Origin of the sequence: Yoonia rosea, from assembly GCF_900156505.1 — a bacterium.
Classification (GTDB): Bacteria; Pseudomonadota; Alphaproteobacteria; order Rhodobacterales; family Rhodobacteraceae; genus Yoonia; species Yoonia rosea.
In genome coordinates, this window is the sequence record NZ_FTPR01000001.1 from 1 (window position 1) to 57,671 (window position 57,671).

The 57,671-nt window shown below is 56.6% G+C and carries 49 protein-coding genes, 1 tRNA gene and 2 pseudogenes; 20 read left to right on the plus strand and 32 right to left on the minus strand.

All coding sequences use genetic code 11. The features are described 5' to 3' along the window. Nucleotides 1-15 precede the first annotated feature (15 nt). Nucleotides 16-92: transfer RNA gene (locus B0B09_RS00005), tRNA-Met, on the plus strand. A 317-nt stretch (nucleotides 93-409) separates the two neighbouring features. On the opposite strand, the gene cysG is transcribed toward B0B09_RS00005, so the two are convergent. The 14 genes and pseudogenes from cysG to B0B09_RS00075 form a co-directional block, all read right to left on the minus strand. Beyond that, nucleotides 410-1,816: a siroheme synthase CysG gene (gene cysG, locus B0B09_RS00010; protein ID WP_076657840.1), complete on the minus strand. Its 1,407-nt coding sequence runs from the start codon at nucleotides 1,814-1,816 to the stop codon at nucleotides 410-412. A gap of 10 nt (nucleotides 1,817-1,826) precedes the next feature. Then, nucleotides 1,827-2,762, minus strand: coding sequence for a glycosyl transferase family protein (locus B0B09_RS00015; RefSeq protein WP_076657841.1), 936 nt, complete (start codon nucleotides 2,760-2,762; stop codon nucleotides 1,827-1,829). Then, complete coding sequence (locus B0B09_RS00020) at nucleotides 2,759-5,389, minus strand: nitrate reductase (RefSeq protein WP_076657842.1); 2,631 nt, start codon at nucleotides 5,387-5,389, stop codon at nucleotides 2,759-2,761. The genes B0B09_RS00015 and B0B09_RS00020 overlap by 4 nt, the downstream gene beginning before the upstream one ends. Then, on the minus strand, nucleotides 5,389-5,718 hold the full coding sequence (nirD, locus tag B0B09_RS00025) for a nitrite reductase small subunit NirD (protein ID WP_076657843.1): 330 nt from the start codon (nucleotides 5,716-5,718) through the stop codon (nucleotides 5,389-5,391). The genes B0B09_RS00020 and nirD overlap by 1 nt, the downstream gene beginning before the upstream one ends. Beyond that, nucleotides 5,715-8,147 (minus strand): nitrite reductase large subunit NirB, encoded by a 2,433-nt coding sequence (nirB, locus tag B0B09_RS00030; RefSeq protein WP_076657844.1) that lies wholly within the window; start codon nucleotides 8,145-8,147, stop codon nucleotides 5,715-5,717. Before nirB ends, nirD begins: the two co-directional genes overlap by 4 nt. A gap of 5 nt (nucleotides 8,148-8,152) precedes the next feature. After that, nucleotides 8,153-9,835, minus strand: a complete 1,683-nt coding sequence (locus B0B09_RS00035; protein WP_076657845.1) for an ABC transporter ATP-binding protein — start codon at nucleotides 9,833-9,835, stop codon at nucleotides 8,153-8,155. A gap of 5 nt (nucleotides 9,836-9,840) precedes the next feature. After that, on the minus strand, nucleotides 9,841-10,917 hold the full coding sequence (locus B0B09_RS00040) for an ABC transporter permease (RefSeq protein ID WP_055291764.1): 1,077 nt from the start codon (nucleotides 10,915-10,917) through the stop codon (nucleotides 9,841-9,843). 65 nt (nucleotides 10,918-10,982) lie between these two features. Continuing rightward, complete coding sequence (locus B0B09_RS00045; RefSeq protein WP_076657846.1) at nucleotides 10,983-12,350, minus strand: CmpA/NrtA family ABC transporter substrate-binding protein; 1,368 nt, start codon at nucleotides 12,348-12,350, stop codon at nucleotides 10,983-10,985. 265 nt (nucleotides 12,351-12,615) lie between these two features. Next, the gene (locus B0B09_RS00050) at nucleotides 12,616-13,785 is read right to left on the minus strand and encodes an ABC transporter substrate-binding protein (protein WP_055291768.1); all 1,170 of its coding nucleotides are present in this window, start codon (nucleotides 13,783-13,785) and stop codon (nucleotides 12,616-12,618) included. Beyond that, nucleotides 13,782-14,366: an ANTAR domain-containing response regulator gene (locus tag B0B09_RS00055; protein WP_076659702.1), complete on the minus strand. Its 585-nt coding sequence runs from the start codon at nucleotides 14,364-14,366 to the stop codon at nucleotides 13,782-13,784. The genes B0B09_RS00050 and B0B09_RS00055 overlap by 4 nt, the downstream gene beginning before the upstream one ends. Before the next feature lie 267 nt (nucleotides 14,367-14,633). Next, nucleotides 14,634-14,999: pseudogene (locus tag B0B09_RS00060) on the minus strand (tyrosine-type recombinase/integrase); the annotation flags it as partial. 399 nt (nucleotides 15,000-15,398) lie between these two features. Next, nucleotides 15,399-16,247, minus strand: a complete 849-nt coding sequence (locus tag B0B09_RS00065; RefSeq protein ID WP_076657847.1) for an alpha/beta fold hydrolase — start codon at nucleotides 16,245-16,247, stop codon at nucleotides 15,399-15,401. A gap of 10 nt (nucleotides 16,248-16,257) precedes the next feature. Further along, nucleotides 16,258-17,454, minus strand: a complete 1,197-nt coding sequence (locus B0B09_RS00070) for an acetyl-CoA C-acyltransferase (protein WP_076657848.1) — start codon at nucleotides 17,452-17,454, stop codon at nucleotides 16,258-16,260. After that, nucleotides 17,451-17,939, minus strand: coding sequence for a PaaI family thioesterase (locus B0B09_RS00075; protein ID WP_076657849.1), 489 nt, complete (start codon nucleotides 17,937-17,939; stop codon nucleotides 17,451-17,453). Before B0B09_RS00075 ends, B0B09_RS00070 begins: the two co-directional genes overlap by 4 nt. Before the next feature lie 231 nt (nucleotides 17,940-18,170). Between B0B09_RS00075 and B0B09_RS00080 the strand changes: the two genes are divergently transcribed. From B0B09_RS00080 to B0B09_RS00090, 3 genes and pseudogenes are all read left to right on the plus strand, one after another. Beyond that, nucleotides 18,171-18,716 (plus strand): TetR/AcrR family transcriptional regulator, encoded by a 546-nt coding sequence (locus B0B09_RS00080; RefSeq protein WP_207552122.1) that lies wholly within the window; start codon nucleotides 18,171-18,173, stop codon nucleotides 18,714-18,716. Nucleotides 18,717-18,732: 16 nt separating this feature from the next. After that, complete coding sequence (locus tag B0B09_RS00085; RefSeq protein ID WP_076657851.1) at nucleotides 18,733-19,413, plus strand: aspartate/glutamate racemase family protein; 681 nt, start codon at nucleotides 18,733-18,735, stop codon at nucleotides 19,411-19,413. A gap of 18 nt (nucleotides 19,414-19,431) precedes the next feature. Beyond that, nucleotides 19,432-19,632 (plus strand): annotated as a pseudogene (locus tag B0B09_RS00090) (hypothetical protein); the annotation flags it as partial. Between the two features lie 15 nt (nucleotides 19,633-19,647). Here the strand turns inward: B0B09_RS00090 and B0B09_RS00095 are convergent. After that, nucleotides 19,648-20,214, minus strand: coding sequence for a TetR/AcrR family transcriptional regulator (locus tag B0B09_RS00095; RefSeq protein WP_076657852.1), 567 nt, complete (start codon nucleotides 20,212-20,214; stop codon nucleotides 19,648-19,650). A 104-nt stretch (nucleotides 20,215-20,318) separates the two neighbouring features. On the opposite strand from B0B09_RS00095, the gene B0B09_RS00100 reads away from it, so the two are divergent. The 8 genes from B0B09_RS00100 (at nucleotide 20,319) to B0B09_RS00135 (ending at nucleotide 27,925) form a co-directional block, all read left to right on the plus strand. Further along, nucleotides 20,319-21,254 (plus strand): alpha/beta fold hydrolase, encoded by a 936-nt coding sequence (locus B0B09_RS00100; RefSeq protein ID WP_131824971.1) that lies wholly within the window; start codon nucleotides 20,319-20,321, stop codon nucleotides 21,252-21,254. Nucleotides 21,255-21,547: 293 nt separating this feature from the next. Then, on the plus strand, nucleotides 21,548-22,192 hold the full coding sequence (locus tag B0B09_RS00105; RefSeq protein WP_055291781.1) for a TetR/AcrR family transcriptional regulator: 645 nt from the start codon (nucleotides 21,548-21,550) through the stop codon (nucleotides 22,190-22,192). A gap of 175 nt (nucleotides 22,193-22,367) precedes the next feature. Then, entirely contained in the window at nucleotides 22,368-23,222 is an 855-nt protein-coding gene (locus B0B09_RS00110) for an ABC transporter ATP-binding protein (RefSeq protein ID WP_055291782.1), read from the plus strand. A 9-nt stretch (nucleotides 23,223-23,231) separates the two neighbouring features. Continuing rightward, the gene (locus B0B09_RS00115) at nucleotides 23,232-24,005 is read left to right on the plus strand and encodes an ABC transporter permease (protein WP_076657854.1); all 774 of its coding nucleotides are present in this window, start codon (nucleotides 23,232-23,234) and stop codon (nucleotides 24,003-24,005) included. A 42-nt stretch (nucleotides 24,006-24,047) separates the two neighbouring features. After that, nucleotides 24,048-25,073, plus strand: coding sequence for an ABC transporter substrate-binding protein (locus B0B09_RS00120; protein ID WP_076657855.1), 1,026 nt, complete (start codon nucleotides 24,048-24,050; stop codon nucleotides 25,071-25,073). Between the two features lie 69 nt (nucleotides 25,074-25,142). Beyond that, nucleotides 25,143-26,606 (plus strand): amidohydrolase family protein, encoded by a 1,464-nt coding sequence (locus tag B0B09_RS00125; RefSeq protein WP_076659704.1) that lies wholly within the window; start codon nucleotides 25,143-25,145, stop codon nucleotides 26,604-26,606. Between the two features lie 15 nt (nucleotides 26,607-26,621). Continuing rightward, the gene (locus B0B09_RS00130; protein WP_076657856.1) at nucleotides 26,622-27,047 is read left to right on the plus strand and encodes a nuclear transport factor 2-like protein; all 426 of its coding nucleotides are present in this window, start codon (nucleotides 26,622-26,624) and stop codon (nucleotides 27,045-27,047) included. Further along, a complete protein-coding gene (locus B0B09_RS00135; protein WP_076657857.1) occupies nucleotides 27,044-27,925 on the plus strand; it encodes a polysaccharide deacetylase family protein in 882 nt (293 codons plus the stop codon). Before B0B09_RS00130 ends, B0B09_RS00135 begins: the two co-directional genes overlap by 4 nt. A gap of 588 nt (nucleotides 27,926-28,513) precedes the next feature. Here B0B09_RS00135 and B0B09_RS00140 read toward each other — a convergent pair. Together B0B09_RS00140 and B0B09_RS00145 are read right to left on the minus strand one after the other, a co-directional pair. After that, nucleotides 28,514-29,653, minus strand: coding sequence for a glycosyltransferase (locus tag B0B09_RS00140; protein ID WP_076657858.1), 1,140 nt, complete (start codon nucleotides 29,651-29,653; stop codon nucleotides 28,514-28,516). After that, nucleotides 29,653-30,438, minus strand: coding sequence for a glycosyltransferase family 25 protein (locus B0B09_RS00145; protein WP_076657859.1), 786 nt, complete (start codon nucleotides 30,436-30,438; stop codon nucleotides 29,653-29,655). Before B0B09_RS00145 ends, B0B09_RS00140 begins: the two co-directional genes overlap by 1 nt. Between B0B09_RS00145 and B0B09_RS17750 the strand changes: the two genes are divergently transcribed. Further along, complete coding sequence (locus B0B09_RS17750; protein WP_131824972.1) at nucleotides 30,431-31,504, plus strand: hypothetical protein; 1,074 nt, start codon at nucleotides 30,431-30,433, stop codon at nucleotides 31,502-31,504. The two genes, B0B09_RS00145 and B0B09_RS17750, sit on opposite strands and share 8 nt — an antisense overlap. Then, a complete protein-coding gene (locus B0B09_RS00155) occupies nucleotides 31,501-32,883 on the plus strand; it encodes a sulfotransferase (RefSeq protein ID WP_076657861.1) in 1,383 nt (460 codons plus the stop codon). Before B0B09_RS17750 ends, B0B09_RS00155 begins: the two co-directional genes overlap by 4 nt. Before the next feature lie 91 nt (nucleotides 32,884-32,974). Here B0B09_RS00155 and B0B09_RS00160 read toward each other — a convergent pair whose 3' ends face one another. The 5 genes from B0B09_RS00160 to B0B09_RS00180 all read right to left on the minus strand — a co-directional run bounded on the left by B0B09_RS00160 (nucleotide 32,975) and on the right by B0B09_RS00180 (nucleotide 40,404). Next, entirely contained in the window at nucleotides 32,975-34,462 is a 1,488-nt protein-coding gene (locus tag B0B09_RS00160) for a class I adenylate-forming enzyme family protein (protein ID WP_076657862.1), read from the minus strand. 26 nt (nucleotides 34,463-34,488) lie between these two features. Beyond that, a complete protein-coding gene (locus tag B0B09_RS00165; protein ID WP_076657863.1) occupies nucleotides 34,489-35,610 on the minus strand; it encodes a thioesterase domain-containing protein in 1,122 nt (373 codons plus the stop codon). After that, entirely contained in the window at nucleotides 35,610-37,382 is a 1,773-nt protein-coding gene (locus tag B0B09_RS00170) for a TRAP transporter permease (protein ID WP_131824973.1), read from the minus strand. The genes B0B09_RS00165 and B0B09_RS00170 overlap by 1 nt, the downstream gene beginning before the upstream one ends. A 102-nt stretch (nucleotides 37,383-37,484) precedes the next feature. Further along, on the minus strand, nucleotides 37,485-38,429 hold the full coding sequence (locus tag B0B09_RS00175; protein WP_076657865.1) for a TAXI family TRAP transporter solute-binding subunit: 945 nt from the start codon (nucleotides 38,427-38,429) through the stop codon (nucleotides 37,485-37,487). A 238-nt stretch (nucleotides 38,430-38,667) separates the two neighbouring features. Continuing rightward, on the minus strand, nucleotides 38,668-40,404 hold the full coding sequence (locus B0B09_RS00180) for an ABC transporter ATP-binding protein (protein ID WP_242654308.1): 1,737 nt from the start codon (nucleotides 40,402-40,404) through the stop codon (nucleotides 38,668-38,670). 549 nt (nucleotides 40,405-40,953) lie between these two features. On the opposite strand from B0B09_RS00180, the gene B0B09_RS00185 reads away from it, so the two are divergent. Genes B0B09_RS00185 through B0B09_RS00210 form a run of 6 tightly spaced genes read left to right on the plus strand, consistent with a single transcriptional unit; the run spans nucleotide 40,954 to nucleotide 46,874 of the window. After that, a complete protein-coding gene (locus B0B09_RS00185) occupies nucleotides 40,954-43,824 on the plus strand; it encodes a monovalent cation/H+ antiporter subunit A (protein ID WP_076657867.1) in 2,871 nt (956 codons plus the stop codon). Nucleotide 43,825: 1 nt separating this feature from the next. Further along, nucleotides 43,826-44,182 carry a Na+/H+ antiporter subunit C gene (locus B0B09_RS00190; protein ID WP_055291815.1) on the plus strand — a complete coding sequence of 119 codons (357 nt, stop codon included), beginning with the start codon at nucleotides 43,826-43,828 and terminating at the stop codon, nucleotides 44,180-44,182. After that, the gene (locus B0B09_RS00195; protein WP_076657868.1) at nucleotides 44,179-45,720 is read left to right on the plus strand and encodes a monovalent cation/H+ antiporter subunit D; all 1,542 of its coding nucleotides are present in this window, start codon (nucleotides 44,179-44,181) and stop codon (nucleotides 45,718-45,720) included. The genes B0B09_RS00190 and B0B09_RS00195 overlap by 4 nt, the downstream gene beginning before the upstream one ends. Nucleotide 45,721: 1 nt before the next feature. Continuing rightward, the gene (locus B0B09_RS00200) at nucleotides 45,722-46,222 is read left to right on the plus strand and encodes a Na+/H+ antiporter subunit E (protein WP_055291820.1); all 501 of its coding nucleotides are present in this window, start codon (nucleotides 45,722-45,724) and stop codon (nucleotides 46,220-46,222) included. Further along, nucleotides 46,219-46,506: a K+/H+ antiporter subunit F gene (locus B0B09_RS00205; protein ID WP_055291822.1), complete on the plus strand. Its 288-nt coding sequence runs from the start codon at nucleotides 46,219-46,221 to the stop codon at nucleotides 46,504-46,506. Before B0B09_RS00200 ends, B0B09_RS00205 begins: the two co-directional genes overlap by 4 nt. Continuing rightward, nucleotides 46,503-46,874, plus strand: a complete 372-nt coding sequence (locus B0B09_RS00210; protein WP_055687755.1) for a Na+/H+ antiporter subunit G — start codon at nucleotides 46,503-46,505, stop codon at nucleotides 46,872-46,874. Before B0B09_RS00205 ends, B0B09_RS00210 begins: the two co-directional genes overlap by 4 nt. A gap of 9 nt (nucleotides 46,875-46,883) precedes the next feature. Here the strand turns inward: B0B09_RS00210 and iolB are convergent, their stop codons facing one another. The 10 genes from iolB to B0B09_RS00260 all read right to left on the minus strand — a co-directional run bounded on the left by iolB (nucleotide 46,884) and on the right by B0B09_RS00260 (nucleotide 57,543). Further along, a complete protein-coding gene (iolB, locus tag B0B09_RS00215) occupies nucleotides 46,884-47,690 on the minus strand; it encodes a 5-deoxy-glucuronate isomerase (RefSeq protein WP_076657869.1) in 807 nt (268 codons plus the stop codon). A gap of 10 nt (nucleotides 47,691-47,700) precedes the next feature. Then, nucleotides 47,701-47,850 (minus strand): hypothetical protein, encoded by a 150-nt coding sequence (locus tag B0B09_RS00220; protein WP_165689269.1) that lies wholly within the window; start codon nucleotides 47,848-47,850, stop codon nucleotides 47,701-47,703. Nucleotides 47,851-47,888: 38 nt separating this feature from the next. Then, nucleotides 47,889-48,794 (minus strand): myo-inosose-2 dehydratase, encoded by a 906-nt coding sequence (gene iolE, locus B0B09_RS00225; RefSeq protein ID WP_076657870.1) that lies wholly within the window; start codon nucleotides 48,792-48,794, stop codon nucleotides 47,889-47,891. After that, entirely contained in the window at nucleotides 48,795-50,627 is a 1,833-nt protein-coding gene (gene iolD, locus B0B09_RS00230; protein ID WP_076657871.1) for a 3D-(3,5/4)-trihydroxycyclohexane-1,2-dione acylhydrolase (decyclizing), read from the minus strand. Nucleotides 50,628-50,637: 10 nt separating this feature from the next. Next, on the minus strand, nucleotides 50,638-52,560 hold the full coding sequence (locus B0B09_RS00235; RefSeq protein ID WP_076657872.1) for a bifunctional 5-dehydro-2-deoxygluconokinase/5-dehydro-2-deoxyphosphogluconate aldolase: 1,923 nt from the start codon (nucleotides 52,558-52,560) through the stop codon (nucleotides 50,638-50,640). Continuing rightward, complete coding sequence (gene iolG, locus B0B09_RS00240) at nucleotides 52,553-53,548, minus strand: inositol 2-dehydrogenase (RefSeq protein WP_076657873.1); 996 nt, start codon at nucleotides 53,546-53,548, stop codon at nucleotides 52,553-52,555. Before iolG ends, B0B09_RS00235 begins: the two co-directional genes overlap by 8 nt. A 93-nt stretch (nucleotides 53,549-53,641) precedes the next feature. Further along, nucleotides 53,642-54,424, minus strand: coding sequence for an ATP-binding cassette domain-containing protein (locus tag B0B09_RS00245; RefSeq protein ID WP_055291835.1), 783 nt, complete (start codon nucleotides 54,422-54,424; stop codon nucleotides 53,642-53,644). Between the two features lies 1 nt (nucleotide 54,425). Next, entirely contained in the window at nucleotides 54,426-55,547 is a 1,122-nt protein-coding gene (locus B0B09_RS00250) for an ABC transporter permease (protein ID WP_055291837.1), read from the minus strand. A gap of 122 nt (nucleotides 55,548-55,669) precedes the next feature. After that, nucleotides 55,670-56,611, minus strand: coding sequence for a sugar ABC transporter substrate-binding protein (locus B0B09_RS00255; RefSeq protein WP_055291839.1), 942 nt, complete (start codon nucleotides 56,609-56,611; stop codon nucleotides 55,670-55,672). Between the two features lie 119 nt (nucleotides 56,612-56,730). Then, nucleotides 56,731-57,543, minus strand: coding sequence for a MurR/RpiR family transcriptional regulator (locus tag B0B09_RS00260; protein ID WP_076657874.1), 813 nt, complete (start codon nucleotides 57,541-57,543; stop codon nucleotides 56,731-56,733). Nucleotides 57,544-57,671 lie beyond the last annotated feature (128 nt).

The following is a 57,671-nucleotide window of genomic DNA, read 5'->3' on the forward strand; positions in this document are numbered from 1 at the left end:
ACTGCAACACGGTAGCGCGGGATGGAGCAGCCCGGTAGCTCGTCAGGCTCATAACCTGAAGGTCGTAGGTTCAAATCCTACTCCCGCAACCAACACACACAACACACAACAATACACGAACAGCCACCATCAGGCGGCCGCTGGCGTGGTGTAACGGTACTCAGAATTCCGGGTTGGAGGCAACTTGGCTGGCCATGGACGAAGTTAGCTCAAATACGTTGTGGTGTTCACGACTGGGCGGAAAGCAGACGTTAGCTGCCCCGCGGCATACCCAAAAAAATCAACGCCCGCCGGGGGCAGCCGTTCGCGTTTCGATTAATGCGTTCTGATGAGCTATTCATTGGCGCTGTTAAGACACTTGTCGTGAAAACGAGCCCTTCAGACTAACGTGCGATGCGAAATAGGACTGCTATGCTGTGGCCCAGATAGTGCTGGCCACGCTTTGGACAGGCCGCGCCGCTGCTGCATGCGCAGGCCAGTTCACAAGGATGATCGCACAGCTCTTTATAGCGTGTGCCTCAAGCGCATAGGGGAGTTCAGACACTGTCGTTGCAACGTGATGTTCACTGTCTTTTGACACATCCACACAAACGTCCACTTTGCTGTCGGGGGGGAGCCCCTGTTTCATCAGACCGTCCGAAAGGTGCGCTGCCTGCCCCGCCGACATGTAAAAGGCCGTTGTTGTTCCGGGTCCGGTCAGCCGTGTGCAATCGGGCTGCGGGTTGTCCGCACATCCCGTGCCGGTCGCGATGACGAATGTATCCGCAACGCCCCGTTCGGTCAGGCTGCGCCCGAGCGATGCGGCGGCAGCCGAGGCGGCAGTGACACCAGGCACCATTTCGACAGGGATGCCTGCAGCTTTGGCGGCGGTGAGTTCTTCCGTAGCGCGGCCAAAGATCGCCGGATCGCCGGATTTGAGACGCACAACATGACGGCCCTTCAATGCCTCGGCCACGATCATGCTGTTGATTTTGTCTTGCGGCCAAGCGTGCGCACCAACAACCTTTCCGACGAATACCCGCTCGGCGTCGCGGCGGGCCAGTTCCAGCACCTCCGGATCAACCAGCCGGTCGTAAAAGATCACGTCAGCCTCTTGCAGGCGCGCGACAGCGCGCAGGGTCAACAGATCGCGTGCCCCGGGGCCGGCCCCCACAAGCGCGATATGCCCGCCTTTGGCTTGGTCCGCTGCGCCACCTGCGGCGATAGCGACCTTGATCATGCGCGCGGCATCTCTTTCCGCACCGCGCGTCCATGTCGCGGCCGCGTCACCTTTGAAGACCCATGCCCAGAATGCGCGGCGGCGGTGGCGTGCTACCTTTTGCGCCACCCGCGGGCGCAGGTTCCCTGCAAGGGCCGCTAACCCGCCAAGGTTCTGCGGCAAAAGCGCCTCGAGTTTGGTTTTGATGTCACGTGTCAGGACGGGCGCGGTGCCTTCGCTTCCGATGGCCACCACGATCGGGTCGCGGTCGACGATCGCCGGTGTTGTCAGATCACACAGGTCGGGCTGGTCCACCACGTTGACGGGACATTTCGCAGCTTTGGCCAGACCGTGGGCGGCCGCATCAAACCCAGGGCAGCCTGTCCCAATGAAAGCAAATGCGGCGTCTTCAAAGATGTCTGATGAGAGTGTTTTGACCTGTGCGGCCCGCCCCGATGCGACAAGGCCCTGCAACTCGTCTTCCAGGGTGGCGGCCACCAGAACAATCTGCGCGTCCGTCTTGCAGATCAATCGCGCTTTCTGCGCGGCCTGTTCGCCGCCGCCCACAATGATCACACGTCGGTCCGATGTGCGGATGAACATGGGAAAGGCTTTCATGGGATCCTCCTTATGCCGCGTCACGCGGCTTGCGCGCGGGCCAAAGTCTGCGGGCAGTGTCTTCGGCATCTGCCATGCCGAGCGTTGCGAGCGCTGCGGCGGCCGTGCCACTGATGATCTGTTCATCAAATACGGATGGTTGCATCAGGTCATAAGCGGCCGTCGGTTCGGCGAGCCGGCGTGTGTCATCGATGAGAGCGTGGAAACTCCCCTCCCACAGGGCACCGGTCCGCACACCGAAAGCGGCGATATCCTTTGCAGGATGCCGTTCGAATTCACCGCCGCCACCCTTTATCACCGTCAGGTTCTGCCAGCCCAGAAGCTGTGCCGCATCGGCCTGCAGCAAGCGGTAGGACGGGTGGAACACACCTTGAACGCTGGCGCTTGCGCGGGCGGGGTTGAGCATGCGGCAAACGGTATTAATGCAAGACCGCAGGCCAAGCACCTCGCGCAGGCGCAAAAGCGCAAAGAGCGCGGGATGCATATGTTCCAGCGGCAGATAGGCGATGCCCTCGCGCGCGAGCAGGGTTTCGGCTGCGTCAAGCGAAGCGGCGATACCGATGCCCGCCTGAGAGAGCCCGTCGCGTATTTTGTGATCGGTCCCATTCCAGCCGTGCAAAAGAACCCGATGCCCTGCATCCGCCACCATCCGTGCAGAAAAAAGGAACCACGGCGCACCGCGCGTGCGGCCCGCCGCATAGCTGGGCCAGTCAAGGTCGGCCTTTGGGATATGCGGCATCGTGGCTTGTGCCGCTTGGGCGAAACCTGCGATCTCTTCTGCGGTTTCACCTTTCATGCGCAAAAGCATCAATAGCGCCCCAACTGCCTCGGGTGCCGCATCGGGGCCGAGCATGATCTTCATTGCTGCGGCGGCCTCGTCCCGTGTGAGGGACCGTGACCGTCCCGGCCCGCGGCCAAGGGTCTGAACGAAAGTCGCCAGGGTCATTCTGCCGCCTCCTTGACGCGGACCCGTGCCAGCAGGTCGGCGATTTCAGGTCGGCAAGAACCACAGTTGGTCCCTGCACCCAAGGCAGCACCAATCTGATCAACGCTCATCAACCCCTCGCTCTCAATCGCGGTGACGATGGTGTTGATTCCAACGCCAAAGCAAGAACACAAGGTTGGTCCGGGGTTCGGGATCGCGGCGGGAACGCGACCCGTCAGCGCATCAACTGCGTCCGTGCCAGGCAGTGTCGTCAGATAGTCGCGCATGACAGCAATCGGTGTGCGCGCCACATAAAGCGCGGCAATGATCTGGTTGCCGTCGCGCAGGACAATTCGTGCCGATCCGCGCGCGGTGTCGATGACACAGGCTGCGGTCGCGGTGGGTGCGGAAAAGATACGGCGCGCTTCCGCTTCCCAATCGTCGATGACGTTTGTGCCTGCCAATTCGGCCCGAAAACCACGCGGCATGCGCGCCTTGGCCCAATAGTCACAGTCCAGTGCCATATCGGACCGGGATACGGCAAAGCCATACCAAGCGGCGGCGAAGCGTGCGGCGGCAACGGTGCCAGCCTTGCTTTCAGGTTGGCCCGAGATCGGGTCAGTGGCAGGGGCCACAAGCGCGTCAATCCGTGCGCAGCGCGCGGTTTCGCCGGTCCAGTGGATTGGTGCGAAAAGTTGGCCTTTCTGCACATCCTTCGAAATGCGCGCCCGCAAGATCGCCTGCCCATGCACATTGGTCAGCCGGACAAGGTCGGCGGTTGCGATTTGCAGCGTCTGCGCATCATCGGGGTGAATGTCGACGAAAGGTTCCGGCAAATGCCCTGACAGCCGTGGCGACAGGGCTGTGCGGGTCATGGTGTGCCACTGGTCGCGCAAACGGCCCGTATTCAGGACGAAAGGGGCGTCCGCTGTCGCGACAGATGCCAGTGCCTTTGCGGTCACCGCAATCAAACGCGCCTTTCCGTCGGGATGGAAAAATGCGCCATCCGCAAAGAACCGACCGCCTTGCCGCTCTTGCGTGACAGGCCAACGCGCGGGTTGAAACTGGGCGTAGTCGGTATCGGAAATGCCAGAGAGAGCAGAGATGTCGAAATCACGCCCGAACCCAGCAGCGATACCGGAAAGGGTAGCGTGTTCGCGGAAGATTTCGGCGGGGTTGGCGTAGTCAAAGGCGCGGGCAAAGCCCATGCGCCGCCCGACCTCGGCCAGAATATCCCAATCGGGTCGCGCCCGCCCCGGTGCGGGCAAAACGCTGCGTTGGCGGGTGATGGTGCGGTCGGAGTTTGTGACCGTGCCGTCTTTTTCCGCCCAAGCGGTGGCGGGCAGCAGGACATCCGCCAGACGTGCGGTATCCGTTTGTGCGGTGATGTCGCTGACCACGGTGAAGGGACAGTTTGCAATGGCATCGCGCACGGCATCTGCATCCGGCATCGAAACCGCGGGATTGGTATGGATGATCCAAAGTGCCTTGATCCGCCCGTCGGCAACGGCGCGGAACATATCCACCGCCTTCAAGCCTTGCCTGGACGGCATCGCAGTTGCGCCCCAGAACGTGCGTACAGCCGCGCGATGATCGGCGTTTTCCAGATCAAGATGGCAGGCCAGCATATTGGCCAGCCCACCCACTTCGCGCCCACCCATGGCGTTGGGCTGGCCGGTGACGGAAAACGGCCCGCAGCCCGTCGTCCCAATCCGGCCGGTGGCGAGGTGACAGTTCAGGATCGCGTTGACCTTATCGGTGCCAGAGGTCGATTGGTTTACCCCTTGGCTGTAGATCGTCACAACGCGCTGCGTGCCGATCCAAAGATCGTAGAAGGCGCACAGATCCGCCGGATCAAGCCCTGTGATTGTAGCGTCATCTGCGCGGGCTGTGGCAATGGCATCATCAAGCCCGTTGAGGTGGCTTGCATAGTCTGCGTCAACAGCGCCGCGGTCCGCGATCTGGGCCAGAAGCCCGTTGAACAGCGCTACATCGCTGCCTGGTGCCAGTGGCAAATGCAGGTCGGCGTCGGCACAGCTGGCCGTGCGGCGCGGGTCGATGACGACGATCTTTGTGCCACGGGACTGCCTTGCCGCCAGCAGGCGCTGAAAGAGAACCGGATGGCACCATGCCAGATTTGAGCCGACCAGAACGACAAGGTCGGCTTCATCTATATCGTCATAAGTCCCGGGCACTGTATCGGTGCCAAACGCGCGTTTGTGGCCCGCGACAGAGGACGCCATGCACAACCGCGAATTCGTGTCGATATTGGCCGAGCCGATGAACCCCTTCATCAGTTTGTTGGCGACATAGTAGTCCTCGGTCAGCAACTGCCCCGAGACATAGAAGGCCACGCTGTCAGGTCCGTGTTCGGCAATCGTCGCTTTGAAGGTATTCGCCACCAGATCAAGCGCGGCGTCCCAATCGGCCTCTGCGCCGTCGATCCGTGGTGCAAGCAGGCGTTGTTCCAGCCCAACTGTCTGGCCCAGCGCCGACCCCTTTGAGCAAAGCCGCCCGAAGTTGGCCGGATGATCCGGATCGCCACGCACATCCAGCCCGCCATTGCCATCGGCGCGCAGCAAGACACCGCAACCGACGCCGCAATAGGGGCAGGTCGAGCGTGTTTCGGGCAGGCCCGCCCCGTCCATCAGGCAGCACTCTGCGCAGAAAGGCCTGCGCCATCGATCAAGATACGATCCGCTTCGATCCGGATGGGGTAGGTGGCAATCCGCGCGTCTTCTCCTCGCGCCTGTCCGGTGTTCAGATCAAACACCCAGTTATGCAGCGGGCAGGTGATCGACTGGCCGTGGACAATGCCCTCGGACAATGGTCCGCCTTTGTGCGGGCAACGGTCAAGGGCCGCAAAAACTTCGTTCAAATCGGTCCGAAAAACTGCAATACAGCCCAGCGCCGTCTTCAGCTTGCGGGCACCGCGCAGGGGGATGTCGTCGATGTGGCCAATATCAATCCAGCTCATTCTGCAGCCTCCAGTGTCAGATCGGCGAGCGCTTGATACCGTTCTGCCTTTTGCGCGTGTTCCGCCCATGGGTCCTTGCGGTAGATGCTTTGCGACAATTCAAACGCCGCGATCAGGCGGGCGCGTTCGTCCAGATCATCAACGACCCGCGCCTTGACCCAGTCGAGCCCCACTTTCGCGACCCATTTGTAAGGACGGTCGAGGTATTTGGCGTTTTCGCGGTAAAGCTGGATAAATGCGACGGTCAGGTCGATCGCCTCTTGTTCGGTCGCCACGTCGGCCAGACGTTCGGTTTCCTTCAGGTCCATGCCGGCGGCACCCGCGACACCCACCTGATAGCCGCTGTCGACACAGATCACGCCCACATCCTTGCAGGTTGCTTCGGCGCAATTGCGCGGGCAGCCCGACACAGCCAGCTTCACCTTATGCGGCGTCCATGACCCCCAAAGCATCTGTTCCAGCTTGATGCCAAGACCCGTGCTGTCCTGCGTTCCAAAGCGGCAGTGATCCGTGCCCACACAGGTTTTCACCGTCCGCAGGCCTTTGGAATACGCATGGCCAGAGACCAGCCCCGCCTTGTTCAGATCGGCCCAGATATGCGGCAGATCCTCGCCCTTGACGCCCAGCAGGTCGATCCGCTGGCCGCCTGTGACCTTCACGGTGGGGACGTTGTATTTGTCGGCCGCATCGGCAATCGCCCGCAATTCGGTCGGGTTGGTGATCCCGCCCCACATGCGTGGCACAACGCTGAAGGTGCCATCCTTCTGGATATTGGCGTGCTTGCGTTCGTTGACAAATCGGCTTTGCGGATCGTCTTTGTATTCAAGCGGCCAGTCGGCCAGCAGATAAAAGTTGATGGCGGGGCGGCAGACATGGCACCCGTTGCGGGTTTTCCAGCCCAATTCCTGCCAGACGGCTTCCTGGCTTTTCAGCTCCTGTGATTTGATCAACCGTCGCACGTCCTCATGGGTCAGATCACAGCAGCCACAGATCGGCTGAGCAGTTGGCATGACAAAATCATCGCCCAAGGTGACCTGCAGCAACTGTTCGACCAGCCCCGTGCAGGTGCCGCAGGATGCGCTGGCCTTGGTGGTGGCGCGGATTGCGCCCAGATCGGTGGCCCCGCCAGCGATGGCGTCGGTGATCGTGCTTTTGCAAATGCCGTTGCAGCCACAGATTTCCGCTTCAGGCGGCAATGCTGCAACGGCTGAGAGCGGGTCCGCGGTATCGCCCCCCTGATAGGCCGGGCCAAAGATCAGCGTCTCGCGCATGTCACTGATATCGGTGCCGTCCTTGATCAGCCCGAAGAACCAGTTGCCATCGGCGGTATCGCCATACATCACCGCCCCGATCAGCCGGTCACCTTCGATCACCAGCCGCTTGTAGACGCCGCGTGACGGATCGCGGAACACGATATCCTCGCGGCCTTCGCCATCGGCGAAGTCACCGGCGCTGAACAGATCGCAACCCGTGACCTTCAGCTTGGTGGACAGGGATTTCTGGACAAAGGCCGCCTCTTCCCCCAGCAGGGTTTTGGCCAGCACCTTGGCCTGATCATAAAGCGGGGCGACAAGGCCAAAGATCGCGCCCTGATGTTCAACGCATTCGCCGACAGCAAAGATATCCGCGTCAGAGGTGCACAACTGGTCATCCACATGGATACCCTTGCCCACAGCCAGGCCAGCGGCCTGCGCCAGCGCCACATTGGGGCGGATACCCACGGCCATGACTAGCAGATCGCAGGGCAGCTCTGTGCCGTCATCCAGCATCAACGCCTTGACCATGCCATCCTGTCCGACGATTTCCTTGGAATTGGCCTGCAGGCGGATCGTGATGCCCTTGGCCTCAAGCGATTTCTTCAGCAGGTAACCTGCGGCTTCATCAAGCTGCCGCTCCATCAGGTGGCCCATGATATGCACCACGGTCACATCGGCAGCGCGCGCGGCCATGCCTGCGGCGGCTTCCAGCCCCAACAGGCCACCACCGATCACGACGACCTTTTTGCCAGCCCCCATCTGCATCATGCGTTCGGTGTCTTCGAGATCGCGGTAGGCGATCACGCCCTCCAGATCATGGCCTGGCAGTGGGATCATGAAGGGGTTCGAACCTGTGCCAAAGATCAGCTTGTCATAGGCAACCGTGCCGTTTTCGCCGGTCACCGTCTTGGCGGCGCGGTCAATCGCTATCACCTTTTCGCCAAAGCAGCAGCTCACCCCATTGGCGGCATACCAGGCGTCGTCATGAGTCACGATCTCTGCGTAGGTCTTTTCGCCTGACAGCACAGGTGACAGCATGATCCGGTTGTAGTTCCCGCGCGGCTCGGCGTTGTACAGCGTGATGTCGAACGCATCCGGTGCCGCCTCGACCAGGTGCTCGATCACGCGGCCAGAGGCCATGCCGGCGCCGATGATTACAAGTTTCTGTTTCATTGCTTTCACTCCGCTGCGATGGCCTTGGGGGTCGATTTGGGTTTGGGTTTCGCGCCGTGTTCGTACTCCTCAAGAAAGTCGAGCACATCCTGCCGGTATTTGTAGTAATCAGGGTGTTCCAGCAGCGCTTTGCGGGTCCGTGGGCGGGGCAGGTCCACGTTAACGATCTTGCCGATTGTGGCTTGGGGCCCGTTGGTCATCATGACCACGCGGTCGGCCAGAAGGATCGCCTCATCCACGTCGTGCGTGACGCAGATCGCGGTCACCTTGGTACGCGACCAGACCTCCATCAGGACTTCCTGCAGTTCCCAGCGGGTCAGGCTATCCAGCATCCCGAAGGGTTCATCCAGAAGCAGCAGTTTGGGCGACAGGGCAAAGGCCCGCGCAATGCCAACCCGTTGTTGCATGCCGTTGGACAGATCGCTTGCAGGCTTGTCCATCGCATCGGCAAGACCGACACGTTCCAGATAATATTCCACCACATCCTGCCGTTCGGCCTGGCTGGCGCGGGGATAGACTTTGTCCACACCCACCGCGACATTCTCCTTGGCCGAAAGCCACGGAAACAAGTTGGGCGACTGGAAGACAACGGCACGTTCAGGGTCTGCGCCCTCGACATGGCGGCCATCCAGTTTGATGGCACCTTTCGAGATTTCGTTTAGGCCCGCAGCCATGGTCAGTACCGTGGACTTGCCACAGCCGGAATGTCCGATCAGCGAGATAAACTCGCCGCGGTCGATCTTGAGGTCGAAATCCTCGACCACGGTCAGCGGGCCTTTCGGCGTCGCGTAGACCTTGTGTAACTGCGAGAAGTCCAGAAAGCGGTTTTCGATCATGCCATCTTGTGCATCTTTGACCGCCGCAGGAATGCCATGGATCGGGGTTACATCGGGCAGTTCGCGCGTGCCCTCGACCTTGGCCTCGATTCCGACGTCCATCAGATATTTTGTGACATCGGCCCGCAGACGCTTGAAGGTATCATTGCTGTTCATTGCCATGCGGTCGCGGGGGCGCGGCAGAGTGACTTTGAATTCCTGCCCCAGCGTCCCGTCAGGGTTCAGAGCGATAATCCGGTCGGCCAGAATAATTGCCTCATCCACGTCATTTGTGATCAGCACGCAGGTTTTCTGGTCTGCCTGCCAGATCCGCTCGATCTCATCGGCAAGGTTCGCGCGGGTCAGTGCATCCAGCGCTGACAGCGGTTCGTCCAAGAGCAGCATTTCGGGGTTCATCGCCAGCGCACGGGCCACATTGACCCGCTGCCGCATACCCCCCGACAGTTCCGCAGGGCGGCGGCTGGCCGCATGGGACAGGCCCACCATTTTCACATAATGGGCGGTTTTGGCGGCCTTTTCGGCCTTGGACATAGCGGGATAGACTGTATCGACCGCCAGGCGCACATTCCCCGTGACCGTCAGCCAAGGCATCAGCGAATAGCTTTGAAAGATCACGCCGCGTTCAGGGCTGGGTTCCTTGATTGGCGCACCCTTGAAAGTAGCGCTGCCGCTGGTGGGGCTTTCCAGCCCCGCCATCATGTTGATCAGCGTCGTCTTGCCTGTGCCGGAAAAGCCGAGGATGACCAGAAACTCGCCCTCTTGAACATCGAGATTGATGGTCTTGAGAACATCTGTCCGGTGCGCACCGTCGCCGTAGGATTTGCTGACGTCTTTGAACTGCAGAATACCCATCGCGCTCACCGGTTGTTCGTGAAGGTGAAAAGGGACTGCAGCGCGTACATGACACGGTCCAGCAGGAAGCCGATGATCCCGATGGTGAACACAGCCACCATGATCTTCGCCAGCGAACTGGAAGAGCCGTTCTGGAATTCATCCCAGACGAATTTCCCAAGCCCGGGGTTCTGGGCCAGCATTTCGGCGGCAATCAGCACCATCCAGCCGACACCCAAAGACAGGCGTAGGCCGGTAAAGATCAACGGCAGCGCCGATGGCAGCACCAGCTTGGTAATCTTGGTCCATGTGTTCATTTTCAGGACTTTGGAGACGTTCACCAAATCCTTGTCGATGCTGGACACACCCAAGGCCGTGTTGATCAGCGTCGGCCAGAGCGAGCACAGCGTCACGGTGATGGCCGATGTCAAAAAGCTTTTTGCAAACCAGCCGTCCTGCGTGGTGTAGACCGCCGAAACAACCATCGTCACGATCGGCAGCCAGGCCAGCGGCGAGACCGGTTTGAAAATCTGGATGATCGGGTTCAACGCGGCATTGGCGATGGGGGATAGGCCCGCGGCAATGCCCAGCGGGATGGCGACGATCGCGGCGACCAAGAACCCGAAGAAAACCGTTTGGATCGAGGTCCAAATCTGCGCGTAGTAGCTGGGTGCACCGGTATAGGCACGCGCGATTGGCTCTTGCCCCTGTTCGGCGCGGCGTTCGTTCAATTGCGCGACCTGTGCCTCAAAACGGGCGCGGCTTTCGCCCTTGGCCACCGCATCCTCGTGCAAATTGACCGCTTCTTCCCAAACCTGCGCAGGGCCGGGGATGGCGCCAAGCGATGTCTGGACTGTCGGAGCCAAGGTTGCCCACATCAGCAGGAAAGCGACAATGGCAAGCAAAGGGACACCCAAAAGCCGCCATATCTCAGAGACTTGGGCCTTGGGGTTATCGCCAGCAGCGGCCTTCAGGATTGGGGTCAGCCATGACAGGCCAATGACCTGAAACCATTTGTCGGCGGCGTTAATACGGGTGAACAAACGCTCGCGCCGCGCTTCGCGGGCCGCATCTGCATCGAAATTCGGATCGACCGTAGTCATCGGGCTTTCTCCTGAAAAAGAAGGGAAGGGCGCGGGCAAGACAGGATGCCCGCGCCGGAATGGGCCTAGCCCTGGATTTCCGAGCCAACGACGGTCTGGTTGCCCTTCAGGCCAATCGGCAGAGAGTCCAGATAGGCGTTGGGGAAGCGGCCATCGTAAGGGATACCGTCAATGATGTCGGCGGCTGGTGTCGGCTCTTTGTAGCCGTCGCTGCCCCACGGAAAGTCCGCAGGATCTGCCAGACCATCATCAACAAGCGATTGTGCGGCTTCCAGATAGATATCGGGGCGATAGACGCTTTCAGCCACTTCCTTGTACCAATCATCCGTCTTTGCTTCAGGGATTTGGCCCCAGCGACGCATTTGGGTCAGGTACCAGATTGCGTCGGAATAGAAGGGATAGGTAGCGTTGTAGCGGAAGAAGACGTTGAAGTCGGGCACTTCGCGCACGTCACCGGGCTCATATTCGAAGGTGCCGGTCATGGAGTTCGCGATGACCTCATAGTCGGCACCTACGTATTCAGCGCGTGATAGAATCTCCACGGCGGCTTCGCGATTGGCGTTGTCATTTTCATCCAGCCACATGGCGGCGCGGATCAGGGCCCGTACCAGGGCTTTGGTTGTGTTGGGATTTTCCTCGACGAACTCGGCAGTCAGGCCAAAGACCTTTTCGGGGTTGTTCTTCCACAACTCATAATCAGTAATCACAGGCACACCGATGCCTTTGAAAACAGCCTGCTGGTTCCACGGCTCGCCCACGCAGTAGCCGTCGATTGTGCCGGCTTCCATCGTCGAGGGCATCTGCGGAGGAGGTGTGACGGAAAGAAACGCCTCGGCCCCGATCTGGCCAGAGATGTTTTCGGGGCTGTAATAGCCGGGTTCGATCCCGCCAGCAGCCAGCCAGTAACGCAGTTCGTAGTTGTGGGTCGAGACAGGGAAAACCATGCCCATGTTGAAAGGGCGGCCTTGCGCACTGAATTGCTCGATCACGGGGACCAGCGCTTCCGCAGAAATCGGATGCTGGGGGCGGCCGTCTTCCATCGAGGGCACATGCGGGCGCATCAGGTCCCAGACTTCATTTGAGACCGTGATCGCATTGCCGTTCAGGTCCATCGAAAAGGGGGTGACGATATGCGCCTCGGTCCCATAACCGATTGTTGCGGCCAATGGTTGACCCGCCAGCATGTGGGCGCCATCCAGCTGTCCGTCGATCACACCGTCCAGAAGAACTTTCCAGTTCGCCTGCGCTTCCAAAGTGACAAACAGCCCCTCATCAAGGAAATACCCTTGCTCGTAAGCCACGGCGAGCGGGGCCATATCGGTCAGCTTGATGAAACCGAAGGTCAATTCATCCTTCTCCAGATCAAGCAGATCGGCGAAGGCCGGAGAAGCGAGGGCCGTTGTGGCCGCCAGTGAAAGAAAAAGATTACGCATGTCTTGTCCCAGTGTTTGTCCGGTGATCGCGGGGCGCCCGGATGAGTAACGAAAAAAGGGCCGCACACTTGCCGTCGGGGGAGGACCGACGAGAAGTGAGCGACCTTGCTCATGGATATCCCAATCGTTGGGAAGGAATTCGGTAGAACCGCGCCATTGCGGACAAACACAAATTGCCGCAGTGCAGCACGGCTTGCTACAAATTTATGGGATAGGGTGGGGTTAAACCGTCCTCGGCTTCTTTGGCTGCGCGAAATTTAGGCGATTATTCCTGCGCTGGGTCAAAAATTTGTCCATCAAAAAAGCAATCCGCCTGCAAGGTGATCCGCCCTTCGGCCGAAGCCACGGCAGTTGGTGCCAGAATCGCACCCTCGACCTTTTCGGATGCACCCGGCAGGTCGTTGCTGGTGCTGGCGAGGTGGCGGCGATGCAGATCGCTGCGGAAGACGCGCGCAATCGCCGCATCCGACAAGACCGTCCCGCCATGGGCCGCATGCAGCCGTCGGGCGATCCATTTAGCCTGACTGCGCCAAGGGAAAGTGGCGGCGCCGGCGTGGAACTCTAGAAAATTGGGTACCTGCCGAATATCGCCTGCTGATGAAATTGTCAGGTGCCCTGACAGGGCGCGGTCGATCAACTCGGCCGAGACATCAAGATAGGCCTTGCGTGACAAAAGATCGCTTGCGGTGGCGCGGACATCGGGATTGGACAGCCAGCGGCCCGCGCGCCATACCGCACGCATCAGGCGACCCAGCAGATCTGGCTCGGTTTCTGCCCAATCAGTACGCACCGCCAGCACTTTTTCCGGCGCAAAGGCCCAGATCGCACTGGTGGGCAGGATCAGCGCGCCCGCCCCGTCGTCCACAGCGACCGATCCCCAAGGTTCACCAACGCAAAAAGCATCGACATCACCTGCCGCCAGTGCATTGGCCATGAGCGGCGGTGGCACGGTGCGGATCGTGATCCCGTTCGGCCCGAGTGCTGTGCCTTCGGCCCAATAGCGCAGCAACTCCACATGCATCGAAAACGGAAAAGGCACGCCAAAGGTCAGTGGGCCATCGCTGACTTGTGCAAGTGCCGCCGCCGCCGCAAAAGGATCGGCAAAATCGAAGGCAAAGCCTGCATCGCGCAATTTGGCCGCCAGCGCGCGGCTGACCCCGATCACGTTGCCGTTTACTGACAGGACGGACACCGCCGATAGCTGTGTGGCGACCCCGCCCAGTCCCATCGCTGTGGCCAGCGGCACCGGTGACAAAAGATGCGCGGCATCCACGCGCCCAAAGGCCAGCATATCGCGCACAGACGACCACGATGGCGCGGCAATCAGGTTCAGCGCGATGCCCTCGGACTGCGTAAACCCCATTTCCTGCGCGATCACCAAGGGCGCGGCATCTACCAGCGGCATATAAGCGACAGATATCTCGACCGGCTTCATCCCAAAAGCCCCGCTGCCGTGACCAGCGCCTCGGCCACATCGGCGACCCGGCGGCCCTGATCCATCGCGGTCTTGCGCAACAGCGCATAGGCGGCTTCTTCGTCGATCCCCTTGGCCTTCATCAACAGGCCCTTGGCGCGGTCAATGACTTTGCGTTCCTCGAGCGCGCGGCGCGTTTCGGCCAGTTCCTCGCGCATTTGGCGCACTATGCTGAAACGGGCGATGGCCGTATCAATCACCGATTTCACCCGCGCCGGTGCAAGACCGTCAACCACATAGGCCGATACGCCCGCTTCGATCGCCGCGCGCGCCATGCCGCCCGCTTCGGCCGAGACGAACATGGCCACAGGGCGCTCGAGCGGACCAGAGGCCAGCGTCATTTCCTCCATCATATCGCGGGTGGGATTGTCGATATCAATCAGCACGATATCCGGCTGAAACCCCGCCACCTGACGCGCGAGGCCATCGGCATTAACAATCACCAGGACATCGCACTGGCAGGCATCCTTAAGCGCGTCCACAATCGCAATCGCGCGATCATGGTCCTGTTCCACTACAACAATACGAAGAGCGTTCTGCATAAAAACGAAGTGGAGCGAACACAGGTGAAACGCAAGAGCCGAGATGTTGCCTGCGCGCACCCTGCATGGAAATTGCCCTAACTTATGACAACTGCACAGTTTCAGGGCGCCCATAAGATCGGGTAGCCAATTCCCGACTTGGCCATTCATCGTAACCGGACCCGATCAGACGAGCACTAACGAGCATCAGTGTGAGCAAAAACCAGAGGAAGCGAGCACCATAAGTCTATGCCAGCCATTCCTGCTGCAGTGCCACAAGCACAGCTCTTACGAACGGCCGCTTTGGGCCGTCCGCGAAGACGGCCTAGACCTCCATATTTCGATAGCTTCGGCGATCGCCAGCGCATCTTCAAGCGCAACGCCAAGGTATCTGATAGTGCTGTCCATCTTTGTATGACCCGATAGAAGCTGGACTGCCCTGAGGTTGCCCGTGTTCTTGTAGATCTGCGTCACTTTGGTCCGCTGCATTGAGTGTGTGCCGTAGGCGCTTGCCTTTACGCCAATGGATGTCACCCATTCACGGACAATTCGCGCGTACTGACGGGTCGATATATGAAGGCGGTCGTGAAAGTGCCGAGGCCAGAGGTATTCGGATCTGATCATCAGCGGCTCCCGCATCCACCTAGCAAGCGATGCCCACACTGATAAGATCAAGGCGTGTGCGTAACCCCAACAAGGCCACGACCCGCGTGTCGACAAACAGGCCGAATACACGTGAGCGACTTCCGAGAACATGCATGAAAATCACTTGCGAACAGCAGCCGGTACATACAAGCGATCCCATAGTATCGAATGCTGCGTTGAGCGCCAAAGTCGGCTCTTTCATCTTGGAGAGGAGAACGAGGTAGATCCCCTCGCTTATGAGCAGCGGCGGTTTCCGTCCGAAGGTGCTCTTGGATGAAACTGAGCCAAATCCTCACGCCGCTCCAGAGAAGTTTGTCCAACAACGGTTGAGGCGGAATATTTTTCCGCCCCGACCAACTTATTTTTTCGACCTGAGAGCATCCGGCTAAATGTATCAACCAATAGACGCTACCGCGCGGTTAGAAACTCTGTGACGTCTTTTGCAAACTGCTCAGCGTGCTGGAACAAGAAGGCATGGCCGGCATCAGGATAGATCGCAAGTTGCGCATTTGGGATCGTGCGAACAAGCGCAACCGAGTTCTCGACCGCGAAGGCCCTGTCCTGATCGCCATTGGCCACCAAAACGGGGACGCTGATCGTGCCCAGCTTTTTGGACGCGCCATCCTCGCCAAAGAAAAACGTCCGTGTCGCTGCACCTTGCGCCGCAATGGTTTGCATGGCCGTTTTTGATGCCGCTCCTGCGATCGCGTCACCCCCGCCAATCCGCTCAAGGGACGCCATGCCTGCAGCGCGGCTGGTGTCAGTGTCAGCATAGAACAGAAATTGCATATCCTCGGGGGTGTTCTGTTCTTTCGTCGCTGTGCCTAACCACTCATTCGGAACAGGAATCGTCCCTTCAATGGCAAAGCTTGGTGTCGTTCCGGCAAGAATAACCCCGCCAATTTCATCACAGTACTTGGCGGCAAGGATCTGGGCCGTCATGCCGCCCATAGACCAGCCAAGCACATTTGGTTTGTCTAGCTCAATGGCCTTTGCCAATGCCATCGCGATGTCTGCGGCCCCTTCGAGCGTTTCGGGCACATCGCCGCCGCTTTGAGCAACGCCTGCGCTGTCAAAAGTGATCACTTGGTGGTGGCGGGCCAGAGCGTCAATAAGCGCAGGGTCCCAATCATCCATAGATGCGCGAAACCGGTTGAGCATCAACAGCGGCCGTCCAGTGCCCGTGCTGCGCCAAGCAATCTGGTGCCCGTTTACGTCAGTGAAGTTGTCGTTCGCGTTGTCTGTATCGAGTGGCATTTCTAATTTCCTAATTTGGGTTGAGTTCAACGGCGATGGCGGTTGCTTCGCCTCCGCCAATGCAAAGGGCGGCAACACCACGTCTCAGGCCCCGCTTCGCCAGTGCGTGGCAAAGAGTGACGACAAGCCGCGCACCTGTTGCGCCGATGGGATGGCCAAGCGCGCAAGCGCCCCCGTTGACGTTGAGTTTGTCGCGGGGAATGCCCATGTCCTTGGCGGCGGCCATTGCGACGACAGCGAAGGCTTCATTGATTTCCCAAAGATCGACATCATCCGCTTGCCACCCTGCGCGCCTAAGCAACTTCTCAATCGCGGGAATTGGGGCCGTGGTGTACCATGCGGGGTCTTGGGCGTGGGACGCTTGCGCCGTGACCGTCGCCAAAACGGGCAACCCTTCAGTTTGTGCAAATGATTTCCGAGTAAGTACCAGCGCAGCCGCCCCATCTGCATTTGCAGATGCGCTTGCCGCCGTGATCGTCCCATCTGTTTGAAATGCGGGGCGCAGGTTCGGAATCTTTGAAGGATCCACCATGCCCGGCTTTTCATCCTGCGAAATGACAACTTCGCCTTTGCGCATCGGCACTTTCAATGCGACGATCTCGTCATCAAAGGCCCCTGATGCTTGCGCCGCTTGCGCCCGTTTTAAGGTCTCAATCGCAAAGGCGTCCTGTTCGGCGCGGGTGAAGCCGTATTTTTCCACCGCGGCCTCACCGAAGGAACCCATCGGACGCCCGGCTTCATAGGCGTCTTCAAGGCCATCGTGCATCATGTGATCCAGAACCGCGCCCGCGCCTGCTTTGCGCCCGCTGCGCATTTCTGGAAGTAGAAATGGGGCATTCGACATGGATTCCATTCCGCCAGCCACAACCACATCAGCCCTGTTCAGGGTCAGCAGATCACACCCCATCATGATCGCCTTCATTCCCGATCCGCAGACTTTGTTGATGGTCGTTGCCCCGACGTGATCTGGCAGCGCGGCACCTCTTGCCGCCTGTCTGGCAGGCGCTTGGCCCTGACCTGCGCCAAGCACGCAACCCATCAATACCTCGCTCACCTGTTCGGGTGCGAGGCCCGCGGTTTCAACAGCAGCGCAGATCGCGACGGCACCCAGCTCGGCCGCTTTGAGTGATCTGGCTCCGCCTAGAAACGCCCCTAATGGCGTGCGTTTTGCGGCGCAAATTACGATGGGATCAACAGCGGGGGTCATTCTTGGCGCTCCTGTTTGGCGGGCATCAAGAAACAAGTACTTGTTCCTGTCGCAAGGATGCGCCCTGATTGATCCTCAACGCGCGCCTCAGCAGAGGCTGTTTGACGTGTGCGGTCGATCACGGTGCCGATGGCGCGTACCTGTCCCATTTTCGCTGTGATGGGGCGCATGAATTTGACCTCGGTTCCAAGCGATACATACATCTCGCCCGCGTCCAGAATGGTCTGCACCGCACAGCCCATCGCGCTGTCCAACAGCGCCATCGTCCAGCCGCCATGTATAAGACCCATAGGATTCAGGTACGCGTTCGACGGATTACCGCGAAATTCTGCTCGGCCTTTGTCGGCTACTTCAATCCACTGCTGCAGGGTTTGCGCCATCGGTGGGGCTGGCAATGCCCCGGTCGGAATCGCGCGAATAACATCAAGCCCCGAAAGCCCGGTGACCTGCTCGGGGTGGGCGATTCCGAAGGGTACGTCGGGCATTCTACTCGGAGCAAATATTGGCTCGGAATTAGTGGCATCTTGCATCGTATGGTCCTTAGTTGGGAGACCCATTAAGATTGCGGTTATAATCTAACAGTGTCAATATTAGAGTTCGATTGTAATCTTAATGACAGTAAGTAAGATGTCGCTCGATATCTAAGTCACCACCCCTGTGGCCAAATCCGGCGTAAGGGAACGGTTGCGTTTGCGGAAAGGAATAAGCCAATGAGAGTGAGCCGAGAGACCGCGCAGAAAAACCGGCAAAACGTTGTACGAACCGCCAGTGAGCAGTTTCGCACCCATGGCTATGATGGCATCGGCATCGCCGGCTTGATGAAAGCAGCGGGGATGACCCAAGGCGGTTTCTACAAACAGTTCGAGAACAAGGAAGCGCTTGAATGTGAGGCGACCGAATTGGCGCTAAACGACAATTTCGAGCTTTGGGCCAAGGCGATAGAGGGGAAAAGCGACCCTTTAGCCGCCGTTGCGCAATGGTACTTGTCGCCTCAGCATGTACCGGCGGTGGGTCAAGGCTGCGCCTACGCCGCGCTTGCTTCAGAAGCGACCCGTCAACGTCCGGCGTTGCAAACTATATTTACAAGGGCCGTCGCGCAGCAAATTGAACATTTGGTCCAAGCCCTTGGTGAACAACCCGAAAGCCGGACCGAGGCCATTCAGGCAATGTCTCAAATGATTGGCGCCTTGATTTTGGCCCGCGCAGTCGATGACGAAGACCTGCAACATGAAATCCTGACGGCGGGCCAAAGCCGCCTTTAGACGTGGAGATTGAAACATGCACATCGGACTCATCGGCGGCCTTGGGCCGGCAGCGACGATATCGTACTACACGCGGTTGATTGCAGCGTTCAAAAAGGCCGATTTGCCGCTGTCACTCACGATTGAACATGCTGATATGAATGCCTTGCTGCAAAGGGCCGCCGAAGATCAGCGGACAGCGCAGGCAGAGGTCTTCGCGACGCACCTTGATCGCCTCCCTGGTGCAGGCAGTGATATCGCATTGATCACCGCCATTACCGGACACTTCTGCTTTGAAGAAACGCAGGCCATATCACCCATGACGCTGATGGATGGCACGGGCATTATCGAAACGTATTGCCATGATAACGGGATCAAAACCCTCGGCATTCTGGGAAGTCGTACCACCCTTGAAACCAATCTCTTTGGCCTGTTGAAAACTGTTGAGGTTGTCGTGCCCCAAGATCGGTTTGAGAGTGTTTGGAGCGCCTACATGAAAATGGCGGAAACCGGCATTTGCAGTGAGGAACAACGCATGTTGTTTTTTGAAGCAGGGCAGGCAATGATCGACGACCAACAGGCGGACGCTGTGTTGCTAGCGGGAACCGACCTGGGATTGGCATTCGACAATCAAACGCCTGAATTTAGGGTCATTGACGTGATTGAGCTCCACATCAACGCGCTGGTTTCAATGGTTGCAGTAGGTGGATTGACGTAAGTTTTCCGTTTGAGGGGTGTCGAGATGCTCTTCGCACACCTCAAACGTATCCTCGGTCTGGGTAAGCTCCGATTACGAGGCCCATGCGGCGTCCAAGACAAGTTCACCATTGCAGCAACCGCCCAAAACCTCCGGAAAATCGCAAAACTCAAGCCGATAACCCACATCGGAAGGCTGAAACCAACGAGTTTTTCAACACAATCAGCCCGAACCTACTGAACTGCTGCAACTCGGCTAATGATTGCTATGGTGTTTCAGTATTTTTGCTGCAACTTTCTTTGTCCGAGCAAAGCTGTCTGGGTCGTCAAGCGACATGCGAGATACCGTTGCTCCTTCGATCATCATGAATAATATGCGCGATGTGTCTTCCGGATCGACAACGCTTCCCTCGATGCAAAGCAAATTCAGAAAATCCAAGAATCGCTGCTTGTAGGCGCGTGCGAGTTCACCAATTTCTCCGCCGGACGCTCCATATTCGGTAAGTGCGTTCACAAAGTAGCATCCATTGAATTCTGGCCGTTCTGACCAATCCTGCATTGCGTCGAATACACTCAGAATCCGGTCTACGGGGCTAGCGTTCGCATCCCCAGTATATTGCTCCAGATGTGCTTCTAACCGATCACCTCGCCGACGCAGTGTTTCTTGAATCAAGGCGTCTTTGCTGTCGAAGCCTTTGTACAAGGTCATTTTTGCGACCCCAGCTTCCCGAAGGACTCGATCAACGGAAATTCCCTTGAATCCTTCTTTGGCAAAAATTGCTTCCGCTGTCTCTAATAGTTTTTCGCGTTTGGGGGCTGGCATCTTAATTTTCTCACTACGGAACTTGCACAGGGTATACCGAATAGTATACCCAGCGCAAACAGGTAGACCAAATAGTCTACTCTCCAAACACGGGAGAGATACAAGTGAGACATTTGAAACGTGGTTCGGCGGTGGTTGTTGCGTTGATCGCTGGAGCCCTCATCATCTCTGAGTTCTGGGTAGAAAGGACAGCGCGGCTGATGCTGGCTGGACTTAATTGGTCTGCGGGTTTGGAGCAGAAATCAGTAACGACATCTGTTGGCGATATTGCTTACCTAGAGGGTGGAGAAGGTGAGGCTATCGTTTTCTTGCACGGAATCTTTGCCTTGAAAGAGCATTGGATCGACATGTCGCGCCAAGTTTCAGGAGATTACCGTGTCATTTTGCTTGATCTACCCGGCTTTGGAGAAAACCGTCGCCTTGATCCAGTGGAATACAGCTATACCCGACAAACTGAAAATGTACTCGAAACGCTCGATCAGATCGGTGTTGAGAGATTTCACATAGCGGCGAACTCAATGGGCGCTCAAATAGCTGGGCAACTCGCAACGTCTTTTCCGGATAGAGTGCTGTCCGTCGCATTCGTAGGAAGCCCCGTTGGGGTCACGTCCCCTGAAAGCAGCGATATGGAACTTGCAATTGCTGCCGGGCAACTGCCGTTGCTTGTGGGAACCCGAGAAGAATATGACATCCGTATGGACTGGCTATTTCCTGACGAGCCTTTCATTCCACGTCCCGTTGCGCGTTACTGGAGGGATAACGAAGTCTCCAACGCAGCGCACAATCATCAAATATGGAACTCGGTTGCCGCCTATGATGGATTGCAGGTCGAAGATTTGGCACGAAATATCCGCCAGCCATCGCTCGTCATTTGGTGTGAGGAAGATCGGATATTTCACGTCACCGGATCAACGGTGCTCACTGAAGCGCTTCAAAATCCGACATTGCAGGTACTGAACGAATGCGGGCATTTGCCAATGCTCGATCGTCCCCAAGAAAGTGGCAGGATATTGCTGGATTTTTTAAGCCAGACAAATTGAAAGCAAAAGCAGACCTTTATCAAGGACAACCTCAATGACCGCTTTGTCCGCGTTGCAGTCATCCAGCATTTTCTTGGGTTGGTCCGACCGTTTCCAGTCGGCGCGGTGCTTGTTGTGGTCTTTCTCAAATGGGTTTTGAAGACTTGGCATCGGTCGAAATGTTTTTCTGCATCTGTCTACTCCCTAGCGGGTGAAACACAGGCGATATCGAAGCGGAGGAAGTATTGAGGTGCGCGTCATCCGGAATAGGCCTCTAGGGTTGACAAGATGTCGCCTGCTGGTAGCGCTGAGGTATGAAAAATACCCTTCCCAGATCCAAGCCTATTCGCACGCGTGATCCAGAACGCACCAAAGGCGAAATCCTTGAGGCGGCATTGAATGAGTTTGTATCGCACGGGTATGACGGCGCTAAGGTCCATCAGATTGCGAAAAGCGCCGGATGTAACGCGCGGCTTATCTATCACTATTACGAGAACAAAGAGCGTCTTTACGAGGCAGCACTCCGCAGCATCTATTCCGAGATCCGTGAGCGCGAAGCCGCGTTGCATCTTGATACACTGCCACCCGAACAGGCGATCATGCGGTTGACCGAGACGACGTTTGATTTCTTCGAAAACAATACGGCTTTCCTGTCGATTACCCGCAGCGAGAACCTTCTTGGGGGGCGTTTTATTGCCCAGATGCCGGAAATCCAGAAGATGTCCGCACCGTTCTTGGACAAGATTTCTGATGTGCTGAAGCGGGGCCATGCCGAGGGCGTGTTCCGGGCAGGAATTGATGCTTTGCAGCTGTATGTCAGCATCGTTGCGTTAAGCGCGCATCATATCAATGCCAGCCACACATTGTCGGCCACCTTCGGGCTCGACGTCTCTGGAAGTGACTGGCGACGTGACCGCCGTCAGCATGTCTTGGACATGATCGAAAGCGCCGTCAGATAAGCGAATCGCTGCTTTTTCCCGCGTTTGGGTCATGCGGCGGTATACCTTCGCATATGTATAATCCTTGTTCGGAGTACCCAAAAACAGCCCAATAAACAGGCAGGGCCAGAATAATTCAATTTTCATTTACTTAACTCCTTCACACTGCCATCCATGCCGCTGCTAGCTCTGCGGCATGAACATGACAGCAAACATACCCGCATCCGCCGCGCAGCAGGCAACGCCTGCCAGCGTTCATGCCCGACCGGCGTTGGAACTGGATAACGCCTCTGTCGTTTTTGGCAGTGGAGATAAAGCTGTCACAGCCCTGTCGCCCACAAACCTCAAGATGGAGAGGGGAGACTTCCTCGCTCTTGTCGGCCCCTCGGGCTGCGGCAAGTCTACAATCCTCAAGCTTGTCAGCAACTTGATCCAGCCCAGTGCGGGTCTGGTTCTGGTAGGCGGCAAAGAGGCGAAGGCCAAAGAACTGCGTATCGGGATGGCGTTTCAAAACCCGACCATGCTGCCGTGGCTGACGATCGAGCAGAACATCATGATGCCGCTCAAGATCGTGGAGCCGTTCAAGCAAACCTACCGCAAGGATAAAACCGGCGCGTTCCGTGACCGTGTGCATGATCTGCTCGGCCAAGTGGGGCTGAAGGATTTCGCCAACCACTATCCGTGGCAGCTGTCAGGCGGGATGCTGCAAAGATCAAACCTATGCCGCTCCTTGATCCATGAGCCTGATCTTTTGCTGCTTGATGAACCCTTCGGCGCGCTTGACCAGTTCACCCGCGAAGAGCTTTGGCAGATCATGCAGACCCTGTATCTCGACCGGAAACCAACCGTCCTTCTGGTCACCCATGACCTGCGCGAGGCCGGATACCTTGCCAACCGCATCTGCGTGATGAGTGCACGCCCGGGGCGCATCATTTCGGATGAGCCTGTGAACATCCCGATGCCCCGCGATATTGGCATGATCTACAGCCCCGAATTTGTCGAAATGACCCAAGGACTGCGCGAGTTGATTGCGCAAGTCCGCAGCACATAAGGCCGCGCCATGACCGAGAAACACCGCATTCGTTTACTCTCGACGTCGCTTATCGTCGGATTTTTCCTGACATGGGAAGTCTTGTGCGTTCTACTGAACGTGTCGGACCTCGTTCTGCCGCGCCCCTCTGAAATCATGGTCACAATGTGGATCCGCTTTCCGGTTTTGTGGCCGCATATCCTGCAAACGCTGTATTCAACGCTCGTCGGCTTTACGCTTGGCGTGATCATCGGCGTCACTTTGGGCGTTATCGTCGGAACCTCCAAAGTAGCCTACGCAGTAGCCTATCCTTTGCTGGTCGGTTTCTCTTCGATCCCCAAAGTGGCGGTTGTTCCGATCTTTGTCCTTTGGTTCGGGTCGGGCACAACACCTGCGATCCTGACCGCGATGGTGATCTGTGTTTTCCCGATTGTCGTGAACATCGCCACGGGGCTCGCCACCACCGAGCCCGAGCTTGAGGACGTTCTCAAAACGCTGGGTGCGTCGAAGTCCGAGATCCTTTGGAACGTCGGCCTGCCGCGGGCAATGCCGTACTTCTTTGCATCGCTTAAGGTGGCGATCACGCTGTCCTTTGTGGGCGCTGTGCTGTCGGAAACGGTCGCGTCCAACATGGGCATTGGCAATGTGATGATGACGGCCTCGTCGAACTTCCAGGTTTCGCTTGTCTTTGCCGGGCTGATCATCCTCGCGCTGATGGGTGTCGCACTTTACGCTCTCTTCTCTTGGCTCGAAAGCCGTGTGACCGGCTGGGCCACACGCGGCAACGACATCGCTGTAACTTAAGCATCCCCTTCATCTTTCCACCCAACCCAAAAGGACGTTCCTATGAAACACTCTCTGTTCGGTGCAGCCCTCACTCTCTTGGCCGGAGCCGTTCCCGCCTTTGCGGATATGACCGATATCCGCTTTACGCTGGGCTGGAAAACCCAAGGGTCCGACGCGCCGTTTCTTCTGGCGCTGAATAATGGCTACTTTGAAGACGAAGGTCTGAACGTTACTATCGACCAAGGCGAAGGTTCGGCTGCCACGGTGACGCGTATCATGGGCGGCGCGTATGACGCGGGCTTTGGCGACATCAACGCGATCATCCAGAACGCAGCCGCCCGCCCCGGTGAGGCACCCGTCATGGTGTATCAGCTATGGAACCGCCCTCCGTTCGCAATTGTCACGCCTAAGTCAGCAGGGATCGAAACGCCGGCTGATTTTGAAGGCAAAAGACTGGGTGGCGCACAGGGTACGCCGACAACCCGTCTATTCCCCGTCTTTGCCGAACTGAACGGCATCGACCTCGAGAAGGTTGCTCAGGAAAGCATGGCGCCGAACCTGCAAGAGCCGATGATGATCCGTGGTGATATCGACGGAGCCTTCGTCTTTACTTCGACAAGCTGGTTCAACCTGATTGCGAACCGCCAAGACCCTGCGAACGACTACAACTGGTTCAACTTCGAAGACTACGGCATGGACCTGTATTCCAACGGTCTGATGGTATCGCGCGAATTGTTGGCTGAAAATCCAGAAGCGGTGGCCGGTCTGGTACGCGCAGTGAACAAGGCCACAATGGAAGTAGCCGCAAATCAGGACAGCTCGGTCGAGGCGATCATGGCCTTTGACAACCTCATCGATCCCGAACTTGAGCGTGCCCGTCTTGAGTTCGCGCTGACGAACCTGATGAACGCGCCAGAAGTGAGCGAAATCGGCATGGGGGATCTGGTAGACGAACGCCTGACACGGTCGATCGAAATCGTCGCCAAAGGCTACGGGCTTGATCGTCTGCCCGAAGCGTCCGAGATCTTTGACCGCTCGTTCCTGCCACCGGTAGACGCGCGCAGCTTCGAAGTGACGTTGAACTAAAAACTGCAACACACATGCGCCAGAGCTTTCGTTTTGGCGCATGTTTTTTCGTCTGGGGATCGCGGGCATATGACGAAAACTCTGATCCAAGGCGCAAAGGTTTTGGTGGAAAACGACCACTTTGCTGATGTGTCATTACTGATTGACCAAGACCGGATCGCGGCGATCCTGCCAGCGGGCGAAACCGTGGCAGATGCGAAACCGTTGGACGCCACCGGACGCATTATTATTCCCGGCCTTGTCAACGGACATACCCATTCGCATGGCGCATTGGCGCGCGGTGGTGTGCCAGACGATGCAATCCTTGAAACATTCCTGTCAGGATCGGCGTGGCTCAACCTTGGCCGCAGTCACGATGATCTGGCTTTGTGTGCGCAGCTGTCGGCGGTAGAGTTGATCCGCAAAGGCTGTACCAGTTGTTTTGATCTGTTTATCGAACTGCCCGGTCCGACGGTTGAAGGGACACATGCGGTGGCCCAAGCTTATCATGATGTGGGCCTGCGCGCAGTTGTGGCACCGATGATTGCGGACCAGACGATCTATCAAGCCGTGCCCGGACTGCTTGATGCCTTTGAGGGTCCGTTAAAAGACGCCGTCGCCGCAATAACGCTTCCCGACTGGCACAGCACAATGGCTGTCTGCGATCAGGCACTCCGTAACTGGCCCGTGCCGATGGGCCGCGTCCGCCCGGGGCTTGGGCCAACGATCCCGCTGCACTGCTCAGACGCTTTCCTGCAGGCCTGCGCCCATCTGTCCAATGACATCGCAATCCCGCTCCAGACGCATCTGGCCGAAACACGATTGCAGCAAGTGATGGCGCAACGCAAATTCGGCACATCTCTTGGTGAACATCTGTCCAGACTAGGCGTCCTGTCACCCCGGTTCAGCGGCGCACATGGCGTTTGGCTGTCCAATACGGAAATGACGCTGCTGGCCCAGGCCGAGGCAGGCATCTCGCATAACCCGATGAGCAACCTCCGGCTCGGCTCTGGGATCGCCCCTTTGCGCCGCCTAGCCGATGCAGGTGTGACCATGGGGATCGGCACCGACGCAAGCAATACATCCGACGGCCAGAACATGTTCGAGGCCATGCGCCTTGCCACGACTCTCAGCCGCGCAAACACATCTGACAGCGATCAATGGGTGCGCACGACAGAGGCATTTGATATGGCGACGCGCGGCAGCGCACGGCTGCTGGGGTTCGATAACGTGGGGCAGATTGCCCAAGGCTGGGCCGCCGATCTGGTGTTCCTCGATCAGAGCTATTGTCACTACACACCGCAGCGCACGACGCTGGACCAGATTGTCTTTGCAGAAACCGGCGCTGCTGTGCGCGAAGTGATCATCGCAGGCCAAATGGTCTTTGCCGACGACCAGATCCTGACACTGGACGAATCCGCCCTGCGCCAACGCGCTTTGGTCGCAGCCGAACGCATCAGCCACGTCAACGCAGAGGCGCGTATGATGAACGCCGCTGCGGCCGAAGTGGTCAAAGGCTTTTGCCACAGCCATTGCACAGCTCATCTTCCTTAATGAAAAGAGTAGAACATGGACCAGAAAACTGACCCCGCAATCGCCGCAAAAGGCATTGTCGAAGCTTATCTTGAACGCTCGATGGTGCCTGACCCCGAGGGTGCGCGCGCCTATGTGTCGGATGATTTTGACATCACCTTTACCGGTGGCCGCAAATTTACCGGGCCGGACCAGACGGCCGCGTTTAACGCCAAGCGGTATAAATGGGTAAAGAAAAAATTCCTGCGCACCGACGCCGCCCATGATCCGGCAACAGGGGATGTGCATGTCTACAATACGGGCTATCTTTATGGTGAATGGCTTGACGGCACGACCTTCGAAACCAACCGCTATATGGACAGTTTTATTGTCCGCAACGGTCAGATCGTCAGCACACATGTCTGGAACGACAGCGCAGAAATCCTGCTTGATAAGGCAGGCTTGTCCGAGGCCCCACTATGATCCAACTGAAGACCCACGACCGATACGACTACTCCGCCATTACAGCCAGACCGGACTACACATGGCCCGGCGGCAAACGGTTGGCCGTCTATATCGGCCTGAATCTCGAACACTTTGCCTTTGGTGAAGGGCTGGGGGCCGAACTGGCACCCGGTGGACCACAACCCGACGTTCTGAACTACGCATGGCGCGACTATGGCAACCGTGTTGGCGCGTGGCGCATGCTTGAAATGTTCGATGCGATGAACCTGCCTGCAAGCGTTCTGGCCAATTCGGTGATGTATGATTACGCCCCCGATCTGATGGCGGCATTCAGCGCGCGTGGCGATGAAATAGTGGGGCATGGCCGCACCAATTCGGAACGTCAAAGCACCCTGTCGCCTGCGGAAGAAGAAGCCCTGATTGTTGAAGCGACCGAGGTTTTGACCAAGGCGGAAGGAAAAGGCCCGAAAGGCTGGCTCTCACCATGGATCGCGGAAAGTCCCGTCACACCGGATTTGCTGAAGAAGGCGGGCTATGACTACACCTTGAACTGGTGCATGGACGACCAACCCGTCTGGATGAGGACCGCGCATGGACCCCTTTTGTCCATCCCATACCCGCAAGAAGCCAACGACATCCCATCAATTGTTGCGCGTAAAGACGGTGCTGCGGCGTTTGCCGATATTCTGATCGACACGTTTGACGAGATGCTGGAACAATCGAAAGCGCAACCCTTAGTGATGGGCATTGCTTTACATCCCTACCTTGTTGGCCAACCCTACCGCCTGCGCCACCTTCGCCGCGCTTTGACCCACATTTGCCAACACCGTGATGACATCTGGATCACCCAAGCGGGTGAGATCTATGATGTTGTCTGCAAACAAATGGATGCGTAAGCCTGAAACCGATTGAACACCGCGTTGCGCGCTTTTGTAGCGAAGGCCGAACGGATTATGTGCATAGATCACAAGTTTTGCGCCAAAAAATAAATGACAGAATCCGAAATTTTAATGACCCGAAGCATGCGAGCGTAAGGTCTCAAGCAGATTTTCTCCTCCGTAGAACTGAGGAGATCAACACGACAAACTCTACGTCAGCTTCCAACCGGACGGGTGCCGCCGGCTCGCGACTGCAGCGAACGTCGGCTTTCCGCCCCTCTTACCGATAAATGCGTGTTTGGTGCAGCTCATTGAAACAGTGTCCAAATCGAGCTCCCGCAACCAACAAACCCCACCCAGAACAACACGATAACAGCCACTATCAGGTGGCCGGTGGCGTGCCGAAAGATGCACTGGGAGCACTCCGGAAGCAATAACGACAAAATCGGCAGCGTAGCAACACGGCACAATCCCCAAACGTGGTCCCAACAATACAAACGGCATCAAGACGAACAATACGCGGAGAGCACCGGCCAACTATGATGCGGCTGTCCCGCTTCATCACAACCAGTTTTTGCGCAAAGTGACTGGACTAGGGCAGACCGGTTATTGAGGACCGCGCCTCATCTTCTCTTCAAGCTTTGCCATTAGCGTGGCCTGATCCAAGTGTTGGACTGCAAAAGCTCGCGCCTGATTGCGCATCTCGGCGAGCTCCTGCTCCGTGAGCATTGCCGCTGACTTTACAGCCGAACAAAACGCAGATGGATCGCTCTCTGGAACAACGAAACCTGTCAGACCGTTTTGCAAGGCTTCTGGTATGCCAGCGTGGTCGGTCGCTACAACGATTGCTCCAGCTGCCATGGCTTCTTGCAAGACCATTGGCAGGCCTTCTGTATCACCATTTTCGGCTGTCTTTGATGGGACCAATACGAACTCGGCATTCGCCATTTCGGACTGAACTTCTTTATGATCGACATGCCCAAGAAATGTGACCCTGTCTGTGAGCCCCAATTCCGCTGCGCGCGCCAAACAAGCTGCATGCAACTCACCGTTTCCGATCATCCTAAAATGGGCAGTTTGTTTTGACGCGGCAACTTTGGAGAATGCCTCCAAGGCGAGAAGTGGCTGTTTCTTGTGGACGAAACGCCCGACAAAAAGGTACCGCCCAGAAACTTTAGAGCCCGGCTTAACGCGCTGTGTATCGACACCGCTTGGGATCACATGTGCGTTCTCGTGGATTACCCCGCGTGCGGCGAGTTCGTCCAATAGAAACTGCGACACCGCAAAAACACCTGCTGCGTGTTTCAGCATTTTGCGATAATCTGCAGCGCGGCCTCGTTTTCGCAAATGCTTTGACGCATCGGCGCCACGGAAATAGACATAAAAGGGTAGCCCGGTCATCATCGCCGCACGATATACCGGTAAGGCATGATGACCGAACTCGGCGAGGACGACCTGTGCTTTTTCGGCCTGCAAGAAGGCGCAAATCTCCTGCGTTTCGCGCCGCGATGCAACCTTAGTGCTCTGCTGACATGCCATGCGCCAAATCAGAGAGGCATAATGAGGCAATGCACCAATGCCTTTCGGCCGCAGGAGCCAGACATGCAGTGGTTTTCCGATAGGATCTAATCCGTTCGACTTTCTGGATAATACAATCGTGTTTCCGCCGAATAGATTGGCAATGTGATGATTGACCTGTGTTTCACCGGCTTCATAGTAATTGCCTGTTGCTATACAAATCCTCATCAATCGGCGCGCTGCTTAGTTGGTTTCGGCCACCCTTGTGGGTGAACGAGATAAGCGGCGCGTCGGAAATAAGATGCAACTTTCCAAAAAAAGTGTGGGATCCTCTTGTACAGACTGGGTTTCTTGAGGTCGGTGTTGTTTTCGCCAACGATCTGGCTCAGACCAAAATCCTCGATATGGCTGGGAAATGGTTCGAGACCGGCAAGCCGGTAGTCATGTGCATAAAACCGGCCTATCTCATGCTCGAACGGCAGACGCATGTTCTCGATTGTTGCACTGATCCTACCGGCCACATCCGCCTTTATCAGATAACATCCGTTACCGGTGAATCTTCCCAGATAACCGTTGATGTTCCATCTGCCAGCTTGCCCCCGCCTAAGTGGAAATTTGGCACGTGTTGCGTTCAATCTAAGAATGTCCCAGCATTCTGCGGCAGACAAAGAAGCCTCCAGAGCTTCGACAAAGTCGTCGTGCAAGACAATATCATCTTCCAGAATGAGGCCGACTGGATACTCCGAAGCAGCCAACTCTTTCCAGACTGAAAGATGCGAATAATAGCATCCTACTTTGCCGGGCAAAAGATATTGCCCCATACTTCGCTCATACGCCTGAGAATCCACCTTTTTCCGCAAGGACTCAGAGATACGTGCCCCGTCTATTGCGGAAAATCGGGTAAATGCGATCCCATGTGCCTCAAGGCTCATGCGCATACGCTCCATGCGCTCTGGTGATCTATCCAGATTGATCACCCAGACCTTCAGATCATTTCGCGTAAAATTGGTCAATGAAGAACCTTTCGATGCCTGCTTTTACTCATCGCTCAATATCAGTAAGGAATACAAATCTGTTCCTCCCTTGTATCAAGGACACTATGCTGTAGCGGAGCCGTTCGCCGAAGAATACCTGTTACACTGCCAACCCAGAGGATGTCCACAGACTGTGAAAGTGTCAATATTCGCTCGCTTCCTCTGTGATTGTGACGTGATCCTGCATCTGGGAGCACATCGTACAGGCACGACCTCATTGCAGTTCCAACTCGACAATGCAGCCCTGCCTCATGTTGGCGTCAGCGCCTTGACACCGCCGCGTACCGACAAACGAACAGATGATGGATTGCGAAGCGCTTTTGCAGATTTCCAACGGCTTCGTAAAAACCCTTTGCGGGCGTTTGTCAGACTTCGGATGCATAGGAACATAAAGCGGCTCATGCTGGCACGGACGACTAAGAGAGTGGTCGTTTCGGATGAGATGTTCTTGGGGCCAATATTTGGCCAGGACGGGACAAGCATCTATCCTGAAGCCGAAAAGTGGCTGAAGGATTGCGCGGCTTTTCTGGGTCCGAGTGTTTCCGAAATTCATCTGGTCGTACGGTCTTATGCCGATTTCCTGACATCAGCCTATGCAATGCGTGCGGTTTACGCAAAAGGCGTCGGCGATCTACGCATTTACCAAAAGGAACTTGTTCGCTGTCGACGCGGTTGGCCAGAGGTTGTTGCTGACATCCGAGCAGCGTTTCCCGGTCGATCGATAAGGGTTTGGGTTTTTCCGGATAATCTGAAGGAAAACAGACTGTTTGAGGCTTTGACCGGGCTTAGTGAGGCACCGCAGAGACCAACGCATCTCAATGCGTCGGTCAGCGCCGCAGGCATCGCACATGCCCTAGCGCACAAAAGTGATCGTGATTACGATCCTGACGACGTGCTTGCCAAGTTTCAGGACGGCGCAAGGCTCCGTGTCTTCACAGATGAGCAAAGAGCAACGCTCGACAAAAGGTTTCTTGCTGATTTGGCGCTCTTGCCCCGGGACATTGTGTCGGACACATCCAGTATTTTGATAGGAGACCCGAGGTGAGTGATGGGCCAAACAACGGTATCAAGGTGACAGAAGGCACGACACCTGTCTGCGGTGTAAATTATATCTGCACAGGCGCAGTGTTTACAAAGGCTGGCGTGAACTCGGCCCGTTCAGTACGGAAGCACTCGCCCAACCTGCTGATAGATATTTACACGGATTCGCCCTCGGAAATCCCCGACGGTCTTTTTGATATGGTTCATCTGATCGCTGACCCGCACCGGCGTTCAAAGGTCGACTATATGGCGAAGACGCGTTTTGATCGCTCCCTTTACCTCGATACCGACACGCGTGTCGTCACAGATATTTCCAACATGTTCGACCTTCTTGACCGGTTTGACCTTGCTATCGCGCATGCACATGAACGTAACAAGAAGGGTAATCTTGGAGGCTGGCGGTGTACGATACCGGATAACTTTCCACAACTGAACTCAGGCGTCATGGTCTATCGACGGACGCCTGTGGTGATTAACATGCTCTCTGACTGGCAAGCCGCGTTTCACACAGCCGGCTTTAACAAGGACCAGGTCACACTGAGGGAGTTGTTGTGGCTGTCAGACTTGCGGATCTATATTCTGCCCCCTGAATACAATGTCCGCTACGCCAAATATATCAAAGTCTGGGCGCCCAACGAGGCAGAACCAAAGATCCTTCACTTTGCCAGCTACCATCACGAAGTAGGTGTAATACAGGGCCTTCGTGGATGGCGGCGGCAGTTGCAGAAGTTGAAGAATGCATTTCACGATTTTAAGAAAAAGCGTAAGCATAGAGCTAAATCTCGAAAAGTTGGGCGACTAAAGCCACACCTGCCGCAGGTGTTCTGCATCGGGTTTCATAAGACGGGCACAACAAGCCTCGGCGCAGCGCTGGACACCCTGGGATATCGGACAATACATGGAGACGGACGCGGGCTTTGGGCTGGCGCCGATGAAGGCCGTGGTCTCATTGCAAAGATTGACGCTGGCGACTACGCTTTAGATACGTTGCCGATGTTTGACGCGTTTTTAGATAATCCTTACTTCTCGATTTGGAAGAAACTGGCAGACGCAAATCCTGAAGCACGGTTCATCCTCACACAACGCAGCCCCGACAAATGGATCGAGAGTTGCGTCCGCTATTACGGTGGCCGGCGAGTGCGCCCGATGCGCGCGTGGATGTTCGGTCAATACGCTGACCCCGCCAGCAGTCCTGAAGCGCGCGAAAAGTGGCTGGCAACCTACAACAAGCACAACGCTGACATTTTGGATTATTTTGCGGACAAACCAAACTTTTTATGTCTGAACCTAACAGAAGACGCGAGTTGGGACAGCCTCTGCGCCTTTTTGGATGAACCCAAGCCTGAACGGCCGTTTCCGTTTCTCAACTCAACCCAAAAATAGCTCACGGGTGCATCCGCCTGAGCGACCACGACACCGGTTTGTTCAAAGAAGCGATGTTCAGTGGCTCTGAGCGATTGCTGCGCAGAGCTGGTTACGTCGCCGCAGTCAGCGTCTCTCGCAAGTCTTTCGTCAAAACCTTGCCGTTGGCGTTGCGCGGGAGTTCGTCGAGGAAGACGACACGACTAGGCCGCTTTCCCGCAGGTAGGGCAACCTGTGCGCGGGCAAGGACGAAGTCTTCAGTCAACGCGCGGTCAGCGACAATAAATACGGCGATGTCTTCGCCGAGCGCCGGATCAGGAAAACCGACGGCCGCGCAACTTGCGACGCCGTCGATCGACGATATGGCGACTTCGATTTCAGCGGGATAGATATTGATACCGCTGCGCAAAATCACATCAGCGCTTCGCCCGACAAGTGTCAGGAAACCGTCACTGTCTATCCTGCCCAGATCGCCTGTATAGCCCCAGCCGTCGACAATCCTGTCTCCAGTGGCGCGGCTGGCCTCTTTATAGACGGTTTCCGCAGAGGTCTGGCTGCGACACCGCACCATGCCAACCTGATTGTCAGGCAGTTCATTTCCGTCTGCGTCAACTATTTGCACCCGCACCGAGCCCAATACGCGACCTTCCGTATCGGGGTGTGTCAACACGTCCTCTCCGACCAGGGTCGAGACTGTACCGGAAAGGCTTGATGAAAAGCAGTGAAGAAACCCGCTCGAAAGGCGCTTTTGTGCCGCGATCTTTTGTTCTGGCAACATGCCTGCGCCACCTGTGTAAAGTAGCTGTAGATCAGGAAACATGGGCGTTTCGCGATCACCGGCAAGTTCAAGAAGATCCTGAATCATTGCTGGAACGACGAAAGCGAAGGTAATCTTTAACTCGATAAGACGTTTGGCAATCTCCTTTGCGCCAAACGTGGGCGGATGAAAGTAGATCGTATTCCCGCGCAGCAGCTGCCCCAGTGTGTGGTTGCGCGACGCCGAAAACGACAAGGGAAATGTCATGAAAGCGCGGCCATTAACAGGATACGCGCATTCTTGCGAATAGCCCATCATACGCAAAACAAGTGCTTTATGGCTTTGCACGAAACCGATGGGTCGTCCGGTGGTCCCTGAAGTCAGGGATATCGTTGCCGGGTGCGCATATCCGCAGTAGCCGTCCGGCGGCGTGATCGGTTGCTGCGCTACCTCTGTTTCGAAATCTCGGTTCCATGCAATGACCCGATAATCGACATTAACCGCCGGTCCATCCTGCACGATCACAGCAAGGTCAAATTCCTCTGCCAGCTTTTCACGTTCCGAAGGGCGAATGCGAAAATCAATCGGAACGGCAACGGCGTTCAACATCCATATGGCCAACATGGAGGTAAACGAAGATATGCTGTGCCGCAACGCCACACCAACATGATCGCCGGCTTTGATCCCATGCGCTGCAAATTGATGGGCAACTTGCGCTGAATGATCCGCCAGATCACGGTAGCTGAGTTGTTTATCGCCCTCGATCAGTGCAATGCGATTGCCGTAGCGGCGTGCTGTTCCGCAAAAGAGGTCACTGATCGTGCTGTGGATCGATGCATCCATGGTGTTTTCCGCCTGATAGTCAAATATTATGATACTTGCGCGTCCGAAAATAACGTCTGTCTGATTATCGCCACTGTCCGTTCGCTTTCCGCTTGGAAAACGTCACGGTGTGTAGACGCAACATCAGTTGCTTTCGAGTGAGGGGCGACATATTTCCAGAAGCCCTTTGGGTCACTGAGGAAAGTCATGCGATCAGCAGACGCGATAATTGTGATCGGATTGTTGACCGGAACGAAAGTCGCATAACGATAGGATGCGAACAGCCAAGCCTGTGCTTTGGGATTCAACTTTTGCGCCGCGTACTGACTCTTTCGACTTGTGGTTTTCAGGAACCGCTCTTCGTCTGCAAGCATGCGTTTCATATGAACCCATCGGAAGAAATCCTGCAGGAAAGGTTTGTTTTCAGACCATCGACCTGTGGTGCCAAGCGCAAAAAGGCGTGCGAAAAGTCTCGTCGTCAAAGTGGTTGCGTTTTGATAGTTCTCGTAGACTGTTCTCAGCTCCGTCGAGACGTTGGGATCAACAAGAACGACACCGCGCAATTTGCGTCCACGTTCGTTCAGCTGCCGGACCATATCCAGCGCAATCAGCCCACCCACGCAGAAAGCTGATAGATAGATTTCCCCCTCCGGCTGGAGCGTTTCGATGCGGTCACAATATGCTTTCGCAATCGCTTGGAGCGATGTCGGCGGTACCCCGTTGCCACGTATTCCGGGCATTTCGAACATCTCAATCGAACAGAACTTATCTAAACCGTCTAGGAATTCTTTGCGCGGCATCGTGTAGCCCCGCTTCCCGTGCACAATGAAGAGAATGGGTTTTGTTTTGACTGGTGCCGCGCTCTCGTTTGTCTGTGCTGTTGCCGCAATCTTGCGCGGCGTTCCCGTATAAAAGAGCGATGAAATCTGAAATTCCTGTCCCAAGATTTCCTCAACGGCCAAGCTGATTTGCTCACCCTGAAGTGAATCCCCGCCCAAATCATAAAAATCATCATCGAGGCCGACTGGGCTGACTTTCAGAAAGGTAGAGAACGCCGTGGTGATGCGTTGCTGGATATTTGTCTCTGGGGGCGCGTATTCATTTGGGAGCCCAAGCTCATCTCGTGACACGGGACCATCTATCGCAAGATCAGAGTTGTGTTCAGTCATTATACTTCCGTCACAGTCAGAGAGAGGGTGCGCTTCGCTTCTTTTCGGTCCCGCACACTTAGCAATACAAGCCCGGTGGCCGCCAGCAGACGTACGGTGGGCGGCGCAACCGGCAGCATTGCTATGATGCTGAGCGCAATATAAAGCCCCGCTCGGGGCAGATTACTTGAAGGACAGGGGAATTCGCCAATCGTCCGCGAAAGCGCAGCGATCCCTATCAGGCATGTCACCGCCGTTATCACGATTTCAGAAAGGGTCCCGATCATCAAGAGCGCCGGGTTCACGACAAAAAGAAACGGCAGGAAAAAAAGGGTCCAACCGAACCGCATGGCCTGAAGGCTGGTTCTCCAGAAAGATGCATTCGCGAGTCCACTTGCGGCAAGGCAAGCGATTGCGACCGGTGGCGTAATCATGGATAACATAGCGCAATAGAACACGAAAAGATGCGCGGCAATCGGCGCAAGGCCGAGGTTGACCAAGCTCGGTGCAATAAGCGTTCCGACAACCGCATAAACCGCCGTCGTTGCCAGTCCAATACCAAGAATATAGGACGCAACACCGGCAGCCAACAAAGCAAGAGCCAGATTGTTCTCGGCAAGGGCCTCAATACCCACCGCTGCGGCAACCCCGAGACCGCTGTAGCTGACCACACCGAGCAAGATCCCAATGACAGCGCTTGTTGCAACGATACGTGCCGCCACATCCCCAGCTTCGACAAGCTTCTGGAAAAGCTCTTTCAGGGTCCCCCGAAAACCTTTGCGCCCAAAAGCAAGTACGATGCATGCACCCGATGCCAGCACTGCTCCGGTGTTGGGTGCGTAGGGCATCGTGATCACCGCGAAGATAATCAAGAATATCGGAACCAACGTAAAAAGAGCTTCGATCAGAGTCTGGCGCAGCGGCATCGGCTCGACTTTGAACCCAATGAGGTTCAATCGACGCGAGAAGCCGTCAATCTGGAAAAAGAGTGCCACGAAATACAACAGGCCGGGCAGGGCTGCAGCAGTTATGATATCGCGGTAGGGTATGCCCGCGATTTCCACCATCAGGAATGCCGCGATCCCCATAACAGGCGGAAGAATCTGTCCACCTGTTGATGCGACCGCTTCGATGGCCGCGGCCTGATGCGCTGGAAGACCTATTTTTCGCATCATAGGGATCGAAAAATTCCCCGACGTGACAACATTTGCTGTCGTGCTCCCACTGATCGAGCCAAATAGGCCCGAGGCAACGGCCGCCACCTTAACTGCGCTTCCTGCCCCATTCGCGGAAATCCGCTGTGCAAGATGTTCGAAAAACCGCGTGCCGCCCATCAGTTCGAACATTTTGCCAAAAACGATGAAGACCACTACCACAACGGACACGATGCGTAGCGCCTGACCGACAATCGCATCTCCGCCGTATGCGATATAGACAGTATACGTACCAAGCGAGAATGGCGGCGCACTGATGGGTTGTGGCAGGTAGCGGGCCAGAGCGCCGAAAACCAGAACCGCGGATACAAAAGCGGTCATCATTGCGCCCGTCACGCGATAGCATGCAAGCAAGCTCAGCGCGACGAGCGTACCTGCCAACAAGATGACTTGCGCATCTCCGCTGAACATCAGCAAGACGAGTTTTTCCATACTCACGGCTGAGAACACCGCGACGACCAACGCCAAGGCTGCCAGAATGTAGTCATAAGAACGGACCGGGCGTCCGCGCGGCGACAGAAAAACGAGTGCAGTAGCGAGACCAAACTCAACGACGACAAATTGGTCCAAAAGGAACATTGATCGAATGCCTGCCAGCCATTCAATCGCCCAGAGGACAGGAAGCAAAGCGACCAATATCCCCAGGGTGTTCCTTATCAGGGTCAGCACCTGCCTTGTGTCCTATTTGCTGAAAGAGTCCAAAGCTGCCGGATGAAAGGGTATTCCAATGTCACGCTGGGCCGTATCAACGCTGTAATCGGCAAAGGCGCGGACGGTGAGAGCAATAACATCCTTACCTGACATAAGAGCGTCCAGAGCCTTCGCCACGACCTCGTCTGGTGTCTGCTCTGACGTATAAATGTAGTAGTCATAGGTGAGCGCGAAGCTGTCATCTGACACGCCAAGTATGTTGGACGATGCCAAGACTGGATCGATCCGTGCAACAGGTACAAACTCCTGTACGCGTGTTTCTGCCTCAGCGTCGTTGCCCAAACCAAGAATGCGCACCCCACCCACGTTTTCTGCAATTCGCGCGTCACGACCGGATCCAAGCACACCAATCATGGCGTCCGTGCGTCCTGCTTCGAATGCAGCCGCCATATCACCAAAACTCGCAACATTGATTTGATTGACGTCTTCATAGGATAGGTCACCTGATGCCAGCATCGCGCCGATCAGCAGTTCACCTGTTGCGGTTGAGCCGAAGCCAGAAGGAACATTGCGCCCTGTCATGTCTGCAAGCGAATAAATGTCGCTGTCTGCACGCACCATCAGACCCATCCGCATGGGATAAAGGGCTGAAACGATGCGCAGGCCATCAATCGGAGAGCCTTCAAAAGAAACAGTGCCAGTGTCTGCCATTGCAAGCTCATAGGCGTTGGCCAGTCCAAAAGTCACCTGACCACTTGCAACAACGGGAATTGCTTGTGTTGTGCTTGTGAATGGTGTGACCCTGATATCAAACTCAGATCCCGCACCGGCCTCTGCGATTGCCAGCCCGAGGTTGTAGACCGTACCCCCGGGGGACGATGTCGCAAGCGACGCTTCTTGTGCTGACAAGTTCGTCGCGGACAAACAAAGGGCGAAGCAGAGAGCAGTAGGCTTGATAGCAAATCTGGATAGCATGTCTAATTCCTGATAGGTTGCGGAAATTTAGCGCACTCATTGGTGGAGGCAATAGTGCTTTACGTAGCGTAACTAGTGCTACACTTCTGCCCAGCTTGCAATGGTCAACGCGTATTTTAGCGAATTAACGGCTTTGGTTAGCATGGTTCGCTGCACCAGAACGGTTCGGTGACACGCTTGTTTCATTCTCGCAGATGGCTGGGCAGTTGGCGCGCGCGGCGAGACCTCTAAACCAAGGTTATGTTACATCTGGGTGCCCGCCAAACTGCACGTCGTAAAGCCTTTTGAACTTCCCCTCGGCTGCAATGAGCTCAGGGATGCTTCCCCGTTCGACGATTTCGCCGGCCTCAAGGTAACAGATTTGGTCGGCATTCATGACAGTCGACAGGCGGTGTGCGATCACGATCGTCGTGACCCCGCGGGTAATCGTTTCTAGCGCATCACGTACGAGAACCTCGGAATGGCTGTCCAAAGCGCTGGTCGCTTCGTCCAACAAAAGGATAGGCGCCTTCCGTAGCACTGCGCGCGCGATTGAGAGGCGCTGACGCTGGCCGCCGGACAAAAACGATCCGTTCTCACCAATCGCGGTGTCATAACCTTCGGGCATTTTCTCGATGAACTCATGCGCATTGGCGATCTTGGCGGCGGCAATCGCTTCTTCTGCAGTTGCGGTCGTCCGCGCCATCAGCAGGTTATCCATGATCGTGCCCGCGAAAAGGAAAGTATCCTGCCCGACAAACGCGATTTGTTCACGCAATGACGTGAATGTTGTGTTCCGGATGTCCTGGCCGTCAATCATCACCGCGCCTTCGGTCGGGTCGTATAGGCGCAAAATGAGGTTCAGAAGGGTAGACTTCCCACCGCCAGACGGTCCGACGAGGGCGGTGGTCTTGCCCGGCGGGAAGGTGGCATTCACTGATTTCAAGACCTTCTCGCCGTCGCCATACCCAAAGCTCACATTCTTCAACATCACTTCACCCGGCCCTGATTTCAAAGGCATGGCATCGGGGGCCTCAAGCATGGTCTGAGGGGCATCGAGCAGTTCATACATCATCTTGATGCCGATCATGCTTCGCTCAATGACGACCCGCATCTTGGATAGGCGGCTCGCTGGCTCATAGGACATCAAGAAAGCAGTAACAAATGACATCAACTCACCTGCGGTGCCGGGCTTTTGCCCAAAGATGTCGACCGCGCTCAGAATAACGATTGATGCAATTGCGAGGCCTGCGACAGTATCAAGCAGCGGCATGGTCGCTGATTGTAACTGGATCATGCGGTTATTCCGGCTCTCCACCTGACGGACCGCAATCTCCATACGGTCGGCCATGCGGGGCTCCAGCCCAAAAGCCTTGACGACACGCGCGCCCAAGGACGTTTCTTGAACGACCTTGATGATCTCACCCATGCTGGTCATTTCTTGTTTCATCACTTCACGCACCGTTTTGAGAATGCGTTGGATGCCCAGCACAACGATCGGTGCGATAACGAGACTCACGAGTGACAGAATGGGTTGCTGATAAAACATCACGCAAAGCAGCCCGATCAGCGTCAACAAATCACGCACAAATCCACTGACAATCGTGTCAATTGCGCGGCGTGCGGCTTCGGCGCTCCTTGTGACCCGCAACAGCAGATCAGAAGATTGGTTTTCGTTGAAAAACGCCACACCTTGCGCCAGCATCCGGTGGTAAATCTGCATCTGCTTTTGCGCTACGATGCGATTTCCCGCGCGCGCCATGAGCACGGCCTGAATATACATGGCTATTCCGCGAAAAGCGAAAATGAACGCGACACCGACACCCACCGCCATGACTTGACCGCGGTTTTCCGGTGTCGACAGTGCATCAACGATCTGTCCCATCATCCAGGCGGATGCCGCTGTCGCGGCCGCGACCAGAACCATTGCACCGGCCGCCGCGAGATATTTCCACCTATGTTCCTGAAAGCTTTCGAGCAGCAGGCGGGTTAGCAACTTGTCCGCTGGGAGGCGCGCAAGCCATCTATCGTACCATTTCAATCGATTAGCCTTCGTTTGCACTTTAGTACAACCTCGTCGTGCTTACACCTGCAGGCGGCGTAGCAGCTTCGCGCAATTCAGTCTATGCGTTCACTCCGGTGTCGGGATATGATTGTCTCGCATCTTTCTGTCGCAAGCTGTGATATACAGGGCGTTGACGCAAGTTGGTGCGCTGAGGGGGGCTCTCTTTCAGCGACGCCTGACTGCTAATTGTCAGCTCGCTCGGAAGCTTTGGGCGTCTTCATTCAGGACCAGTCGTGGGTTCGGTTGAGGTGCGTGCGCCCAGCTCAAACAGAAATCCAAACCCCAAGAAAACAAAGCAATTGTCATTCAACGATCTGGGGAAATGTGTAGGTGCCGCATCAAAGGATGCTGGCGTGATCAATTTATTTTTATAGGCATTTGCCAATAAATCCCACGTTTTGCGCCGAAAAAATGCATTTCGCTCTTTTCAAGCTGGCCAGTTTTACCCACAAGTAAATGGTTAAAACACGGGGAGTTACTGTGTCTCTCTTTATCATCGTTGCATTGCCATTCTTTGGTGCTCTGTTGCCTGGATTGATGAATCCTGCGGGCAGGACAGCCTGTGCGGGCGTCACTTTCACCGTTACATTGGCCGCCTTTGTTGGTTTGCTGACCAACTTGCCTGCAATCTTGTCTGGGCAAGTCGTGACCGCAGGTATCGACTGGATGCCGGCACTTGGCCTGAATTTCACACTGATGCTTGACGCTTTGGGCTTCTTTTTCGCCCTTTTGATTCTTGGCATCGGGCTGCTCGTCATTGCTTATGCGCGGCAGTATCTGAGCCGGAGCGACAACATGGGTGAGTTTTTCACCTATTTGCTGCTGTTTCAGGGCGCGATGGTCGGGATCGTACTGAGCGACAACATCCTTCTGTTGCTGATTTTCTGGGAGCTCACCTCGCTCTCGTCATTCTTGTTGATCGGGTATTGGAAGCATCTACCCGCAGGACGGCAGGGGGCGCGCATGGCGTTGGCCGTGACCGGGATGGGCGGGCTTGCGATGATCGGTGGCATGCTGATCCTTGGCCAGATCGTGGGCAGTTATGATCTGAGTGTTATCCTTCAGAACCGTGACCTGATACAGGCAGACCCGCTTTATCTGCCCGCGCTCATCCTGATTTTGCTGGGGTGCTTTGCGAAATCCGCGCAATTCCCGTTTCACTTCTGGCTACCGCACGCGATGGCCGCGCCGACGCCGGTGTCAGCCTATCTTCACTCCGCGACCATGGTGAAAGCCGGTATTTTCCTGATGGCACGTATGTGGCCCGTTTTGTCAGGCACGAACGAATGGTTTGTGATCGTCACCACGGCGGGCTTGGTGACCATGGTCTTGGGTGCCGTGATTGCGCTGTTCAAACATGACCTGAAGGCGCTGCTGGCGTTTTCAACCGTCAGCCATCTGGGTCTGATTACCATGCTCTTGGGAACCGGCACGGCGTTCGGGGCAATGGCGGCGGTGTTTCACATCCTGAACCACGCAACCTTCAAGGCGGCTTTGTTTATGTCCGCCGGCATTATCGATCACGAGGCCCATACGCGTGACATCAGGCGCTTGGGAGGCTTGCGCAGCCTGATGCCTGTGACCTTCATCATTGTCTCGCTCGCGGCTTTGTCGATGGCCGGCATCCCGTTGCTCAACGGCTTCTTGTCCAAAGAAATGATGCTGGAAGAGGCCAACCACACGGTTCTGTTCAGCAGCCCGTGGTTGGTGCCCGTGCTCGCGACGATCGGCGCGTTGTTCTCGGCGGCTTATTCCTTCCGCCTGATCAGCCATGTCTTCTTTGGTCCGGTGCGCGATGATTATCCGGCCAAGCCGCATGATCCGCCTGCGGGCATGTGGTTGCCGCCTGCGCTCCTGATTATTCCCGTCGTGCTGATCGGTGTGGCCCCGTTCCTTGCCGAGCCATTCGTCAAACTGGTGACGGCTGCGGTGCTGGGCGATGCTGCGGAATTGCCGTCGGCGCATCTAAAACTCTGGCATGGTCTGGTACCGGCGCTTTATATGTCGGTCATTGCCGTTGTCGGCGGTTTGACCATGCTTGCCGTCTTCAAGCCTGCCTTGCGCGTCTGGGATGCTTTGCCGCGTCCCGAGGCGAAAACGATTTTTGATGCAATTATTGCAGGGGCGGTCAAGCTGGCAGAGATGCTGGTCCTGCCGTTGCATAACGGTGCATTTTCCCGCTACGCGGCAATCGGGACCGTCACAATTGTCGTTGCAGGCTATTATGCGTGGACGACTGGTACCGTCGGTGAACCGGTCTATGCGTTGCAGACGGCAGACCCCGTTCTGATCTCCGGATGGGGGATGCTGGTCGCCGCGACCATCGGCATGGTGTTCTTGCACCGCAACCGCTTCCTGTCACTGATCCTGATCGGGATCGTCGGGCTGATGGTCTCAATCGGGTTTGTCTTCCTCAGCGCCCCCGATCTTGCGATGACCCAGTTTACGGTCGAGGTCGTGACAATCATTCTGATGCTGCTTGCCTTGAACTTTTTGCCCAACCGGACGCCTGTTGAAAGCAGCGTACTGCGTCGGATGCGGGACGCGGCGGTGGCTTTAGCCGGTGGATTGGCGAGCTTCGCGCTGGCTTACTATTACATCCTGCGTGATCCGGTGAGTACGTCGATTTCCGAGTTCCATCTCGCGAATTCCTACAAAGGCGGCGGCGGCACCAATGTGGTGAACGTCATTCTGGTCGACTTCCGTGGCTTTGATACTTTTGGCGAGATCATCGTACTCAGTATCGCAGCCTTGCTTATCTATGCACTGACGGAAACCTTGCTCGACGGGCCCGTTCGGGCGCGGCTGTTGAACCGCAAACCTGATCAGCCGCAGGCAGGGGGTGTCCACCCGATGATGATGGTGGTTCTGACGCGGGTGATGATGCCGATCGTGATGATGGTGGGCTTTTACATCTTCCTGAGCGGTCACAACGAGCCGGGCGGCGGGTTTATCGCGGGTCTGATCGTGTCGATCGGTGTTGTGATGCAATATATGGCCAGCGGTTTTTCATGGGCGTCCGCGCGGTTGAGGTACCCGTATCACGGGGTGATCGGGGCAGGGGTGCTTGTCGCAGGTCTGACCGGTATCGGATCGTGGTTTGTCGATAAACCGTTCCTGACATCGGCTTTCACCTATGTCCGCATCCCGCCCTTTGAGAAATTCGAACTGGCGACAGCGGCCCTGTTCGATGTTGGCGTGTTCCTTTCAGTTGTGGGTGCGGTGATGTTGTCACTCGAAAGCTTCTCACGGTTGGCACGCCGCTCTGAGTCAATTGAAAGCGAATACCCGATGGATATTGATCCTTCGCGACAAGACCTGCCCACCCAGACAACGCGGGGGGGTGTGTAACATGGAATTTCTGATTGCATCCGCTATTGGTGTGATGACCGCCGCGGGGATTTACCTCGTGCTGCGGCTGCGGACTTTCCCCGTGATCTTGGGGATTTCGCTACTCACTTATGCGGTGAATGTGTTCTTGTTCACCTCGGGCCGCGTGATCGTCGGTGCACCACCTGTCCTGCGCGACAATGTCACGACCTACACAGACCCGTTGCCACAGGCCTTGGTCCTGACGGCGATTGTGATTTCCTTTGGCATGACGGCGGTGGTCGTCATGATTGGCTTGGGTGCGTTCCTTGGCTCTGATGATGACCATGTGGATGATCAACACGAAACACCCAAAGACAAGCCGGAGGGTTCAGCATGACCCATTGGCTTATTGCGCCCGTTGTGTTGCCTGCAATGCTGGCGCCTTTCATTATCCTGGCTGCGCGGTTTCACATCGGCATCCAGCGCGTGTTCTCGATCGCCGGTGTTGTGATCCTTGTTGCGATTTCCGGTGCTTTGGCATGGGCGACATCAGACGGAACCATCATGCTTTACCAGTTGGGTGACTGGTCGGCCCCGTTCGGGATCGTTCTGGTGGGTGACCGGTTGTCGACGATGATGATCCTGCTGACGTCGGTTCTGGCACTCTTCGTGCTGATCTACGCGGTTAGTTCCGGCTGGGATAACCGCGGATGGCATTTTCATGCGCTTTTCCAGTTTCAACTGATGGGTATCTTGGGGGCCTTCCTGACAGGTGACCTTTTCAACCTGTTCGTATTCTTCGAAGTGCTGCTGATCGCGTCTTACGGGCTGATGATCCACGCAGGAGGCACGCGGCGTTTGCGCGCCGGTGTCCAATATGTGCTGTTCAACCTGATCGGCTCAACGCTGTTCCTGTTCGCACTGGGGGCGATATACGCGGAAACGGGCACGCTCAACATGGCTGATCTTGCCAATCGGGTGACGCTGATCAGTGCAGATGAAACCGTGGGTATTCGCGTGGCTGCTGTTCTTCTTTTGTTGGTCTTTGCGATCAAGGCGGCTGTGGTGCCTTTGCACTTCTGGTTGCCTTCAAGCTATGCCGAAGCCCCGGCGCCCGTGGCCGCGCTTTTTGCGATCATGACGAAAGTCGGCGCCTATGCAATCATCCGCGTCTATACCCTGATCTTCCCGCCTGATCTGGACGTGACAGCGGGGCTGCATGACACTTGGCTGCTTCCGGCGGCCCTTATTTCGCTCGCGATCGGGATGGTGGGTGTACTGGCGGCGAAACGCTTTGACAGACTTGTGGCTTTTTCGATCATCGGGTCGATGGGCATGGTGATGGTATCCATTGCGCTGTTCACGCCCGAAGGGATCGCTGCTGCCCTCTACTACATTGTCCACTCGACGCTTGCAGGGGCTGCCCTGTTCCTGATTGTGGACTTGGTGCGATCCAGTCGTGCAAACCTTGAACTGACGCCGCAAGCACCCGTTGCAAGTCCGGCACTGACCGCCAGCCTGTTCTTTGTTGCCGCAATCGCCATGGCGGGCCTGCCGCCGCTGTCAGGGTTTCTTGGAAAACTGCTGGTCTTGGATGCAGCCTTTGACAGTGGCCAGATGGTATGGATCTGGGCCATTGTGCTTGGCTCCAGTCTGGTGAGCATTGTGGGGTTCGCACGTGCTGGCAGCATATTGTTTTGGAAAGCACAAAGCGTGCAGCCACCCGGCGACGCAGTCAAAGTAGTGCCACCTGCAACACTGTCTTTCGTGGCCATAGGCGGGTTGATCATGCTCTTGGCGATGCACACAGTTTTCGCAGGTCAGGTGCACCGGTACACCACCGCAATTGCGGCGCAGTTGTTCAGCCCCGCGCCCTATATCACGACAGTTGTCGATACACCGGGCAAACTGAGTGAACCGACGGAGGATCAATGACATGAGCCGCGCATTCTATTGGTTGATCCCGCACCCGCTTTTGACATTGATCCTGACGATCGTCTGGATACTCCTGCAAAATGAGATTTCGGCGGGGATGATTGTCTTTGGATTTATCTTGGGCATCATCATTCCTTGGGGCACATCCGTGTGGTGGCCCGACACGCCAAAGAGCTTTCGCGTGGGTAAGATGATTGCCTACAGTCTTGTGGTGATCTGGGACATTATCGTTGCCAATATCGAAGTCGCCTGGATCGTGCTGACAGTCCCGACATCAAAGCTTAAACCGGCATGGATTGTGGTGCCGCTTGAATTGCGCGAGCCCGAAGCCATTACCATGCTTGCCGGGACCATCACGCTGACACCGGGGACCGTTTCGTCGGATCTGTCCAGCGACGGGCGCAGCCTGCTGGTGCATGTCCTGCATACGGATGATCCTGATGCGGTCCGCGATGATATCCTCACACGCTATGAGGCACGTCTATTGGAGATATTTGCATGATACTTGCAACGCAGTTTCTGAATATTGCCTTGGCGATTACCTTTCTTGCGCTCGCGCTGGGGCAGGTGATGTCGATGGTCCGTCTGGTCCTTGGGCCAACTTCGGGTGATCGCGTGCTTGCGCTTGATACGATGGTGATCAATGCACTGGGGCTTGTGATCGTGCTGGGCATATTCAAAGGCGTGCAAATCTATTTTGAGGTGGCCCTGCTGATTGCAATGCTGGGCTTCGTGTCGACGGTTGCCTTGGCGCGCTTCATTTTGCGGGGGGACATTATCGAATGACCGCACAGATTATCGGAACCTATTTCGTTTGCCTGTCCTTGATCATCGGGTCCGGCTTTGTACTGGTCGGCGCCATTGGGTTGCTGAAGTTCAACGACCCCATGACGCGCCTGCACGCACCAACAAAGGTCGGGACAATCGGCATTGGCATGCTGCTGGTCGCGTCAATCATCCACTCTTTTGACATTGGCCAGCCGTCAGCCCACGAGCTGCTGATTATGGTGTTTCTCTTTGTGACGGCGCCGATCTCGGCGAATTTTATCGCCAAGGTGAACATGCATCGTCAGGCCTGTGACACACCGCCACCGCCGGTCAATGGCGATGTCTGGTCCACACTTGATGTTCCAGACGCGGAAAAAGACACCTGATCTCTGGCGCTAGGCGTCCCGTTCCATGATCCAGGCGACCTCGGGTGCAGGGACGAAGCGCCATTTGCGCTTGGGGCCCGCCATGACGTTTAGATAATACATCTCAAACCCGTAGGGCGCACCGCAGGGGTGGTGCCCGCGCGGGACACAGACAACATCGCCATCTGAGACGGCCATGGTTTCATCGAGCTGGCCATCATCCGTATAGACCCGCTGGATACCAAAGCCCGACGCAGGGTTCAGGCGGTGATAATAGGTTTCTTCCAGATAGGTGATCCGCGGGTAGTCGTCTTCGTCATGCCGGTGGCTGGGGTAGGAGGACCAATGCCCCGCCGGTGTGAAAACTTCGGTCACCAGCAGGCTATCGCAGTAATCCTCGTTCTCCATCGCGATGTTGTTGATATGGCGGGTGTTTGTCCCCTTGCCACGTTCCGTCAGCGTAATGCCGTCAGGGCCAATGCGCCGCGCCGCGTGTCCGCCAATGCCAGGTGCGCTGCAAACAGCTATGACGCAGTCGGTCTGGGCCGTGGCCGCCCAGTCGCTGCCATTGGGCAGGTAAAGGCAATGTGGCGGGGTCTTTTCAAAAACATCCATCCGCTCGCCCAAAACACCCCAGTCCTGCCCCGCGCCAGTGATCTGCGCCTTGCCTTCGACCATCACCAGTATGACTTCGCGGTCGCCTGTTGCCTCTGCTGCGGTATCGCCCGCCTTGAGCCGGTAAAGCGAGAAGCCGACGTAACGCCAACCCGCGCTTTCAGGGGTGATCTGGTGCACTTTGCCACGCGTGCCGAAAGGTTTCTTGAGAAGGTCAGACATTGATGCTTCCTTATGCTTGAGGATCAGGCTTGATGAAGAACGCGTAGATGCAAATCAAACCCAGGCAGGCGGCAAAGACGGCCCATGCGGGCCCGCCGAAGACCAGTTCGAACAGGCCATAGATCGCGATCACCGCCACTGTGGCAATCCGCCGTGCCAAGGGCCGGAAAAAAGGATGGTGAAGGCCAAGGAAATCGATCATCTCACGACGTCGAGCCCCGCTTTGGCACAGGCGGCGACAATATAGTCATAGCCCATCTTGGAATAGTCATAGGGTGGGGCGGCTGCAGGGTCTTGTTCCGCTTCGACAACGATCCAGCCATTGTAATCCATTGATTTGAGCTTGGCCGTGACGGCTTCAAAGTCGATACAGCCTTCGGGATCCCCCGGAACAGTAAAGACGCCGCCTGCAACAGCATCCAGAAAGCTCGCGTCCTTGGCATGGATCGCGTCCAGGACCGGCTGGCGGACGTCTTTGTAATGGACGTGATGCACACGGTCCGCCCATTTGTCCAAAACAGCGATCGGGTCAGCACCTGCAAAATGCAAATGACCCGTGTCAAAAAGCAGACCCAATGCAGGATCAGAGCCTTCCATCAGCCAGTCGATATCCTCGGCATCCTGGATCATCGCCCCCATATGGTGGTGATAGGCAAGCTTCACGCCTTGCCCTTTGGACCATTTGGCAAGCTCGGAGAGTTTCGCAGCGTAGTCCAGCACCTCGTTCCGCGTCAGTTTTGGACGCGTGGACACCGGAACGCCCATTGCGCCCTGTATCGTGTTGGAACATTCGGCATAGACGATGCACGGCGCTTGCAGCGCTGCGAACTGTGCGACCTGTTCGGCAATCGCGTCCGCTTCTTGCGCGACAGTCGACACCATCAGGTTGCCGGAACACCAGCCGCCGCAAAGCGACACGCCATAGGCATCAAGGTATGTGCGGAGGCCTTCGGTGTCCGCGGGCATCCGGCGGCCCCGCTCAACCCCGCTGTAGCCGATGCGCGCCGCGTCTGCCATCGCGCCTTCGGTCGTGTAGTCTTTGGTCAGTTCGGGCAGATCATCATTCTGCCAGGCAATCAGGGAAATGCCGACTTTGACAGTCATTTAGTCAATCCTTTGGGATTTTTTGTTTTCGATATAGCCTGCATAGGCCGCGTTCACTTCAGCCCGCTCCGACACCTCGGGGACACCGACATCCCACCATGTGCCGCCATGTGGTGTGGACGGATAGGGGTCTGTATCAATGACGATGACATAGGGGCCCGTGATGTCGTGGCGTTTCGCCAAAGCCGCTTCCAGTTCTGGGATCGTGCCGACCTTGACCGACGTGGCCCCCATAGATGCCGCATGAGCCGCGAAATCGATTGAGGAATTGTCGCCACCTATGGCGTGCGCCAGCAGGTTGTTGAATTCCGCACCACCCGTGCCCATCTGCAACCGGTTGATACAGCCGTAGCCACGGTTGTCGGTGACCACGACAGTAAATGAAACGCCCAGCATCGCAGCGGTCGCCATTTCCGAATTCGCCATCATATAGGTGCCGTCTCCGGTAAAGCAGATCACATCGCGCGTGGGTTGGGCCATTTTGATGCCCATCGCGCCTGCAATCTCGTACCCCATGCAGCTAAAGCCGTATTCCATGTGGTAGGCGCCTGGCTTGTTGGCCTTCCATAGCTTATGCAGCTCGCCCGGCATGGTGCCTGCCGCACACATCGCCACGGTTTCTTCTGTTGCACTACGCTGGACAGCGCCGATGACCTGCATGTCTGTGGGCAGAGCGTTGGTGTCCGCTGGCGCATCGGTCAGTGGATCAACCTTGCCGAACCAATCGGCCTTCAACGCAGGCGCGGGTCCGGTTGCCTTGTAGCTGCCAATCGCGTCACCTAGTTCGGCAAGGCCCACTTTGGCATCGGCCATCAAAGGCATCGCGCCATGTTTGGCCGCATCATACGCGGCTGTATTCAGGCTGATGATTTTGCGTTCCGGATTGGCGAACAGGCCCCACGATCCGGTCGTGAAATCCTGAAAACGCGTGCCGACACCCAGCACGAGGTCGGCTTGCGCACAAACCGCATTTGCCGGCTCACCACCCGTTACGCCGATGGGCCCAAGGTTCAACGGATGGTCCCATGCAAGTGCCGATTTTCCGGCTTGCGTTTCAGCAACCGGAATACCGTGGGCTTCGGCAAAGGCCTGAATGTCCTCACATGCATCCGCGTAATGCACGCCACCGCCTGCAACAATCACGGGGTTCTTGGCCGCTTTGATAGCCTCTGCCACGCGCGCCAACTCACCCAGATCAGGGCGGATGCGGCGCTGATGCCAGACCTGCGGCGCAAAGAAGCTTTCCGGATAGTCAAAGGCCTCAGCCTGCACATCCTGACACATCGACAGGGTGACAGGGCCGCAATCCGCCGGATCCGTCATCGTGCGAAACGCCCGTGGCAGCGCGGTGAGCAGCTGTTCAGGGCGCGTGATGCGGTCGAAATACCGGCTGACCGGCTTGAAGCAATCATTCACGCTGACCGTGCCGTCATTGAAATCTTCAATCTGCTGCAGCACGGGATCCGGCCCGCGATTTGCGAAGACATCACCGGGCAAGAGCAACACAGGCAGGCGATTCACATGGGCAAGGCCCGCCGCGGTGACCATGTTCAACGCCCCGGGCCCGATAGAGGATGTCACGGCCATCGCGCGCTTGCGCTTCAACTGTTTGGCATAGGCGATGGCCGCATGTGCCATGGTCTGTTCATTGTGGCCGCGATAGGTGGTCAGGGTATCTTTGGCACCGTGCAGCGCCTCGCCGATACCGGCGACATTGCCGTGGCCGAAAATCGCCCAACAGCCAGCGATGAAGCAATCGCCATCCTCGTTGTGTTGCGCACCAATGTAGCGCACCAAAGCCTGCGCTGCGGTCAAGCGGATTGTCTTAGTCATTTTTTGCTCCTCAGGCGGCGTTTAGCCGGACATCTGCCCGCGCCTTGTCCCACGTCTTGCACAACCGATCAAAGCGGTCGGCCATTTGCGATACGGCTTCTGCATCAGTCATGTCGCCCTTCATCCACGCACGTGCCGCATCGCCAAAAATTGTGCGCCCGACGGCAAAGCCTTTGACCAAGGGCTGTTTGGCCGCCAGCGCAAAGCTTTGCGCCAATTCATCCTCTGGTGCATCCAGGCCCAGCACCACGATCCCGCGGGTGCGCGGATCATTGGTTTCAATGGCATTGACGGCATTGGACCACGCGGCGTCTGTCTTGAAGGGCTCAAGCTTCCACCAGTCAGGATAGACGCCGGCATCATAGAACTGCTGGATCAATTGGGACGTCGTAGTGTCATCCACCGGACCAACTTTGGAGGGAATGATCTCCAACAGAAATTCAAGTCCGTTGCGCCGCGCCGCCGTGAACAGCCGCTTTACGCGTTCTTCCTGCAAGGCGCGCAGGTCAGGCGCGTCGGTCGGGTGACAAAAGACCAGAAGCTTCACAATGTTTTCACGAGCCCATTCGCGGAACTGGCCGAAATCCTCGCCAAGCTCGGGTTCAAACGCAATCGGGCGGCTGCCGGGCCATTCGGTTGGGCGGCCAATCCAGAGACCAGAACCGGACGCGCGGTGCAGGGCAGAGCGGCCAATTCTATTGTCACACAGGATACCATAACCGTCCTGACCGTCCGCCACTTGCAGCACTGCATCAAGGCAAAGCTCTTTGAACGCGGCTCCCTTTTGTGCGGAATAGCCGGGGATTTCTTCAAGCTGCGAGCGGTGATCAAAAGCAAAGGTGCGCACGTGATCCCATGTGTTGCCCGTGCGGGTGATACGCGTGCTTGCCCAGTGCACCTGTTCAAGTTCCGCGTCATTGCGCAAATCCGGTTGCTTGATGCCACGATCAAAGAAGAAATTCAGCTCTTCCCACGTAGGATAGGCAGGGGTGCATCCGTGACGGCTGACGGCAAAGGCACCACAGGCATTGGCGTATTTCAATGCAACGGGCCAGTCTTCGCCATCGAGCCAGCCTTTGAGCAGGCCGGACATAAACCCGTCACCCGCCCCAAGGACGTTGAACACTTCGATCGGAAATCCGGGACCTGTTTCGCCGTCATCAAGGCTGGCGGGAATGTCGCCGGTAAAGGCTGTCGCCCCAAGCGCACCGCGTTTGCACACCAAAGTTGCCCCCGTGACGGCACGCACAGCGCGCAGCGCCGCCAAGGTGTCGGTTGATCCACCAGCGATATGAAACTCTTCTTCGGTGCCGACGATCAGATCGAACAGATGCAGCGATGCCTGCAGCTTTTCGGTGACTGCCGCACTTTCGACAAAACGGCTTTCGCCGTCGCCATGACCTGCCACACCCCAAAGATTGGGGCGATAGTCGATGTCCAAAGCTGTCAACTGTCCGTTCTCGCGCGCGAGGTTGAGCGCCTTCAAGGTCGCGGCGGCCACTTGCTGGTTGCTCAGATGGGTCCCCGTGGCGACAATCGCACGCGCACGTTTGATGAACTGCGGGTCAATGTCGTCTTCAGTCAGCCCCATATCCGCGCAATTCTCGCGGTAGAAAATCAGCGGAAACTGATCCTCGTCGCGAATGCCAAGCAGGACCAAAGCGGTCAGGCGATCCGCGTCCACTTTCACGCCATCAATGGCCACGCCTTCGCGCTGAAGCTGTTCGGTAATGAAACGCCCCATATGTTCATCGCCCACACCGGTGATCACGGCCGATTTCAGACCCAAACGGGCAGTGCCGCAGGCAATATTGGTGGGCGACCCGCCGATGTATTTGTCAAATGACCCCATGTCTTCCAGACGGCCGCCGATCTGGGCGCCGTAAAGGTCAACCGACGAACGCCCGATTGTGATCAGATCTAGATCAGACATCTTCGATCCTCACTGGTTTGCCTTCCTTGGCCGAAAGCGTTGCCGCCTCGGCCATGGCCAGCGCATTGACACCATCTTGCAAGGTGACGGGCATCGCCGTTCCCTTGGTCACCGCGGTCACAAAGCTATCCCATTCGGCGGTGTAGGCGGGCATGTAACGTTCCAGAAAAAAGAACGTGGGTTTCGCGCCGGTGACACCTTGCTTGGTCGATTTGACCACAAGGTTTTCCAACATGTTTTGGGCCTGCAACAACCCTTCCGCGCCAAGCACCTCAAGCCGCTGGTCATAGCCATAGGCCGCACGGCGTGAATTCTTGATCACGGCGATCCGCCCGTCAGCATAGGTCATCGTCACAACAGCGGTATCGACATCGCCCGCTTCACCAATTGCGGGATCAACAATGCTTGTCGCCGCAGCCGTCAGGCTGACCGGTGTGGCGCCCATGATAAACTGCGACATATCGAAATCATGGATCATCATGTCGCGGAACAACCCGCCAGAGACCTTTACATAGGCCACAGGCGGTGGGGCAGGGTCGAATGAGGTGATGCTCAAAAGCTCGGCCTTGCCGATCTCGCCTGCGTCCAAGGCCGCTTTCAACGCCCCGAAACTCGGGTCAAAGCGGCGGTTGAAGCCGATCATGACCGGTTGACCGGTCTCAGCCACGACCCTTTGGCACGCGCGCGCGCGTTCAAGGCTCAGGTCCACTGGTTTTTCGCAAAGCACGGCTTTGCCTGCGGCTGTCGCCTTTTCCATCAGATCCGAGTGCGTATCGGTTGAGGTCGCAATCAGGATCGCGTCAATCGCGGGGTCCGCGATAATGTCATCTGTGCTGCGGGCCTCACAGCCATATTCGGCCGCCAGTTTCTGGGCGCTCTCGGGAATAAAGTCCGAAACAGCCACCAAAGTGCTTCCACCATGCGCAGTGATCGCTTTTGCATGGACCCAGCCAATTCGGCCCGCGCCGAGGAGACCAACTTTTAACATGAGATTCGCTTTCGTTATCACCCCAAGGCAGCAGCCAGTTGGGCGTTGATTTAGAGTGCAGCCGCACAGTACCGGGCGGCTGCTGGTGTTTGTTTACTGGGCTTGTTTCCCCAGTTCAGGCACAAGTTTGGCAAGTTCGTCGCCGCCGGCCATCATATCGTGTAATTCGTCGTATTCGATCTCGCCGCGTTTGGCCGTACCAAGTGTCTGACCTCGGTTCAATACTGTAAAACGGTCACCGACAGCCAGTGCGTGGCGGACGTTATGCGTGATAAAAACCACGCCGATCCCCTGTTCGCGTACCTTATGCACGGTGCTCAGCACGTTGGCAGTCTGTCGCACACCCAAAGCGGACGTCGGTTCATCCAAAATCAGGACCTTTGCACCGAAATAGACCGCACGGGCAATGGCCACTGTTTGTCGTTCACCACCTGACAAGGTGCCGACGGCCTGATCAGGTCCACGCAGGTTGATGCCCATTTTGCGCATTTCCTGCATGGTGATTTCATCTGCTTTTTGTTGATCGAGAAAATTGATCCCGAATTTCTTTTTCACAGGTTCGTTGCCCATAAAGAAGTTACGGCTGACGCTCATCAGCGGGATCATCGCAAGGTGCTGGTGCACCGTCGCAATTCCGGCTTCCATCGCGTCTCTCGGGTCTTCAAAAGACATGGGCTTGCCTTCGAAAAAGATCTCACCCGCAGTTGGCTTGTGAACCCCCGACATCGTCTTGATGAAGGTCGATTTACCCGCACCGTTGTCACCCAAAAGGCAGTGGCACTCGCCGGGGAAAACATCAACTGACACACCGGCCAGCGCAATGACCGAGCCAAAGTGCTTCTGGATGTTTTTCATCTGGATAATTGCATCGGACATATCAACGCTCTCCTGTAATCAAGCGGCGGATGTAGGTATTCAGGATCACAGCACCCAAAAGGATTGCGCCCAGGAAAACTCGGAAAAGCGAGCTTTCGACACCGGCGAAAAACAGGCCCTGTTGCACGACGCCGAAGATCAGTGCGCCCAATGCGGCCCCGATGACCGACCCGTAGCCGCCTGTCAGAAGAGCGCCGCCGATCACCACAGCGATGATCGCCTCGAATTCTTTCAAAAGTCCACGGTCCGCACCCGCTGACCCGAACTCCATCACCTGACAGGTGGCAAAGACGGTCGCGCAAAAAGCGGTGAACATAAACATCTGGATTTTGACTTTGGTCACAGGCACGCCCGAGTTACGGGCCGCTTCGGCGTCACCGCCGGCGGCAAAGATCCAATTGCCAAAGCGTGTGCGGGTCAAAAGCACATGACCGAAGATAACCAGACCAAGCGCCCAGACAATCAGCATCGGAATACCATCGACCACAGGTTCACCGGCACGGGTGCCGCGTTCGAACACGTCGATGATTCCAACGTCGCCAAGCCATGTGAAGATTGGGCCGCCTATTTTGCCGCCAAAGACAGGGGCGAGCCAATCGCCCTCAGCGGCCTCTTTAATGCCGCCGATGATTGTTTTGCGCTCGAACGTCTGCGGAAAGAAAATGGTAAAGCCGCGCAGGATAAACAGGAACGCCAAAGTAACAATGAAGCTTGGCAGGCCGGTCCGGATGACGATGAAACCGTTCAGCGCACCGATCGCGATGCAGATCGCAAAGGTCAGCAGGATCGCGACCCAGACAGGCCAGCTCAGGGTGACCGAGAAAATTGCAATCAACATGCCTGCGAACCCGATCATCGAGCCGACCGACAGATCGAACTCGCCCGCGATCATCAGCAAGCAGGCACCAACAGCGATAATCATGAACTGGGCCGATACGACAGACCAGTTCAGAATGCCTTGGGTGTTGAACATACCGCTATCAGCAGCGGTCAGCAGGAAGAATGTAAACACAGCGATGGTGCCGACAATTCCGCCGAGTTCTGGACGAATAAGAGCCTTACGGATGAATGAGGTTTCCTTGATCCGCTCGTCTGCAATTCCCGTTTGGGTACTACCGGTCATAGCGCAGCATTCCTTTGTCAGAGTGTGATGGGATGTGTTCGGTATCAGGGCGTCCGCAAAGAACGCCCTGAACCTTTTGTCCGTCGGGGTGCTGTGCACCCTGCCAAGACAGGGAGGAAAACCTAGCGGTATTCGCCAGCGAACTCTTCAACTTTTGTCAGACCGTCAGCCGTCACAAAGCCCGGGCCAGAGTTGATGTTATTGCCTGGCAGAACGCCGTAACGGTGGTAGTTCGCCAAAACGATAACCGGCAGATAGGCCTGCAGGAAAGGCTGCTGGTCGATACCCCAGTTGATGACGCCGGACTTGAGACCTTTCACGATTTCTTCGCCCAGATCGAATGTCCCGAAGTAGATATCACCCGCCATGCCGTTTTCTTCGAGCGCAAGGATGGTGGGATCAGCAGAAGTCGGCCCGAGTGTCAGAACCGCTTCGGTTTCGGGGTTGGCGGACAGATACGCCAGAACCTTGTTCTTGATTTCAGCAGGGTCCTGACCGCTGTCGATCATCTGGTTGCCCAGTTCCACACCCAGACCATCTGCGAAGCCCTGGCAGCGCTCGGTCGAAGAGGGCGAGTTGATGTAGTGGTTCACGCACAGGAACGAGCCGATACCGTCGCCCGCAGCGCGCTGCCCGGCCGCGAAACCTGCATCATATTCGGGTTGGCCGACATACATCAGCGCGCCCAATTCACGGGCCTGATCCGGCGAACCGGAGTTGATGATGATGACATCAACACCGCTTGAAATCGCGTCAGAGATCGGGCCGGACAGCACGTCATAATCAGCCAGTGTTGTGATAATGCCGTCAGGGCCAGAGGCCGCGGCTTGCTCGATGATACGCGCCATGTCGGCCAAGTCACCCGTTGGCGGGTTGCGATACTCAACCTCAACGCCCATCTGTTCGCCCGCAAGTGCGACACCGTTCTTGATGGTATTCCACCAGCTGTCGCTGTCCGGAGCGTGGCTGACCAGTACATATCTTTCGCCTTCGGCATGGGCCGGAGCGACAACGCCGACGACAGCGAATGCGGCCGCAGCGAGTGCGGTAAATGTCTTCTTCATAAGAACCTCCCTTTGTTTTCTCCCGGTCAGTTCCTCGGCTGACCGCACAGGAAGAATCATTTCTCCTGTAAATAGAATTATTATTCCATTTTAGAAAACAGGCAACATATATTTGCCAATTAACCCGGTCTGCGGGCTCCGGTCGCGACCGCGAGCGTGATTGCCAGCGACAGAGTGGCCGACAGGGAGCGGAACGCCCCAAAGTCAATTTCCGAGACGATCAGAGGCACAACAGATGTGCCATTTATCGGCAACGAGGGCGTGTCGCTCATCAGGATCACGGGCAGTCCGCGGCGCACCGCTTCGTCCGCCAGTTCAATGGTTTCGGGACTATAGGGCGCAAATGTGATCGCGATCAAAACGTCCCCTTCGCGCATGGCTTCGGCATGGGTCAATCGCCCGCCACCACCATGTAACACACTGGGAATACGTAGCTTTTCAAAGGCATAAGACAGATATGAGGCCACGGGATATGCCCGCCGCAACCCCATAACATGGATCAATCGGGCCTGTGCGAGCGTTTCGACTGCTTGCTCAAGTGCTGTCTCGTTCACGGTCGCTGAAAGCTGCTCTAACGATTGTCGGCCTGCTTCCACGAACTCTGCCAGAATTGCGGTCGGGCTGTCGTCGCCGGATTCGCGCAAGTTCTGGATGCGTTCGCTGTAGTCAGGCATTTTTGGCTGGATGGTTTGCCGGACAAGTCTTTGCATGTCCGTATAGCCGCCAAAGCCGACCACTTGACAGAACCGCATGACGGCTGACGGCTGTACATTCGCCTTTTCGCTGATCTCGGCAACGGTAGAAAAGGCAATCTCTTGCGTATTTTGTAATATATACTCAGCACACTGGCGCAAACGCTTTGGCAATCTGTCCAGCAAAAGCGCAATTCTTTCGGTCAGCTCCTCTAGGTTCTCGGGTGCTTGGGCTTCCATTTTTTGCGCTCCTTATTGGATTTACCAATAGGCTAGAACGAATGATGAAAAAATGGAACGCGTATTCCAAACGTTGTCTGACCGGCGCATCAGGGGCCGGATTGCAATGCGCGCTTGGCGGGACGGGC

Coding starts and splice junctions, on each gene's coding strand:
- B0B09_RS00125 (WP_076659704.1), top strand. CDS start 25,143: ATGACGAAAACTCTGATCCAAGGCGCAAAGGTTTTGGTGGAAAACGAC.
- B0B09_RS00050 (WP_055291768.1), bottom strand. CDS start 13,785: ATGAAGCCGGTCGAGATATCTGTCGCTTATATGCCGCTGGTAGATGCC.
- B0B09_RS00195 (WP_076657868.1), top strand. CDS start 44,179: ATGACCCATTGGCTTATTGCGCCCGTTGTGTTGCCTGCAATGCTGGCG.
- B0B09_RS00160 (WP_076657862.1), bottom strand. CDS start 34,462: ATGGATGCATCGATCCACAGCACGATCAGTGACCTCTTTTGCGGAACA.
- B0B09_RS00200 (WP_055291820.1), top strand. CDS start 45,722: ATGAGCCGCGCATTCTATTGGTTGATCCCGCACCCGCTTTTGACATTG.
- B0B09_RS00170 (WP_131824973.1), bottom strand. CDS start 37,382: ATGTTCCTTTTGGACCAATTTGTCGTCGTTGAGTTTGGTCTCGCTACT.
- iolD (WP_076657871.1), bottom strand. CDS start 50,627: ATGACTAAGACAATCCGCTTGACCGCAGCGCAGGCTTTGGTGCGCTAC.
- B0B09_RS00235 (WP_076657872.1), bottom strand. CDS start 52,560: ATGTCTGATCTAGATCTGATCACAATCGGGCGTTCGTCGGTTGACCTT.
- B0B09_RS00210 (WP_055687755.1), top strand. CDS start 46,503: ATGACCGCACAGATTATCGGAACCTATTTCGTTTGCCTGTCCTTGATC.
- B0B09_RS00165 (WP_076657863.1), bottom strand. CDS start 35,610: ATGACTGAACACAACTCTGATCTTGCGATAGATGGTCCCGTGTCACGA.
- B0B09_RS00115 (WP_076657854.1), top strand. CDS start 23,232: ATGACCGAGAAACACCGCATTCGTTTACTCTCGACGTCGCTTATCGTC.
- B0B09_RS00205 (WP_055291822.1), top strand. CDS start 46,219: ATGATACTTGCAACGCAGTTTCTGAATATTGCCTTGGCGATTACCTTT.
- iolE (WP_076657870.1), bottom strand. CDS start 48,794: ATGACTGTCAAAGTCGGCATTTCCCTGATTGCCTGGCAGAATGATGAT.
- B0B09_RS00075 (WP_076657849.1), bottom strand. CDS start 17,939: ATGCCCGACGTACCCTTCGGAATCGCCCACCCCGAGCAGGTCACCGGG.
- B0B09_RS00045 (WP_076657846.1), bottom strand. CDS start 12,350: ATGCGTAATCTTTTTCTTTCACTGGCGGCCACAACGGCCCTCGCTTCT.
- B0B09_RS00255 (WP_055291839.1), bottom strand. CDS start 56,611: ATGAAGAAGACATTTACCGCACTCGCTGCGGCCGCATTCGCTGTCGTC.
- B0B09_RS00260 (WP_076657874.1), bottom strand. CDS start 57,543: ATGGAAGCCCAAGCACCCGAGAACCTAGAGGAGCTGACCGAAAGAATT.
- B0B09_RS00135 (WP_076657857.1), top strand. CDS start 27,044: ATGATCCAACTGAAGACCCACGACCGATACGACTACTCCGCCATTACA.
- iolB (WP_076657869.1), bottom strand. CDS start 47,690: ATGTCTGACCTTCTCAAGAAACCTTTCGGCACGCGTGGCAAAGTGCAC.
- B0B09_RS00065 (WP_076657847.1), bottom strand. CDS start 16,247: ATGCCACTCGATACAGACAACGCGAACGACAACTTCACTGACGTAAAC.
- B0B09_RS00095 (WP_076657852.1), bottom strand. CDS start 20,214: ATGCCAGCCCCCAAACGCGAAAAACTATTAGAGACAGCGGAAGCAATT.
- cysG (WP_076657840.1), bottom strand. CDS start 1,816: ATGAAAGCCTTTCCCATGTTCATCCGCACATCGGACCGACGTGTGATC.
- iolG (WP_076657873.1), bottom strand. CDS start 53,548: ATGTTAAAAGTTGGTCTCCTCGGCGCGGGCCGAATTGGCTGGGTCCAT.
- B0B09_RS00120 (WP_076657855.1), top strand. CDS start 24,048: ATGAAACACTCTCTGTTCGGTGCAGCCCTCACTCTCTTGGCCGGAGCC.
- B0B09_RS00130 (WP_076657856.1), top strand. CDS start 26,622: ATGGACCAGAAAACTGACCCCGCAATCGCCGCAAAAGGCATTGTCGAA.
- B0B09_RS00015 (WP_076657841.1), bottom strand. CDS start 2,762: ATGACCCTGGCGACTTTCGTTCAGACCCTTGGCCGCGGGCCGGGACGG.
- B0B09_RS00055 (WP_076659702.1), bottom strand. CDS start 14,366: ATGCAGAACGCTCTTCGTATTGTTGTAGTGGAACAGGACCATGATCGC.
- B0B09_RS00085 (WP_076657851.1), top strand. CDS start 18,733: ATGCACATCGGACTCATCGGCGGCCTTGGGCCGGCAGCGACGATATCG.
- B0B09_RS00040 (WP_055291764.1), bottom strand. CDS start 10,917: ATGACTACGGTCGATCCGAATTTCGATGCAGATGCGGCCCGCGAAGCG.
- B0B09_RS00070 (WP_076657848.1), bottom strand. CDS start 17,454: ATGACCCCCGCTGTTGATCCCATCGTAATTTGCGCCGCAAAACGCACG.
- nirB (WP_076657844.1), bottom strand. CDS start 8,147: ATGAAACAGAAACTTGTAATCATCGGCGCCGGCATGGCCTCTGGCCGC.
- B0B09_RS00035 (WP_076657845.1), bottom strand. CDS start 9,835: ATGGGTATTCTGCAGTTCAAAGACGTCAGCAAATCCTACGGCGACGGT.
- B0B09_RS00175 (WP_076657865.1), bottom strand. CDS start 38,429: ATGCTATCCAGATTTGCTATCAAGCCTACTGCTCTCTGCTTCGCCCTT.
- B0B09_RS00020 (WP_076657842.1), bottom strand. CDS start 5,389: ATGGACGGGGCGGGCCTGCCCGAAACACGCTCGACCTGCCCCTATTGC.
- B0B09_RS00140 (WP_076657858.1), bottom strand. CDS start 29,653: ATGAGGATTTGTATAGCAACAGGCAATTACTATGAAGCCGGTGAAACA.
- B0B09_RS00105 (WP_055291781.1), top strand. CDS start 21,548: ATGAAAAATACCCTTCCCAGATCCAAGCCTATTCGCACGCGTGATCCA.
- nirD (WP_076657843.1), bottom strand. CDS start 5,718: ATGAGCTGGATTGATATTGGCCACATCGACGACATCCCCCTGCGCGGT.
- B0B09_RS00250 (WP_055291837.1), bottom strand. CDS start 55,547: ATGACCGGTAGTACCCAAACGGGAATTGCAGACGAGCGGATCAAGGAA.
- B0B09_RS00110 (WP_055291782.1), top strand. CDS start 22,368: ATGAACATGACAGCAAACATACCCGCATCCGCCGCGCAGCAGGCAACG.
- B0B09_RS00245 (WP_055291835.1), bottom strand. CDS start 54,424: ATGTCCGATGCAATTATCCAGATGAAAAACATCCAGAAGCACTTTGGC.
- B0B09_RS00190 (WP_055291815.1), top strand. CDS start 43,826: ATGGAATTTCTGATTGCATCCGCTATTGGTGTGATGACCGCCGCGGGG.